Origin of the sequence: Okibacterium sp. HSC-33S16, assembly GCF_024171565.1 — a bacterium.
GTDB lineage: Bacteria > Actinomycetota > Actinomycetes > Actinomycetales > Microbacteriaceae > Mycetocola_A.
On the sequence record NZ_JALJZZ010000002.1, the window covers coordinates 227,648 to 285,144 of the forward strand.

The window sequence follows — 57,497 nt, forward strand, 5'->3', positions numbered from 1 at the left end:
GCCTGGCCGCTCGCTGAGCGAGGACACCTCGGCCGGGAACTGCCGGATCGAAATCCACTGCGGGGAAAGAGTCTGCTCGTCGAAGTCGGTTTCGAAGACCGACTCACCCTCGCGGGGGTTGAGCAGCACGGGTTCGGCAACGAGCCAGTCGTTCTCCCACCGCGCCTCGGTGATAAACGTCTCGCGCCCAAGGGCAGAGAACGCTTGCGTCATGCCACCCGGGCGCATGCCGAGCATGATGAGTGCCCAACCGCCGTCCGGCGTCTCAACGAGGTCGCCGTGCCCGGTGTTTTGGATTTCGCGACCGGTGCTCCGGGCCGAGAGGATCGGGTTGGTTGGTCCGCCTTGCCCAGCACCATCGGCGAACGGGCCGGCCGGTGAGTTGCCACGAGCAACGCTGATGCCGTGGCCTCGTTCGGTCCCGCCTTCCGCGATGAGCAGATACCAGTAGTCGCCGTGCTGATAAAGGTGCGGTGCCTCCGGAAACTTGAGTCCGGTGCCCGACCACAACTGTTTCGGTTCGCTCGTCGGGGTTCCCGACTCGAGGTCGACGGTGATCTGCAGGATCCCGCCGTGCGGTCCCGGTTCCGCACCCGAAGTGGTGTCGAGCCCGGAGTACGTTATGTACGCCGTTCCGTCCTCGCCCCAGGCGAGGTCGGGGTCGATGCCATGGATGCCCTTCACGAGGATGCCGTCATCCCACGGCCCCTCGACGGATGCGGAGGTGAAGATCAGCATTCCGCGCGCCATGGCATCCGTTACCACAACATAAAACAGGCCATCTCGGTGCCGGATCGTCGGCGCCCACGCACCACCGAGTGTCGGCACGTTCTCCGAGTGGAGTTGCCCTGGGCGATCGACAACGTTGCCGATCTGCGTCCAGCTGACCAGGTCGCGGCTGTGGAAGATCGGGATGCCGGGCAGGTACTCGAAGGTCGAGGTGGCGAGGTAGTAGTCCTCGCCCACCTTCACGACACTGGGGTCCGGATAGAAACCGGAGATCAGCGGGTTGGGGTAGATCATGCGGTCACCTCGACTGTCGTTCCGAGCGGCAGGTCGGCGACGCTGGTACCGGCGAACAGCTGGAAGACGCCGGGCTCGTAGTGCCAGCCGTCCTGCCAGTCCGCGAATGACCGTGCCGGGATCGTCACGGTGGCCGTCACGCTCTGGCCGGCTTCCGCAGAAACCGCCGCGTAGCCCACCAGCCAGCGCACCGGCCGGTCGATCGAGCTGTCGGGCCGCGACGCGTAAACCTGCACCACCTGTTTTCCGACGCGCTCGCCGGTGTTTGTCAGGCGAACGGATGCTGTGAGCTCGATTTCTGAGGTCACCGTCGGTGAATCGATGGTCAGGTCAGTCAGCTCCCAGGTGGTGTAGCCGAGACCGTGACCGAACGGGTACGCCGGTTCGGTGCCGGCCTTGAGCCAGGCCCGGTAGCCAATGTGGATGCCCTCTTCATAACGCACGATGCCGTCCTTCGGAGTGACATCCAGAACGGGCACGTCCTCCTGCGCAACCGGCCAGGTGGTGGGCAAGCGACCGCCGGGCTCAGCCAGACCGAGCAGAATGTCGGCAAGGGCGTCGCCGTACTCCTGTCCGCCGAACCAGGTGAGCAGCACAGCGGCGACGTCGTTACGCCAGGGCAGCAGCACGGGGGAGCCGGAATTGACCACGACGACCGTGCGCGGGTTGACCGCAGCAACGGCGGCGACGAGCTCATCCTGTCGACCGGGGAGCACGAGCGAGTCACGGTCGTAGCCCTCGGACTCCACCTTCGCGTTCGTGCCGACCACGACGACTGCGACGTCAGCTTCCCGGGCAGCAGCGACAGCCTCCGCGATGAGTGCGTCGGGGTTCGAGCGGTCGGGTTCGATGCCGATGGTGATGCCGAGAACGCCGTCGAGGGCGGTCGGGCCGGATGTGTCGAACTCGACCTTGATTTCGATCGGTTCGCCCGCGCGCACGGCGACCGGTGCTGACGCCGACGGCGGAGCGAGGAATGCGGCTCCGAGGTCGGTGCCAACCGATTCGACGGTGGCTTCGCGAACGAGTTCCCCGTCGATGTAGATGCGCCCGACTCCGACGGCTGCGAAGCCGACCAGGATGTCACCCGACTCCTCGGGAAGGTATCGGGTGCTGAACTCGAGCACGCTCGACCGGGTGATCGGGGCATCGCCGCCGAACCAGATGAGGGCGCTGGCGAGGCGATCTTCACGGAACAGCTCGGCGCCGTCTGCGTCGAGGAAACGCACGAGCGCACCGGGCTGTCCGTTCGACGGGTTCGTCATGCTGTCGAGCGGGAATTCGGAAATGCCCTCCTGCACGACGGCACCGGTCGAATAGCTGATTTCCGCATTCGGGAGGGCAGAGCGGATGCCATCGAGCGGCGTCACAATCTTCTCGGGCAGCACTGTCGCACTACCCCCGCCCTGCGTGCGGGCGTGGCGGGCGTTGTCACCGATCACGGCAACGCGGCTAAGCATGTCAGCCGACCACGGCAGTTCACCGGTGTTGCGGACGAGCACCGATCCAGCAATCTCGGCTTCACGCACAAACGCGATTCCGTCTTCGACACGAACCGGAGCGGCAACAGCGGGTTCGAACCCTTCGAGGGCTCCGACCCGAGCCGCCAGCGTCAGGATCCGGAGGACTTTGCGGTCCACGGCGGACTCGTCCACTTCACCGGCACGGACCGCCCCCACGAGGGCATCGCCCCACGGGCCAGCCGGGCCGGGCATGACCAGGTCCTGCGAGTGCTTTGCGCTCTCGACGCTGCGCACGGCGGTCCAGTCGCTCACGACCACGCCGTCGAATCCCCACTCGGAGTTGAGCGGGGTTTCGAGCAACTCGTTCTCGGTCGCCGTTGCACCGTTGATCGAGTTGTATGAGCTCATGATGAGCCAAGCGTGCGACTCGCTGACAGCTTTCTCGAAGGCGAGCAGGTAGAGCTCACGAAGTGTGCGGTCGTCGACCTTCACGTCGACGGTGAAACGGTCGGTCTCAAAATCGTTGGCGATGTAGTGCTTGGGCGTCGCGCCGACGCCATTTTCCTGAACACCAGATACGTAGGCGGCCGCGAGTGTGGACGTGAGGATGGGGTCTTCACTGAAGCACTCGAAGTGACGTCCACCGAGGGGCGAGCGATGCAGGTTGATGGTCGGGCCGAGGACGACGTCGACGCCCTTCCTCCGCGCCTCGACCGCTGCGACGTTGCCGTAGCGTCGGGCGATCGACGGGTCCCAAGACGAACCGAGTGCCGTGGCCGACGGCAGGTTGAGGGAGGGGCTGCGCTCGTCCCACACCTCACCACGCACACCGGATGGACCGTCGGAGACGAGGATGCGGCGGAGCCCGATCTTCTCGATCGGCCAGGTGGCCCAGAAGTCGTGGCCGGTCAGAAGGAGAACCTTCTCTTCGAGGCTCAGCTGCTCGAGCAGGTCAACGAGGCGGGCATCGGTGCCGGCCGTGACGGGTGGGGTGGGAGTGGTCTGAGTCATGACACAAAGTCGCTTTCTCTAGCGGAGTGGGAAGGAAAAGAAGATCAGTTAGAAGCGGAGGTGACGACCCGCACGTCCCAAGCGCCGAGGGCAAGAGTGTCGCCTCCGGTGAGGGCATCGCCGTTGATCAGATCGCGGACGGAAGAAGGGACGACAACGGATGCCGGCTCCCATGACCAGTTGTGAACGAACCAGGTGCGGACGCCGTCGGGAGCGGTTGAACTGCTTACGGTCACCGACTCGGGAAGGCCTGTCCAGCCCGCGACCGGCTCGGGGACGAGCCATGCGGCGATCGAGTGGGCGAGCGCCTGGTTGGGAACCGTGCCGACGAGGGTGACCCGACCGTTCCCGCTCTCGCGAGAGGTGACGGCCGGCCAGCGACCAAGGTGCGGATGCTGATAGGAGACGAGCGGCTGTGCGGGGCCCGATTTCGCGAGGGTCAGCCCATCGGCCCAGTTGCTGGCCGCGGCCCCGTCCCTGAGTGCGAAACTCTCGGACGTGGCGGTGACCGGAACCGGCTCAGTCAGGTTGGCGAACTCGTTGTACCAGGTGCCCGCTGCATCGGCGAGTCGGGCGGGCTGAACGTCGAGTCGGGCGCGACCCTCACGGTCGGCGTAGGCCGATCGCGGTCCGAGCACGAGGTGACCTCCGGCTCCCGCGTATGCGTCGAGCCAGTCCAGCTCCTCGTCGGCCGCCGTGAAGAAGGCGGGGATCAGAAGAACCGGGTACCGGGCAGCGAATGCAGCCGGGTCCCCACCCTCAATCGCATCCACCCCGGGGGTCGCCCTGGTTGGGAACACCTGCTGCGGCCGCACGAGCCGGGTCTGTAGTCCGGCATCGAAAGCGCCCCGCACAAACGACGCCAGAATCTTGCGGTAGGCATCCGGGTCCATGTACTGCCCGGGAGCTCCGAACGGTGACTGCGAGGCGAGGGCGAACTTGCTATCCGAGTCGTAGAGCACGGCGATATCGGCGTCAGGGGCTCCGCGGCGAACCGCGGCACCGGCCACGGCGAACTCGGAGCCGAGCTGCGCAAGTTCCCGGTAGGTTCGGCCGGGTTTCTGGCTGTGCGGAAGGATCCCGCCCCAGTAGGTTTCCGTACCGAAATGCAGGGTGTGCCAGTGCCAGTACTCGATCATGTCGGCACCGCGTGAGACGAGAGCCCAGGCAGCTTGTCGCCATTGGCCGTCGTACGGCGAGAAGTTCAGCGATGAGTGGCCGATCGATGACGCGTTCGTCTCGGTGACCAGGAACGACGATTGTTTCGACGAGTACATTAGATCGGCGAGGTGGTACAGCGCCCAGGTGCCGCGGACGATCCAATTGTCCGACCGTTCAGCGGTCGAAGGGTGCGCGAGGGAGGCTTCCATCTCGTAGTACGCGTTTCCCGAGGAGATGTCGAGCTGCGCAGACAGGTCCACGTCCTCGACCCCATCCTGCTCGTACGAGATGCAGGTCGTGACGAAGTGTTCGGGGTGAGCGATCTCCCGCACGATGTCCGCCTGCCAGCCGATGTACTCGGTGACGAGCTTCGTCTGAAAGCGGCGCCACGCCAGCGCGTACTGCGGCTGGAAGTTGCGGTCGGGCACCCAGAGGTCTGCCCAGGTCGAAAGACGGTGTGACCAGTAGACGAGACCCCACTCGCGGTTGAGGGTCTCGACGTCGCCATAGATGCCCCGAAGGTAGTCGATGAACTGCTGGAAGACGCCGTGGTTGTACAGCAGGTGGATGCCGGGTTCGTTGTCGACTTGGTAGCCGATGAGAGCCGGGTGGTCCTTGTAGCGCTCGATGATGTGACGGATGATCCGCTCGGCGTGGAAGCGGAACGCCGGGTGAGTGAAGTCCATCTCCTGACGGCTGCCCCACGTAAACGGAACACCTGTGGCCTGGTCGCCAGCGATCTCAGGGTAAAGACGAGCCAGCCACATCGGGAGCGCGTAGGTGGGGGTGCCGAGGATGACGCCAATGCCGCGTTCATGGGCGCCGTCGAGGACCGGCTGAAGCCAGTCGAGATCGAAGACGCCGTTCTCCGGTTCCCAGGTGGACCAGACGGACTCGCCCACCCGGATGACGGTGAATCCGGCGTCGAGCATCAGGTCGAGGTCTTCGTCCAACCGCGGACTTGGTTGGTACTCGTGATAGTAGGCGGCGCCGAATCGGATGCCGTCGAACGAGTCGGATCCTTCGCCCTGACTCGTCACGCTGTTGCTCCGGCCTGCAGTCCCTGAGCCTTCTGCTCGGCCAGCAGACGGTCACGGTCCGCCCGGCGAACCTCTTGCCGGTCGGGGTCCGGCACCGGAGCGGCCAGGAACAGCCGCTGGGTGTAGGGGTGCGTCGGCGCGCTGGTGACCTGGTCGCCGTCGCCCCATTCGACGATCTCGCCGTGGAACATCACAGCGACTCGGTGGCTGAGGTGACGCACAACGGCGAGGTCGTGCGAGACGAAGAGGTAGGCGACGCCGGTGCGCTCCTGAATCTCTTTGAACAGGTCGAGCACCCGTGCCTGGGTTGAAAGGTCGAGTGCGGAAACTGGTTCGTCGCAAACGATCAGTGCGGGGTCCAGTGCGAGTGCCCTCGCGATGGCGATCCGCTGGCGCTGCCCGCCGGAGAACTCCCGGGGAAGTCGATCGCCCGCATCGCTCGGCAGGCCCACCTGATCGAGCAAATCGGCAACGCGACGAGCGGCTGCCTTGCCCTCGATCTTGCGCATGGTGAGCGGCTCGACGAGGATCTGCTCGATCGTCAGTGACGGGTTGAGCGAGGTGTACGGGTCCTGGAACACGACCTGAATGTCGCTCGAGAGGCTGCGTCGCTCACGGCGGCCCAGGTGGGCGATGTCTTTGCCCTTGTAGAGGATCTCGCCACCAGTCACCGGTGCGAGACCGAGGACAGCGCGGCCAAGGGTGGTCTTGCCTGAGCCCGACTCCCCAACCAGGCCCACCGTTTCTCCGGGCCGGATGTCGAGGGACACGCCCTTGAGGGCACGGAAGGGATCCTTCCGGAACCCTTTGACGGGGTATTCAACAATGACGTTCTTGACGTCGAGGAGAGGTTCGGTCATGACTGGGCTCCCTGCGTGGTGGCGCGCGTCGTCGGGGCAATGAGTTCTCCTCGTGGTTCGCCCTCTTCGAGGATGGCGTTGAGGAGTGACTGGGTGTACGGGTGGCGTGCAGCTTTGAAGATCGCTCGCACGGGTCCGGATTCGATGACTCGTCCCTCTCGCATGACCGAAACGCGGTCGCACAGATCGGCGACGACACCGAAGTTGTGGGTGACCAGGACGACACCCATGTTGAGCTCGGCTTGCAGTCGTCGGAGCAGCTGAAGGATTTCGGCTTGCACCGTCACATCCAGTGCCGTTGTCGGCTCGTCGGCGATCAGGAGGTCTGGTTCACAGGAGATCGCGCCAGCGATGAGAACACGCTGAGCCATTCCGCCGGATACCTCGTGGGGATAGGCGTTGAACGTGCGCTGCGGGTTCGGGATGCCGACGTGCGACAGCAGTTCGAGCGCCCGCTTCGTTGCCTCCTTTTTCGAGATGCCGAGGCAGATCCGCATCGGCTCGACAAGCTGGCTGCCGATGGTGAACGACGAGTCGAGGTTCGACATCGGCTCCTGCGGAATGTAGGCAATCTTTTTGCCCCGGATGCGATCCATCTCACGTTCGCTTGCTTCGGCAAGATCCTTGCCCTCGAAGACGATGGCGCCACCGGTGATGTGACCGCCCTCGGGCAGCAACCGCAAAATGGACCACGCGGTTTGCGTCTTGCCCGATCCCGATTCACCGATGAGGCCGTGTACTTCACCACGGCGGACAGTGAGCGAGACGTCGTGCACGACCGTCTTCACGGAGCCGTCCGGCTGTCCGTATCCAACGGACAGGTCGCTGATGTTGAGAAGGACCTCTCCGGTGAGCGCAGCCGTTCGGGCATCGTCAGCGTGAGTGACGGCTGCGACCTTGCTGAAGTCCATCAGGGCCGTGGCGATGAGGGGTTTGCGCTTCTTGGGCTTCGCGCTGCGCTCGAGCTCGTCGCGCATCGCGTTGGCCAACAGCGTCAGTGCCATACAGGTCAGCGCGAGGATGAGACTGGGCCACAGGATGAGCAGCGGCTCTTTGTAGATGTTGGTGAAGCCGTCGTTGAGCATTGTTCCCCAGGTGGGGATCGTCATGTCGCCGAGTCCGAGGAAGTCGAGTCCAGCTTGAATGGCGATCGCGATTCCGAGCACCATGGCGGACTGGATGATCGCGGGAGCACGGACGACCGTGAGGATGTGACGGCCGATGATGCTGCCGTCGCTCAGGCCGGACACCCGGGCCGCGTCGATATAGAGTTCGTCGCGCACCGCGGTCACCGACGCATACACAAGCCGGAAGAACGCGGGCGACAACATCACGCCGAAGATGGCCATCGAAAGCCACATCGATGGACCGAGGACCGCGCGTGCGGCGAGCAGTACGACGATTGCGGGCATGGCCATGAGCAGTCCGGCAAGCCAGGACGACACGCTGTCGAACCAGCCGCGGTAGTAGCCGGCAAGCAATCCACCGATTACACCGATCACTGCGGCGATGACGAGAGCAAGCAAGCCGCCAGCGAGGCTGAATCGCCCGGCATAGACGAGTCGCGCGAAGACGTCACGGCCTGCGCTGTCGAATCCGAGGGGGTGTCCCTCGCGGGCTGGACCGAGGAAGTCCTGAAGCGAGGCCTGGTTCGGGTCGACCGAGGTGAGCAGGGGAGCGAAGATCGCACTGAGAACCAGGAGAGTCAAGAAGATCATCGACGCCAGGCCGACGGGGTTCTTCAGTAGTCGAACGAACAACGAAGTTCGTTGCGCCTTCGGTGGGATGGTGGCAGGAGTCAGGTCGATCATGCGAGCCTCACCTTCGGGTTGAGCCAGCCCTGGAGCAGGTCGATGAGCAGATTAATAATGACCACCATGGCCGCAATGGCGACGACCAGGCCCATCACCATGGGAATGTCGCCCTGGCTGGTCGCCGTGACGGCGACCTGTCCGAGACCGGGTATGGCGAAGATTCGCTCAACAATGACAGCACCTCCGAGGAGGCCGACAAACTGAACGGCGAGTACGGCGAGGGCGGGTCCACCCGCGTTTCGCAACACGTGCTTGAAGACCACACGGTTGAAGGAGAGGCCGCGGCTGCGGAGCGTACGAACGTAGTCGCGCTGAAGCGCGTCTACAACGGAACCGCGCACTTGTTGCGCGACACCAGCGATGCCGCCGATCGCCAGCGCAATGATAGGGAGCGTGACGGTTGCGAGCCAACCGGTTGCCGACTCGGTCAGCGGAACGTATCCCGTTGGCTTGAACCACTTGAGGTTGAGCGCGAAGAGAGTGACGAGGCCCAAAGCGATGAGGAAGCCGGGGATCGCAAAGCCGAGGATGGAAACGCCTTGGACGACCTTGTCGACCCAGCCGCCGCGAACCGCGGCCCACACGCCGATGATGACGGCGACGATCGCGGTAATGACGGTCGCCCCGATGACGATCGACAGGGTGACGCCCAGTCGCGAGGTGATCCCCGAGGAGACCATCTCACCCGTGAACCAACTGGTTCCGAAGTCGCCAGTGACGGCGTGGGACAGCCAGTCGATGTACTGCACGAGCAGAGGTCGATCGAGACCGAGTTCTGTGGTCTTCTGGGCGACCGTCTCTGCGGTGGCCTGCTGACCGAGGATGCGTCGCGCAATGTTGCCACCGCCGACATACAGCAGCATGTAGGCGAGCGTGGATATGACGAACAGGAGAACGACTCCGGAGAGTAGCCGTCGCAGAATAAAACCAAACACCGTTGTTCCTAGCTTTGTGAAGCGAGAGGGAGTGCCTGGTCGCGCGTCGCCGCGCGACCAGGCCGAGGTCCTAGGACTTCGGAGTGAAGTTCCAGAGGTAGGGGTAAGCGTTGCCGACCTGCGTCTTTACGTCGGTCTTGGCATCGGTGACGAAGCTGGACTGCATGCGGTACCAGGGAGCGAACCACGCCTGCTCAACGATGTATGTGTTGAGTTCCTTCACGGCTGCGTCCGACTCGTCCTTTGAACCGTTGTGGACGGTCTCGATGAGCGCGTCGACCTTCGGGTCCTGGTACTTCGTCGGGTTGAAGGTAGCGGTTGGTGCGATCGAGAAGTTGATCAGCGCCCAGTCCGGGTCCTGCTGCAGGATCATGTAGGTCGATCCGTACTTGGGAGCCAGGATGTCCTGAATGAAGTTGTTACCAGCATCCGTGAAGTTGACGGTGATTCCGACGTCCTTCAACTGCTGCCCGATCAGGGTGAAGACCGTGTTGCCGAGCAGAGCGCTTGACGGCATGTTGAGGGTGAGGCCGTCTGCGTAACCCGCTTCTGCGAGCAGGTCCTTGGCCTTTTCGGGATCGTACGAGTAGTAGGAGTCCAGCTCCTTGTCGTAGCCGACGGAGTTGGTCGGGAAGATCTGGGTCGTCGGTGTGCCGAGGCCCTGGCCGACGGCTTCAAGGAGTGCCTTGGTGTCGAATGCGTAGTTGATCGCCTGGCGGACACGGACATCGCCGAGCGCCGGCTCGATGGTTCCACCGCGGTCGAAGAGGATAAGACCCGTCCAGTTGAGTTCGAACGCGTTGACTGTGTAGCCGGCCGCTTCCATCTCTCCGAGGTCGTTGTTGCTTGGGGTGTTCGCTGCGTTAACCTGTCCACCCTTGATCGCGTTCAAGAGCGATGTCGGGTCTGCGTAGACCTTGAGTGACAGTGCGTCGTAGTGCACGGTGTCGGGGTTCCAGTAGTCCGGGTTCTTTTCGAACTCGTACGACGTTCCTACGACCGTCTTGCCTGTGTCGAGGATGTACGGCCCTGAACCGACCGGGTTCGTCTTGATGTCTTTGTTTTCGAACGAGGCGGGGCTCTGCACCATGCCGGCGTTCTGCGTGAGCGCGATCAGGAGCGCCGGGTCGGACTGGCTGAGTGTGATCTCGACCGTGGTGGCATCGACGGCCTTGGCGTCCGCGACGGCCGCCAGGAGCGACTTGTTGGGCGACGTGCCATCGCGGAAGCGAAGCAGGTTCTGCGCTGCGGCCTCTGCGTCGAACTTGGTGTCATCGGTGAATGTGACGTCGTCGCGGAGCGTGAGGGTCAGGACGGTGTTGTCCTCGTTGTACTCCCACTTGGTGGCGAGGTTTTCTTCGATCTCGCCCTCGGGGTTCGCCTTGAGAAGCGTGTCGTAGACCGCCTGACCGTATGGCGATTCATTGGCGAAGTTGATCGCCTGCGCCTCGAATGTCGTCGCCGGAGCGAGGACTCCAAGGGTGAGCTTGTCGGAGCTTGCGGAATCGTCGGTACTGCCGCCTGCGGAGCATCCCGTCAGGCCAAGTGCGAGCACGGCCACAACTGCGGCGGCTCTCTTCCATCGGAACATCTTCGGTCCCTTTCAGCTGTGGTGTAGACCCCCGTTGGGCTACGTCTGGAGAGAAATTAGCACGAAAAGCGAATGATCACTAGGTTTTCACCAAACTGTAATAGAGTTCGGTCATGACCATTACCGGGAAACCGCGAGGCAATTACGCCAAAACCGCAGGTCGGCGCAGAGAAATTCTCGAGGCAGGAATCGAAGTTTTTTCTGCGGGAGGATTCCGAAGCGGCTCAATTCGGGAGATCGCCGAGCGCGTCGGCATGAGCCAAGCGGGTCTTCTGCACCACTTTGCGAACAAGAATGAGCTGCTCGCGGCCGTACTCGAATTGCGCGACGATCTATCCCGCGAGTACACGACCGGTGAAGAAGAAGACGGTCTCGAGACGATTCGCGGGCTCATCAAGCTGGTCGAGTACAACTCGAGCGTGCCCGGGCTCGTCGAGCTTCACACAACACTCTCCGCAGAGGCAACGGCGCCCGATCATCCGGCTCACGAGTACTTCGTGCGCCGGTATGTGTGGGTGAGCTCGTTTATCACTGCGGCTTTCGAGCGCATGAAAGCCAAAGGTCAACTGGTGCCAGGCGTGGACCCTGAAGCAGCAGCTCGCGGAATGATCGCCATCATGGACGGCGCTCAGGTGCAGTGGCTCCTCGATAAGGAGTCACTGGACATGGCCGAGGAGACCCGGATGTTTGTGCGTCTGCTGATCACCGTCGACCTCTAGGTTGGCCTAGAGCGTCGTCATGCCTCCATCAACCTGGAACGTGGCGCCCGTTGCGAAGCTGGATTCGTCGCTGGCCAGGAACACGGCGATTCCCTCAACATCTGACGCCTGACCGGGGCGGCCAAGCGGGATGCGCGAAACGATAGCCGCCCGGTCCACCGGATCGGTGGAGATCGCTGACACCAGTGGCGTCTCCGTGTACCCAGGGACGATGGTGTTTACCCGAATACCCTGGCTCGCGTATGCGCCGGCCACCGCGCGGCCGAGTCCGTGCATGCCCGCCTTCGATGAACTGTAGGCGGTGAAGGCCTGACCTTCTCCGTTGAGCGCCGTTGGGCTGCCGATGAGGACGATGGACCCACCACGCTGGAGCATCGAACGGACCCCGTGCTTGACGCTGAGGAAGGCGCCGGTGAGATTGATATCGATCGTCCGTCTCCAAACATCGAGGTCGAGGTCGGCGATCGGTGCGTCCTTGCCGAAGAGCTGAACCCCGGCACTCACTACGAGGATGTCGGGTGCGTACCCATCGGCCGTGAGGCCTTCGAACGCCGCCGAGACGCTGAGTTCATCGGACACGTCCATATGAACCGCGAGTGAATTCTCGACCTGGCCCGCAGCATCCGTTGCCGCCTCGATATTGACGTCGGTGAAGACGACTCGGGCGCCTTCGTGAGAGAACCGCTGCGCAATGGCGCGTCCAATGCCCGATCCGGCGCCAGTTACGACGGCGGTTTTTCCCTGCAAGCGATCGCTCATGATGGTCTCTTTCGTTCGACGATGTCGTTGGTGTCCGGCGATGATGTTGTGGTGTTGGCCGCAGACGAAAGTCTGAGTACTGCGTACGGCGCTATTTCGATGGATGACGTGTGGCCGCCGACGGTGACAACAACTGCGGCGGCGGGTCCGCTGCCGAGGTTGGTCAGAAGTGCCGACCACGATCCATCCGGCTTTCTCGAACCGATGCACCAGACGCCGCGTGGAACTGACGAAGGCAGAAGGAGTTCGCCGCCTCCCAGTCTTGCCAGGGCGGTGATTGCGTGAGCCACCGGATAGGCTCCAGCGTGATTGCGAAGCCCACGGGGACCAAACGCTTCAAAGTAGCTCACGCTCGCGACGTTTGCCTTGTCTGTCGCCGAGGCGATGGCCGCAAAACTGGCGATGGTCCATGCTTCGAGGGCGTCCGAAGACTGGCGGGCATCGGTCGCATCGGTGGTGAGTTCGGCGCCGTAACCGCTCGAGAGGTCGGAGGGCGCGTCCTGGTTAGAGGTGCTCGTAGCGACGGCATTGAACCGGGAACGCAAGGTGATCGGGCCGATGTGAAGCGGTCGCCCGAGCGCGATGTCGCCTGCGCTGCGCGCGACGACGGCTTGCATCGGAATGGATTCGATGAGTTGTGCGCGCTCTGTGGCATGCATTTGCGGGGTGAGTGAAAAGGTGAACTCTGGAATAGCGTCAGGCAGTCGACCGTGCTCGCGGTTGAGCTCGGTGAAATGGGATCGCGCTCCACCGAGGAGTGTCACCCCCGGGAGTAGTTGCTTCGCCGCCTCGGCGAGGGCCGCCCACAGCGGCGGTTCGGTGACGTGGCTACTGCCCGAGAAAACTCCCAACCTCGCTACTTCCGCGCCACTTCTCTCGACGACAGCAACGGCCTCGCGAACGTCATCGGGGGTGTCGGCAACAATTCGAACGTCAAGTGTGAGGTCGCCGGCTTCGGAGATAGCGCGGGACAGGGCCGCAGGCCAGCTCGGTGTTCGCGTATCAAGTTCGACGAGAAGAGCTCGAACCCCGGTTGGAATCGGAGGCGCCTGCTCGCTCGGCATTGCAGCATCCGGGGCGGTCGACGCCCCCAACGTCAGGTCAGGAACCTGCCGGCCAGTTCGGATTAGTTCGATGGTTGCCGCGGGTTCCAGAGCCACCGGGGGCCATACGCGCTCTGAGGAGAAGGACACCGACTGCGTCACGCTCTCGCCGCTCTCGAGCGGGTATGGGAACGGGAGCGCGAGCGGCCGGCTGTACGTCTTATAGCTCGCGTCAGTCCAGTTGCGCTGGTCCTCCATCTCGAAAATGTCGCCCGCGAAAGTCGCTTGAGTGTGCACCCCGTCGTTGTCCCAAGTGAGTGAGCGGATGTCGAATGCCGGCTGATGTGGTGACACGTTCGACGGGAATCGAGTTGTCTTCTCGTCGTCGGCTGTTGCGACGATGAGCGGCGTTCCGGAGAGTTCGGGAGGATGCAGGACGACGAGGCCGAGTCGATTGGTGAGGAACTCCCGGGACGTTGTTGCCGTGAGGCTGATGGTCAGAATGTCTTCGTGATGAACGATGTCGACCGCGGCGGTGATGTCGACGCCGAACCCGCGCATGCTCAAGCGGAGCCGGTGGCCATCCTTCGTGGGCTCGAATGCCTCTACCGTGGCCGGCACGGTGTTCCAGTCCTGGTCACGTGCGACGGCACGCACGCTGCGAACCACAGGGCTGTCGTCGAACGTCAGATCGGCGATCTCATCGCCGCGAAGTTCGAAGGCCCACCGGCCGAGTTCAACAGGGATAGGCGTCGGCTCGGGTGACCACAGCCGGTCCAGCCGGTCAGCCTCGGTTTCGCTCATGACTCTCCTTCTTGAGCAGCGTTCAGGCCATTCATTCGTTCGCTGCTTGCCAGCGGCCGAACTCGGAGAGCTTGAGATAGAAGTCCTCGAACATCAAACGGTTATCAAGCCGTGTGTACACCCGCATCGGCCTGGCACCGGCAACGGCTTCATAGTTGCCACCCTCCGTGATTGCTGGTGTGGGCATCGAGACGTAGTCACTCGACGACGGGTCTGCTTCGAAGGTCGACTGCAACGCGGTCAGCAGCACGAGGGGCGAATCTCCCATCGCGTACGTTTCTGCGGGGCCGCTGGGGCCAGCCGCCAAGCGCAGGATCTGTGCAACTTCGGCGTACAGATACTCGCCGAGCGAGCCGGTCGTCGCGACGCGAAGCCGCAGCTCGGCGTCGGATATCAGGCACTGTCGATAAGCGTCTCGAGGCACCTGCCAAACACGCAGCGTGGAGTCGTTGAACACGACCTGTGCAGCGAGAAGATCGATGAGAAGGTTGTACTCAATTGGCATCGCGTTCGGGGGTGGAACGGCGATTCCGTCGTGCTCGGCGCCGCCAATCCAGATCACCGTCAAGCGCTCCGCGATCCGCGGTTCACGCAGGTAGGCGGATGCCAAGTCGGTTAGCCCGCCGCCAGCTGCGTAAAACAACGGCGAGGCGGTGTCATCCCTCATCGCTTCCGCGATGATCGCGTCGACCGCTGCCGACTCGCGTGGTGTTTTCCGATCGGAGAGCGCGGTGTTCGACCCGGCAAAGATCCGTTCGTGCGCTTCCAGGCCCATGCGGTCGAACACGTGCCGCACGACCGCGACGGCATTTTCTGCCGAGTGAGAGCTGGGATCGAAGGGATCCTCCTCCCGAAGATGCGAGCCCACGACGAGTCGAATGTCGACAGAGGGGGACAAGAGATGATGAACCAGCTGAAACAGGTCATCGGGGTCACCGGAGAAGTCATTGTCGATGATCACTCGTGCCCGAGAGGAACCGAGAGGAACTATCGCCTGCCAGGGACTCGTGTTCAACGACCATCGTTTCGACGTTGACAGAGGAGGGACAGGAGAGCGGGGGATCGACGTCATTGGTGACCTTAGGTTCGCGCACGGCGATCGAGAGATTGACTAACCGGTTGACCGGTTGTCGCTAACTTAGTACGCCGTTCCCGGGTAACCTAAAGCCGAAGGGTGAGCGTTACCCGTTCGTTATAAATTGAACACCCACGACTTGATTTGAAAACCGAATGTCCATAAGGTTTTGGGCACGCCTCAATTGTCGAGCGCCCTACCTCAATGGAGAGTTCATGCCTGAAGTCGTACCCGTGTCTGTCTTGTGGGCGGAGGGACGCGGCCGCCCCGAGTTTCTCGCCACCGCATCACCCAGCCTGTCGTGGCGGGTCACTACGGATCTCCCCAACTGGGTGCAAAAGGGCTTCACCCTCGACTGTCGCACCAATGCTGGTACGACGAGTGTCAAGGTTTCGACCGGCAATTCGCAGCACGTTCCGTGGCCATTCGAGCCGCTCACTGCCTACGACTCCGTCGACGTGCGAGTCCACGTAGACGGTCTCAGTGACGCGGGAGAAGGGCCCACCCCTTCAACAGCGTCTCCCAGCGCTTGGATTACTCTGCGTACGGGTCCGCTGAGCGTCGCCGACTGGACCGCCGACTTCATCGCTGCCGAACCAACCGGTGCTGAGCCTGACGAGTCGCGAGGAACCTCGCTCTTCCGTTCCGTCTTCTCCCCGCGATCTGACGTGGCCACGGCGATCCTGTCCATTTCATCCCATGGGATCTACGAGGCAACTCTCAATGGAGAGACCATCGGCGACGAGGTCCTCACGCCGGGCTGGACGAGCTACGACGCTCGCCTGACATTCCAGAGCTTCGACGTCACTGCTGGCGTCCGTTCCGGACGCAATGTTTTGGGCGCGACCGTTGCGGACGGCTGGTACGGCGAGCGATTCGGCTTCGACGGGAACTTCTCACGCAGTTACGTCGGGCCTCGCGCCCTGACAGCGCAGCTTCGCATCACATACGCCGATGGAACATCGGAAATGATTACAACGGATGCCACGTGGTCGGCCGCAACGAACGGTCCGGTTTGTCGCGCTGGAATCTATCCCGGCGAGCACTACGACGCTCGACTCGAGACCGCGGCGCTTTCGGACCCCGACACCGATTTTGTGAACTCCGTACGCGCGACTGTTATCGGGGCGGACGCGTCGCGCCTAACCCCGTCATTTGCCCCACCGGTTCGGCGAATCGAGCGGGTCGCGGCCCGAAAGATCTTCACCACGCCCGCAGGCAAAACCGTCATCGATTTCGGCCAGAATCTCGTCGGATGGCTCGAGATTCGGGTTGATGCTCCCGAGGGGCACACCGTCACTCTTCGTCACGCCGAGGTACTCGAGGACGGCGAACTCGGTGTCCGACCTCTGCGATTCGCCGAGGCGACCGACTCGTTCACCGGGTGTGGGGATGGTGTCCGGACCTGGAGTCCTCGATTCACCTTCCACGGCTTTCGTTATGCCGAGATCGAGAACTGGCCGGGTGAGCTGTCGATCGACGACGTCACGGCGGTCGTCATTCACAACGACATGGTGCGCACGGGTGCGTTGGAGACGAGCAACCCGAAGCTCAACCAGCTGCATCAGAATGTGCTGTGGGGCATGCGCGGAAACTTCCTGAGCCTGCCGACAGACTGTCCGCAGCGAGACGAGCGCCTCGGCTGGACGGGCGACATCCAGGTTTTTGCCCCGACCGCAAGCTACCTCTACGACGTGTCAGGTTTCCTAGGGTCCTGGCTCCGCGATGTCGACCTTGACCAACAGCGCGCCGACGGAGTCGTACCCTTCGTGGTGCCCAATCCACTGCCGATGCCGCCGCTCGCCGCGGCGGCATGGGGTGACGCGGCCACGTTGGTGCCGGACACGCTCTTCACCCGCTATGGTGACTCCGCGGCGCTCAATCATCAGTACTCGAGCATGCGCTCCTGGGTCGAGACCGTAGCGGCGCTCGCTGGCGACAATTACCTCTGGACCGGCGGGTTCCAGTTCGGCGACTGGCTCGACCCCAGCGCTCCGCCAGAGAACCCGGCGCAGGCAAAGACGGACTCCGATATTGTCGCCACGGCGTACTTCTTCCACTCGACAGCACGGTTGGCTGCGGCCGCAACGGAACTCGGCCACGAAGATGACGCGCGCCGCTTCGCGGACCTTGCCGAACGCATCCGCTCTGCATTCCTTCGTGAATACGTCACTCCGGCCGGACGCATAGTCTCGGACGCCCACACGGCGTACGCCCTTGCGCTCGCGTTTCGCATTGTCGTCGAGCCCGACATGGTCGCGTTGGCTGGTGCACGCCTCGGAGAGCTCGTCCGGGCACACGGCTTTCGGATCGGCACCGGCTTCGTCGGCACGCCGCTCATCGCGGACGCACTGTGTCTCGGTGGGCAAAGCGACGTGGCTTACCGTCTGCTGCTCGAGGAAGGCTGCCCGTCCTGGCTGTACCCGATCTCGATGGGGGCAACGACGATTTGGGAGCGGTGGGATTCGATGCTGCCCGACGGCAGTATTAACCCGGGCGAGATGACCTCGTTCAACCACTACGCGCTTGGTGCGGTCGCCGACTGGATGCACCGGGCGATCGGCGGCATCGCGCCTGCTGAGCCTGGATATCGCACCATTGAAATCGCGCCGATTCTGGGCGGGGGCCTTACCTCGTCGACGGCCAGTCTCGATACCGGTTATGGAACCGTGTCAGTCGAGTGGTCGCTCAAGGGCACGACCCTCTCGGTGCGCGCCGTCGTGCCGCCCAACACACAGGCGCGCGTCGTTCTTCCCGGTCGTGATGCGGAAGTTGTGGGGTCGGGAACGCATGAATGGACGACGAATGCCGCCTCTGTGCTCACCGATGCGGCTCGGCCGGTGTACTCACTGGAATCTTCACTGGCTGACATCGTGACGGATGCCGACGCGCGTGCCGCTGTTGAAGGTGCTTTCGCTGATCTCGGCTACTTCATCGGTTTGGGCTGGACCTCGGGCGGCAAGTGGAAGAGCGACTCGACTCTGGCCGATGCACTCATCATGTTCCCGCCGGAAGGGCTCACCCACCTTCACGAAGTCTTCGCGCGGTTGAACGCCCGCTAGACCTGAAGAAATAGGAGGGGCGATCGTTCTCGCGAACGACCGCCCCTCCTCGTCTTACTACCGCTCGATCTTGTCGAGGTGCAGCATGGCGGCGAGGTTCTTGTCGAGCTCCTCGTCGGTGAAGACCTTTTTCCAGTCGTCCTTGATAATCGAGGACTTGCCGTAGTCCATGGCGATGAGGCACGCGTCGCTGAACGGGTTGTCACCGCGGAGGCCGTTTGCGAGGGCAACCTGGGTGTGACCGAGAAGGATCGACCGTGCGGCAGGCTCCGGCACACCCATCGTGTTCACGGCTTCGTCGAGTGCTTCCTTGAGGAGCGCCCCAATCATGCAGGCGATGGTCTCGACGAGGGTCGGCTCAAGCTGGGCGAGCTGCTTGATGGTGACCCAGTGCACGTCGACGACCGGTGCATAGATGGCGCGGACGGTGGCCTCAACAATGGCCCGCTTCTCGGGGTCGTCCGATTCGATCGCCGCGATGGCGTCCTGCGGTGCCGCGATTCCGCCGAAGGTGTCTGCGTACTCTTCGGGAGTGGTGCGCTGCAGGAAGATTGAGGGGTGGCACGGGTGTGCAACGGCCTGGATGACGTCCTCGCGCGTGGTGAGCAGGCCCGCGTAGGCAGCAGCCGGGTCGAGCGTCAGCACGATGGCTCCTGGCTTGAGCTGCGGAACGATTTCAGCGGTGACCGGCCCGAGCGCGAGGTCCGGAACGGCGAGAACGATGATGTCTGCGTCGACGATCGCCTCCGCGGTCTCGGTGAGCTCGCGGCCTGCCGCGCGGACGCGGTCCTGGCCGACGGGCGAGTTTTCACTGTAGAAAACGGTGTGGTCAGTCTTCGAGAGGTTGTCGGAGACGCGGGTCCCCATCTTTCCTCCGGCGCCGATCACGGCGATGGTGGGGTTGAACGTTGTGGTGCTCATCTGTTTCTCCTTAGGTAATCCAGGGTGGTGGTTGTCCAGGCAATTTCTGCCTGGACGGTGGTTTCGGGGTCGCCTTGCCAGGGCAACCAGTGTTCGACGATTTCATTGATGTTGCGGGCCTGCGGCTGAACCACGTCGAGCAGGTGGCGGTAGTCGTGCAGCCCGTCGCCCATCGGTGCGCCGCTGTAGGAAAACCCGACCCAGCCGTCCTGCCGCGCGAAGGCGAAGTCCTTGACATGGACATTGCGGGTGAGTGGTGCGCATCGTTCGACGGCGTCTCTAGGTAGTTCCAGCCCGGCGACGACGTTCGCCGGGTCAAGGCAAATGCCGAGGGAACCACTGTCGACGCGTTCGATAAGCCCGACCAGATCTGCCGTGGGAATCTGCTCGTAGGTCTCGAGCGCGAGGGTCACTCCGGCCGCCTCGAACGACGGCATCGCGTCGGTGAGAATCTGTTCTGCTTCGCCGAGGCTCGGGCGATGATCCGGGGCGAACACCATGCTGCGGATAAGGGTGGCGTCGAAGATCTCGGCCAGTCGCAGGAATGACGTGAGGTGCCCGGGCTCGATGCCTTTGGTCCCCAGCTCGATCGTCAGTCCGAGGTCGCGTGCTTCGGCCGCAGCCGCGGCGAGCTCGGAATGCGACATGGAGAGCAGAGGGGCATAGTCGCAGATCTGGAACAGGTCGACGTCGAGCTCACGGGTGCGCTCGAAAGCCCCGACGAGACTGAGTGGTTCGGACACCCGTGACGAGTGCTGCCAGAAGAAGGCGTAAGTGCCGAGTCCGATCATGAGCGCACCGCCGATTCAGCCAGTGTTGCCGCTTCGTCGAGCACGGACCCCAGCGCCGTCGGGTCGTGCGCGAAACGGCCGAGGAACAGTCCGTCGACATCGGAGCCAAGTGTGGTCAGCAGGCCCGGTCCGGCGCTTCCGCCGTAGATCACCGAGCTGCCGTCGCGACCGTCCATCGAATCGAGGACGGTGCGCAGTTCGGCGCAGACAGCTCGGATGTGGTCGGCGCTGGCGGGTTCGGCCGCACCAATCGCCCACACGGGTTCGTAAGCGACGATGACCCGGCCGGCGGGTGCACCGTGCAAGGCGGATCGCAATTGGCGGATGACGTCGCGAGCAGCGGCATCCGCTTCACCTTGATGAATTTCGCCGATGCAGAGAACCGGAGCAATGCCGTTGCGGAGGGCCGCCGTGGTTTTCGCCGCCACGATCTCCTCGGTCTCTGCGAAGATGCGTCGTCGTTCTGCGTGCCCGACTTCGACCACACCGACACCGAGCTCGGCGAGTTCGACTCCGCTGACCTCGCCGGTATACGCGCCGTTGTCGTCCCAGAACAGGTCTTGGGCTCCAACCACGACATCGGTGCCGTCCAGGGTGTCGATCGCCGCGGGGATTGCGACAAAACTCGGGATGACGAAGAGTTCGACATCGCCGCTCTTCAGTGCTTCGCTGTCGCGAGCCAGGTCAGCAATGCTCGAAAACCACTCCCGCGCGCGGGCGTACCCGAAGTACATCTTCAGGCTTACCCCGACGACGACGGGAGCCATCAGCAGCTTCCGAACTCTTCGTACGCGTCGAGGACCGCAACCTTCTCGGCGCTCGCCGACGATTCGTCGAAACGGTAGGTGAGCCACTCGCGCACCAGGCGACGGGCAAGTTCAACACCGATCACGCGCTGACCCAACGCGAGCACCTGGGCGTTGTTGGACAGAACCAGCCGTTCGACGGAAAAGCTGTCGTGGGCGACGGATGCGCGGATGCCTTTCACCTTGCCCGCTGCCATGGCGACGCCCATGCCGGTTCCGCAGATCAAGAGCCCGCGGTCCGCTTTGCCTGCAGCGATGGCCTCACCGACGGTAACGCCGACCTTGGGGTATGGGGTGTGTCCGTTCGCGTCGACGCCCACGTCGGTGACGCTTTCGACCAGATCGTGAGCGAGGAGGTCCTTCTTGAGGATCTCTTTGTAATCGAAACCAGCGTCATCCGATCCGATGACGATGCGGAGCTTGTCCATTAGTTGTCTCGTTTCTGTTCCGAAAGAACGATCGCGATGCGCTGCACGATGAGCGCGAGGGAATGGGCGCCCGCGTCGGGCGTGCCGAGAGACTTCTCGGCATGCGGGCGCGCGCGGCCCATGAGGGGGAGGAGATCGGCCGTTGCGGCGGCGGCAGCGGTCGACGCGTTCGCGGCGGTGGCCCAGGCGTCCGCCAGCCGTGCTCCGGCAGCGACTTCGGTCGACAGGGTGTCGGCGAACGGCACCAGTGAATCCACCATGGTTTTGTCGCCGGGTACAGCGCCGAACTTCAGGACGCTGTCTTTAGCCGCGTGCACTCCGGCCACGACGGTTTCTCGAGTCGGCGCTGCGGTGTTGCCGAGTTCGGCGCCCACCGCGGTGAGGGCTGCGCCCCAGAGTGCACCCGAAGTGCCGCCGGCGCGGTCCGACCAGGCATCGGCGGCCAGGGTGAGGAGCGTCTGAGCGCCCGCGCCGCGGGTGAGGGCGTCGGCGGCTGCCGCTTGAGCGGCCTGCGCTCCACGGTTCATTCCGATGCCGTGGTCGCCGTCACCCGCGACGGCGTCGATGCGTCCGAGCTCGTCGGCGTTCTCGTTCACAACCGCGGCGATGGCCTCGATCACTTCAGCGGCGATTGCTGCCGCTGCCTTTGATTCCTCGCTGGCGTCGGGGATGTCGTCAATCGCGTCAGTGAGCTCGACGATCGGAGCCTGTTCCGCGGCAACGACAGAACCCTTGCGGTAAGCCGGAGTGTCGGCGGGAGCCCGCCAGAAGGTTTCAAGTTCGTCGTCCAGCCAGAAGAGGGTGAGCGAGGCGCCGGCCATGTCGAAGCTGGTCACGAGCTCGCCGACCTCGGGGTCGACGACGGTCACTCCGGCCTCAGTGAGAAGCTCGGCGACCTTGCGGTAGACGACGAAGAGTTCTTCGTATTTCACGGACCCAAGGCCGTTGAGGATCAGCCCAACACGCTGGCCCTCTGCTGATTCCACTCCGTCGGGCAGTTCACCCAGGAGTGTGGAGACGAAGAGCTCTGCCAGGCCGTCGGCCGTGGGAATGTCGGTTTCGTCGATGCCCGGTTCGCCGTGAATGCCAATTCCGACGCCCATCCGGCCCTCCGGGACGGTGAAGAGCGGTTCGTCGGCACCGGGAAGAGTGCAGCCTGTGAACGCCACTCCGAAGGAGCGGGTGCGTTCGTTGGCGAGTGTCGCGACTCGCACAACATCGTCCAGCGAGTATCCGGCCTCGGCTGCCGCGGCGGCCGATTTGAAGACGGTGAGGTCACCCGCGATGCCTCGTCGTTTGTGCTTTTCGTCGACGGATGCACTGGCGATGTCGTCGGTGACAACGACGGTTCGGCACTCGATGCCATCGGCAGTTAGACGCTCTTGCGCCTGATTGAAGTGCAGGACGTCACCGGCGTAGTTGCCGTAGGTCAACAGGATGCCGCCACCCAGGTGCGCGGCCGAACCAACCGAATACACCTGATGGGCCGACGGCGAAGCAAAGAGGTTGCCCATCGCCGCACCGTGAGCGAGGCCCTGGCCGACCAGTCCGCCGAAGGCGGGGTAGTGGCCCGAGCCGCCACCGGTCACGATGGCGACCGTGCCCGGTGTGGAAACGGTGCTTCGGATGACACCGCCTGTGACGCGACGGACCTGCGACGCGTTGGCGGCGACGAATCCGTCGATCATTTCGTCAGCGAAAGCGACGGGATCATTGAACAGGCGAGTCATGGGTGTTCTCCGAAAACGATGGAAGGGGTGGGAGGAAGCGGGGCGGTTTGAGGCCGCCCCGCTCGGGACTACTGGGACAGCGCCTGAGCTTCGGTCTCATCGACCGCGCCGCGCTGGGTGCGGTTGGCCCGTGCCAGCAGCAGCATGATCACACCGGACACGGCCATGAAACCTCCGACAATGAACATCGGAATCTCAAAGTTTCCGGTCCAGTCGGCGACTGCTCCCGTGATGTACGGAGCGGAGAATCCGGCCAGGTTTCCGACGGTGTTGATCAGCGCGATACCTGCAGCCGCTGCGGCTCCGGTGAGGAACTGGGTCGGGAGAGTCCAGAAGTTGGGCAGCGCCGAGAAGATTGCCATGGCGGTGACCGCGATGATGGCGATCGTCGCGACGGGAGACCCGGAGAACAGCGCGAACGGGATGCTGAGCGCACCGACGAAGGCAGGGATCGCAATGTGCCACGTCTTCAAGCCGCGCTTTGTGGCATCCCGTGCCCAGAAGTGGAGTGCGATCGCAGCCGGGACGTACGGGATTGCGGTGATGAGTCCCTTCTGGAAGGTGTCGAACTCGGTACCGAACTGGGCCTGGAAACCCTCGATGATGGTCGGGAGGAAGAAACCAAGTGCGTAGAGGCCATAGATGAAGCCGAAGTAGATGAAGGACAGAGCCCAGACGCGCCCGCTCCCGAACGCGTCACGGATGCGACCGTGACCACCGGTCTTCACCGTCTGTGCACGCTCGGTCTCGAGTGCGTTGGTCAGCCAGACCTTCTCATCGGCCGTGAGCCACTTGGCATCTGCGGGGCGGTCCTTGAGGTAGAACCAAGCGACGATTCCGATGATGATGGCGGGGATCGCGACACCCGCGAACATGAACCGCCAGCCCTCGAGGCCGAAGATTCCGTGCTGCTCGATGAGGATCGCAGCGAGGGGGGCACCGATGACCGTTGTGAGCGGCTGTGCCAGGTAGAAGAGCGCGAGGATCTTTGAACGGTGTGCAGCGGGTACCCAGAGGCTCAGGAAGAGAATCGCACCCGGGAAGAACCCAGCTTCGGCGACACCGAGCAGGAACCGCAGGATCGCGAGGTGCTCGAAGCTACCCACCCAGGTGAAGAGCAGAGCGACGATTCCCCAGCTGACCATGATGCGCGCGAGCCACTTGCGTGCGCCGAATCGGTGCAGCGCGAGGTTCGAGGGCACCTCAAGCAGGATGTAGCCGATGAAGAACACACCGGAGGCGAAGCCGAACTGTGCGGCCGAGAGACCGAGGTCTTCATTCATGCCGTTCGGGGCGGCGAATCCGATCGCTGTGCGGTCGAGGTAGTTGATGAAGAACATCAATGCCACAAAAGGTACAAGTCGGAACGCGACTTTCCGGATGGCAGATTTTTCCACAGCTGACTGCGGTGTCGGTGTGGTTGAAGCCACAGTAACTCCTTCGTTATTACGAGATGGCAACCCAAACCGACGTGAACGGCGATGGTCGCATAAATGAGTATTCGCTAAAGGAGCCATCCTGTCAACCGGTTGACCAAAATCAGTCAACCGGTCGACTCGTTTTTCCGCCTTTCTCTTGTAGCTTTGACCCATGCCTGCATATCCGAACGACGCCTCTTCGGGGATCGCCGCCTCCATCGGCTCCCTCGCTGAGGGCACGCCTGTCTCTGCAGTGGCCAAGCGACTTCTGGAAATTTTCACGACGGGCAGCATCGAAGCTGGAACCCGTCTTCCGCCTGAACGGCAGCTGGCGTCGACGCTCGGCGTTGGCCGGTCGGCCGTCCGTGAAGCTTTAGCCGCGCTCGAAATCCTCGGTGTTGTCGATGTGCGGCCGGGGTCCGGAACGTACCTTCGGGGCGCCACCAGCGAGCTCCTTCCCCAGACCCTCAGTTGGGGTCTCATGCTTGGCGAACCACGCACCCTCGAGCTCATCGAGGTTCGCGGGGCGCTGGAAATTTACGCCGCCCGGCTTGCCGCCTCCCGCATCACTGACGATGCCCTCGAACGCCTCGGTGCACACGTCGAGGACATGCGAGCAAACGCTGGGAACCTGGCGGCGTTTGTCGAGGCGGACCTTCGTTTCCATTCGGAGCTTGCCCGCAGCATCAACAACACCGTGCTCCTCGACCTGCTGCAAAGCATTCGATCCCTCCTGCGCGTGTGGGTGGACCGTGCTGTGCAGCAGCCCGAAGAAGCGGCTGCTGCCATCGAGGAACACGCGGCGGTGTACGCAGCCATTGCGACTCGGGATCCCGATGCGGCAGCCTCGGCCATGGCCGTTCACATGAATACGGCGGGAGCTCGGCTCTCGCGGTCGGTCACCCCTTAGGTCCCTTCCTTCCGCCGACGCTCGCATCGAGCGCCAACAGCAATCGGCGGCCCTGCCGAAGCAGGACCGCCGATTATTGTTTGTGCGTGAGTTTTAGTCTTCGAGTGCGAAGCTCGTGTACTTCTCCGCGTTCGCTGCGTCGATCACGACACAGTCGATCGACTGCTTTTCTTCCTCACCGGTCTCACCAGTGCGGATGAACTTGTCCGCCTGCTGAACGGCAAGCTGAGAGATCAACACGGCCGGCTGGAGGCCCGTTGCGACGAGCTTTCCGTCCTTGATCGCCTGGACGGCATCGGGGCTTCCGTCGAATCCGACGATCTTGATCTTGTCGAGCAGACCGGCTGACTCAACAGCGGCGACCGCACCGAGTGCCATTGTGTCGTTTCCGGCGATGATGCCTTGGACGTTGGGGTCACGCTGCAGAAGTGTCTCAACCTTCTGGAACGCCTCGTCCTGGCTCCAGTTGGCCGTTTCCTTGGCTGCTGACACCAGGTTCGGGTACTGCGAGATGACGCTTGCGTACGCTTCGGATCGCACGCCGGCGTTGGTGTCCGACTCCTTGCCGGTCAGCTCGATGTACTTTCCACCTTCGGGCAGCGCGGCGACAAAGGACTCGGCAACGGCCGCAGCACCCTGTGCGTTGTTTGCCACGATCTGCGCCTTGGCGATGCCGTTCTCGTTGATCTCACGGTCAATGAGGAAGACCGGGACACCGGCTTCCTCTGCTTTCTTGATCGGACCAATGGATGCGTCAGCACCCGCGTTGTCAAGGATGATCGCCTTCGCGCCCTTGCTGATCGCGGAGTCGATGAGCTCGCTCTGCTTGTTTGGGTCGTCATCGTGGGACGCCACGGAGGTCTCGTAGCCGAGCTTCTCTGCCTCGGCCTTAGCCGCGTCGGCCTCGGCCTTGAAGAACGGGTTCTCCTGTGCGGGCGTGATGATGGAAATCAGGCCACCGGCTTCGCCGGAGCTCTCGCCGGAGCCACCGGATCCGCCCGAGCCGCCGGAGCTTCCGGAGCAGCCGGCCAGGCCGACGATGGTGATAACTGCGACGGTCGCAGCCAGAATCTGTCGCTTCATTGCTTACAGCCTTTCGTTTCTTGGTGTGCCGCGGTGCGAGCACCGCGGAGGGGGGAGGGGGGAAATCTAGGACGTGCTTGGGGTCGTCGTCGGTTCGGAGTGACTGCTCGCTGCGAGCGCGGCGTTTTTCGACCGCTTGATTCGCTGCTGAGCCTGGTCGAGCATGACGGCCAGAATGATGACGGCGCCCTTGATAGCGATCTGCCAGAACGTGGAAACGCCAACGATGACGAGGCCGTCGCTGAGGAACCCGATCACGAAGGCACCGATGAGCACCCCTCGCACATTTCCTCGACCACCGGTCAGCGCCGCACCACCGATGACCACGGCCGCGATGGCATTGAGCTCGAAGGATTCGCCCAATTGAGGTGCCGCGCTCGTCAATTCGGACGAGATGATGAGGCCTGTGGTCGCGGCGCAGAAACCGCTGATCATGTAGACCCGAAGCTTCACGCGGCGGACCGGGACGCCCGACAGCTCGGCGGCTCGTTCATTACCGCCGGTGGAGTACACCCAGCGACCGAACGGCGTGTTCTTGAGGACAAAGGCCGCGACGAGCGCGAAGACAACCATGATCCAAATCGCGGTGGGGATACCAAAGAGGCGCCCGCCGCCGATGATTCCGAACCCGGTATTGCCCAGCTCCGGGTCGCCGCCCAGGCGCGGATAGGTTGAGCCGTTCGATATCAATAGAGCAGCACCGCGTGCGACGTACAACATGCCCAAGGTGGCGATGAATGGCGCAACGCTGAATTTTGTTACGAGCAGCCCGTTGACGTAACCCACCAGGGTGCCGACGGCCAAAGAGCAAAGCACAACCACCCACACCGGCGGGTAGATGACGACACCAAATGCATCGATCTGCCAGCCCTGAAGCAGGACACCGGCGATCACTCCCGACAGACCGACGGTCGACCCGACGGACAGGTCGATGCCGCCCTTGAGGATGACGAACAACATGCCGATAGCCAGGATGGCGTTGTAGGCGACGTGCTTCGTCATCGTCAGGAGGTTGTTGAAGGTGAGGAAGGAGTCCGACAGCAACGCGAAGATAATGATCAGCACGATCAACGCGATGAAGGCCCGGCCCTCAAGCAGGATGCCGAGGTAGTCGATCTCCCGCTTGGCGGTTCCGCCTTTGTCCCCTGGGCCTCGGCCGTTCGTTGACGGGCGGGCGCCCGTAGTCGTTGCAGTCACTTTCCGAGTCCATTCTCTGGTTCCGCAGCTTCAGTTGATTCACCGGAGGCGACCATGAGGCCCTCGCGGTCGGTGTGTTTAGGGTTGAACTCTCCGACGATGCGGCCTTTCGACAGCACGATCACCCGGTTCGAGACGCCGAGGGCCTCGCCGACCTCCGAGGTAGCGAAGAGCACCCCGAGCCCTCGTTTGGCTTCACGGGCCATGAGTCCGAAGATCTCTGCCTTCGCTCCGACGTCGATGCCGCGCGAGGGCTCGTCGAGGAGGATGACGTCCGGTTCGGTCATGAGGATTTTCGAGATCACGACCTTTTGCTGGTTTCCGCCGGAGAGCGAAGAAATCGCGGCTGTGGGCCCGGAGGTCTTCACTCGCACGTCCTTCACGGCCTTGTCGATGCTCGTTCGTTCCTGCCGTCGGTTGAGGACGATTCCCTTCACGAAGGCGAGGAGGTTGGCGAGCGACGCATTCTCTCCGACCGACATCGTCTGCACGAGCCCGTCGCGCTGTCGATCTTCGGGAACCAGCGCGAGGCCCAGTGCGATGCGCTCAGCGACCGATTCCTTCGAGAGCTTGCGTCCCTTGAGCCGGACTGTTCCGGACTGGATTGATGTGCGGCCGGCGAGCGCCTCGAGCAGTTCGGTTCGTCCCGCTCCCATCAAGCCATAGAGACAAACGATCTCACCGGCACGAACCTCCAGCGAGACCTCGTCGATCGCGAGGCGAGCGGGATTTGACGGGTCCGCGATGACGACGTTCTCAAGTGACAGTACGGGTTCACCGAACTCCTCAAGGAGGTCGGGTGAGAGGTCACCGACGTCGCGGCCCACCATGTTTGAAATCACCCAGCCGAGGTCGATTTCGTTGCGATCGCCGATGGCGACGAGGTCACCGTCTCGGAAAACGACGGCATGGTCGGCAATCTCCAGCGCTTCTTCAAGGTGGTGCGAGATGTAAACGATCGCGACGTTCTCAGCGGTGAGTTCGCGGATGAGCTTGAAGAGAACCTCGACCTCGCTGCCACTCAGGGCGGAGGTCGGCTCATCCATGATGAGCACCCGCGCATTGCCAGCGAGCGCTCGGGCGATCTCAACGATTTGTTGTTGTCCGAGGCGGAGATCGCCGACAAGGGTTTTGGGGTCGAGTCGCTCTTCCAGCCGTTCCATCAAACGCACGGTGGTCGCGTTCTCGGAGCTGTAGTCGATAAGTACCCCGCCGCGCGCCCTCTCGCGACCCATGTAGATGTTGTCGCGGACGTTGAGGTTAGGAGCGAGGCTCAGCTCTTGGTGGATGATGGCGATTCCGCGATCGGCTGCATCCACCGTATTGCGGAGTTGGAGCGGCTCACCGTCGAGTTCCAGCGTGCCCGATGTCGGTGTCTCGACACCGCTGAGAATCTTCATGAGCGTGGACTTGCCCGCGCCGTTCTCACCGAAGAGGACTGTGACGGTGCCCTTGCGGATGGAGAAGTCGACGCCTTTGAGGGCTCGCGTCGCACCGTACGTCTTCGTGATCCCAATGGCGCGCATCACCACATCGTCGGTTGTGGCCTCGGTCACTGTGTGACCTCAAACTCCACCGGTACAACGGAGACGAGCGCGGGATTCACCCGGGTAAACGCTCCGGTGACCGTGATGGTCTTTCCTTCGAGAGTCGCCGGGTCCACGTCTGACAGCACCTGGTCCTTGACCAGGGTGTTGAACTCGGTGGCGACTTCCTGGAATTCGAGCTGGTTGGTGAAGTCATTGAACTTTACGGTGCCGGTCGCGTCACGAATGGCTGTCCCATTGATCGCTGGGCCGATCTGCACTTGAACAACGGTGCCCTCGGGTAGTCCCTCGATCGTGACGGGCAGAATCGAACCATTTGGGGCTCCAGCGATTCCAGTCAGAGTGACCGGGAAGGAGTACGCGCTCGACGATCCCGCCGAGTTGCCGAAGTCGGCCTCCTCCGCCCCGCCCGCGAGGTCGGTCAGAAGTGTGACCAGATCGACGGCGTTGTCCGTGATCGCCGGAACGATGTCGTCCTCGAAGTGCTCAGCCGCGTAGTCCTTGGGTTCGAACGCGCCGGCCTGGGATGCTTCGGCCGCCTGCTCCACCGAGAGCACCTTGGTGCTGGCGATCGCCGTTCCGACCACGACGAGTGCGATGACAGCTCCCGCGAGTCGAACGTAAAGACGGCGTCGAGGGGGTGGTGACAGGGACATCTACCGCTCCTTTGCGGGTTGGGCCCGTCCAACCGCGAAGCGAGACGGGTCTCGCATCGGTCGGGCGGTGCGTTCGGTCGATTACTCGACGGGCGTGCCCATCCTGTACCACGGGCACGCTTTGGTCAACCGGTTTGTCACTTTTGCTCGTAACGATTCGTTACCGACCGAACCAAACGACCCACAGGAAGGCCTGTTGCCCATCCCGGGACGAAGTCGGCGGGCTTGCTAGATTGAACCCATGCCGGACCTCATCGACGATGCCAACAGCGACTCTGGCGCCCTCCTCACGGGCGGACTCGAGAAGCTCTGGACCGGCGGTGAATGGCTCGAAGGGCCACTCTGGCTGCCCCACTCGCAGTCGGTGCGGTTCAGCGACATCCCGAACAACCGCATCCTCGAGTTTGATCGCGAGAGCGGCGAGACCCAAGTTCACCGCACCGACGTCGAGTACACCAACGGCCGCATTCTCGATCTCGACGGCCGTGTCGTGCAGTGCAGCCACGGCCGCCGGGCGATGGAACGCGAAGTTGACGGCGTCGTTGAGGTGCTTGTCGATCGGTGGACAGGCGGACGTTTCAACTCCCCGAATGACGTGGTTGTGGCATCCGATTCGACAATTTGGTTCACCGATCCGCCCTACGGAATCCAGCCGAGTGGGCGCGAAGGGCACCCGGGTGAGCAGGAATACGGCGGATGTTTCGTCTTTCGCCTCGATGAGGCCAGTGGCGTCGCCACTCCGGTGATCACCGACATGGTGCACCCCAACGGGCTCGCGTTCTCGCCCGACGAGTCCCTTCTCTATGTCGCCGACACCGGCGGTGATGAGGTTCGGCACATCCGCGTGTACGACGTGGCGACCGGCGAGGGCCGTGAGTTCGTGCGCACCGCTGGCACCCCCGACGGTTTCCGCGTCGACACGGCCGGTCGCGTCTGGACCTCGTCGTCAAAAGCCGTCGAGGTCTTCGCGCCTACTGGCGAGCTACTGCTGACCCTCCCCGTTCCCGAGGTCGTGTCGAACGTCTGCTTCGGCGGCCCCAATGGCACCGAGCTTTACCTCACTGCATCGACGAGCCTCTATCGCATTTCGACAACGGTGACGGATGCCACGTGGCGGCGAGCCCCACGTGGCGAGCGTGCAGTCTGAGATACGGAATTCGGCGCCGGATACGGTTGAAGGACTCGCTGGCACCCGTGTCTCGGCATTGTTTCCTTATCTCAGACAAGTGAGGCGGAGCGCGGCGAACCTTTAGGCCGGGCACCGCTTCACGGAGGTGCACGCGAGCCTGGCTGACCTGGTCGCTGCCGAGCCGGTGCGTTAGTCGAGCGAACCCGCGACCCGAGAAGCACCAGCATGGGTCGCGGGTTCGGTCACTGCCACGGCGATCGGTGACCGTGCCAGCGGTATGGAGCAGGCCCACGCCAGCACGGCGAGAAGCGAGACGATCAGAATGCCGACCCAGACCACGCGCGCGGTGAAGGGGATGCCGATGAGCACCGAGGCGATCGCCCCGGCGGCGAAAAACGCCACCGCGAGCACTCCACACACGATCCGAGCCCACCGGCGGCGGCCAGCCAGCGCATAACCCCCAGCCATGCCGACGAGCGGTACGGCGAGGGCACCCCCTCCGATTCCGGTGGTGAGCAGCGCCCACAGTTGGCCCGGCAGCGAGAGCGTCGCCAGCGGAAAGGCCAGTGGCGCCAGAATCAGAGCGGTGCTCGAGCGATTGCTGCGCCGGCGCACCTCGGCCCAACCCAGGAGCCCCCCGGCCACGAGCCCTGGCAGCAAAATGCCGACGAAGGTTTCGAGCCACGAGACGCTCGTTGCGAAGCCCGCGATCTCGACCATGAACCCCCGAAGGCTCGCAGCCCACGCCAACCCGCCCACCGCGCCGATGAGGATCGGACTTCGTGCAATCCCGCCGCCAACAACGGGCACTGTCGTCGCAACCATGAGCGTTCCCTTCTCCGAAGACCCGCACTGTCTTCTCGCGGTACGTCACGCGCCCGTGGGAATACGCATATCGAAGCACTCAGCGGTGCGTGCCACAAGTGGGTTGGTCGCTTTTCCGCCGAAACGGGAGAGGCCGAGTGCGGGCTAAATCCAGCCCTGCTGCCAGGCGATCTCGGCGGCCTCGTGCCGGGACCGCGCATCGAGCTTGGTCATCGCCGACGAGAGGTAGTTGCGCACGGTTCCTGCCGCGAGGTGCAACCGGTCGGCGATCTCCTGCACGCTCATCGTCGACCGGCTGAACCTCAACGCGTCAAGCTCGCGGTCGGTGAGCGGGCAACGCTCGGCCGTCAACGCGGTCGCCGCGATCTCCGGATCGATGTACCGCTTCCCGGCCACCACGTCCCGAATGACATCGGCGAGCTCCTCGGCCGGCGTCGACTTCGGGACAAACCCCGACACGCGAGCTGCGAGCGCCCGCCGCAACACACCCGGCCGGGCATGCCGGGTCACGATCACCACCTTGGTCGCCACCGTGGAAAGGATCCGCGCCGCCGCCTCGATTCCATCGGCACCCGGCATCTCGAGGTCGAGCAGGCACACATCCGGCTTCGTCGCGAGCGCCTGCTCGGCGGCGGCTACACCGTTGTCGACGCTCGCCACCACCTCGATATCGGGCTCAAGGTTCAGCAGCGCACTGAGCGCACCGCGAATGAGATGTTCATCGTCAGCGATTAACAAACGGATGTGACGGGGCTCGGTCGTGGTCATCCCTCGCTCCGTCCAGGTACTCGCGCTCGCAGAACGAAGTGGCCGTCGCGGGAGCCGGTCTCGAGGGTGCCGTTCACGGCAGCCACCCGGTCACGGAGACCGGCGAGACCGCTCGAGGTGGCGCGCGCCGACGCATCCGCTATCGAATTCGGTTCATTGTTTTCGATCTCGAGGGTGCTGACACCGGCGGCGGTTTCCAGTCGGATGGCGGCCGTGCTGGCCGAACTGTGCCGGAGGATGTTGGTGGTCGCCTCGCGAACGACGAGGGCGAGCACGCGTCGCACCTCGGGATTCGTGGGCATGGCGCCGACTTGCAGCTCGCAGTCGGCGCCGGCGGCAGTGAGTACCTCGCGAGCGTTCTCCAGCTCGGCGCCGAGGTCGACCTCACGCAGGCCGGCGACGAGTGAGCGGGTCTCCTCGAGCGCCTGCTTGGCGATCAGCCGGGTCTCGTGCACGTGTTCGCGGGCGGCATCGGGGTCGATCGCGAGCATGCGCTCGGCGAGCTCACTCTTGAGCGCGATCACCTGGAGGTGGTGGCCCTGAATGTCGTGCAGGTCACTGGCGAAGCGCAGCCGCTCCTGGGCAACGGCGAGTTCGGCGGCGACCGAGCGGTGCTTGTCGAGGGTCACGACGATTTCCCACCACCACAGGCTCGAGAGCACCATAAACGGCAGGCACAGGCCGTAGGTGAGCAGGAGCCATGCGCGGCCAGCGGCCTCGACGTCGAACGCGTTGTCGAATCCGACTGAAGCCCAGATCGGGTGCACAATCGTGACAGCGGCGCCAATGAGAATGAGCGTCCAGCGCTGGGCCTTCGGCAACAGCGGAGCCATTGCGTTGACGGCCATCCAGAGTGGGATCGCGGCGAACAAACCGGCACCACCGGCGAACAGACCAAGCACCCAGGCGACCAGCGCAGGAACGACGAGCGCCACCGTCCATGCGGTGCGTGGCATCCCGCCGCCTCGACCAACGCGCAGGAAGAAGCAATAGCGCACGTGAACCGCGGCCGACACGAGGATCAGGGCGACGAGCGCGGCATCGAGTAGCGACCGTGAGGACGAGTAGTTCGCCAGCGCGGTGAGCAGCAGAATCGCGTCGAGCACAACAAAGAAGAAAACGATCGCGCCCAGCGTGTACAACCAGGTGGTCTGCACACTGCGCGCCTGATCTGGCCGGTGGACCGCGGTCACGACGGTCGTTTCGAGCAAGTTCGGTGGTGCATGCCTCCCAGCGTAGAGCAGTGACATTTGTCACGATTTGACGTGCAGAAGCACAGCGGATGCCATGACTCGGCGACACTACAACGTCACGTTCATCCTCGGAAGGATGGAGTTCTCCCGCTCTCCAGCACCACTCGAAAGGCACTCCCATGATTGACACACTGCGCGACTTCACCTCTTCCCTTCCCGACGTTCTGCAGTGGGTTGGCGTGATCCTGGCCGCGGCTATCCCGTTTGTGGAGTCCTACTTCGGTTCGGTCATCGGCATCCTGGCCGGCATCCACCCGGCGGTGGCCATCGTCGCCGCGATCGTCGGCAACGTCGTGTCGATGCTCATTTTCGTGCTGAGCGCCCACGGCGTGCGCTCGAAGGTGCGTGAGGGTAAGGCGGTCAAGCCCGAGACGCCCCGCCGCGCGAAACTGCGCGAACGGTTCGACCGGTACGGCGTCGCCGGCGTGAGTCTGCTCGGCCAGACCCTGCTGCCCAGCCAGATCACCTCGGCCGCCATGGTGTCGTTCGGTGCGTCGAAGAACGCGGTCATCCTTTGGCAGACCATCTCGATCATCATCTGGGGCACGGCGTTCGGCGTGTTTGCGGCGCTCGGGGTGTCGGTCCTTCGCTGACCCGGCGTCGTGGCCGACGGATAAGGTGAAGCATGAGCGTTGCGGTCAGGGCCATCCTCTTCGACATCGACGGGACCCTGGTCGACTCAACGCCCGCCGTCGAGCGAACCTGGCGAATCTGGTCCGACCGGTACGGGATTGACCCCGACGCCGTGCTCGCCGTCTGCCACGGCCGCCGGTCCGAAGACACGGTCGGGGACCTCATCCCGACTGAGCCCCGCGCTCAGGCGGTGCGTGATCTCGACGAGATCGAGTTAGGCGACCTTGACGACGTGATCGCCCTGCCCGGTGCACCTGATTTGCTGGCGTCGCTGCCGCAGGAGCGCTGGGCGGCCGTCACGTCGGGCGGGCGGCAACTCATGACGGCACGGCTGAGAGCGGCCGGTCTCCCGATTCCCACGGTCTTCGTGACGGCCGGCGACGTGACGGTCGGCAAGCCCGATCCCGAGGGTTACCTGCTGGCCGCACGGGCCTTGGGCTTCACCCCGTCTGACTGCCTCGTGGTCGAGGACGCTCCGGCCGGGGCAGCTGCGGGCCGCAGGGCGGGCGCGCGCGTGCTCGGTCTCGAGACGAGCCATCGCCTGAGTGAACTTGGACACCTTGACCTGGCGGCAGCGGACCTCTCAGCTGTGTCCGTATCTCGCAACGGTGACCTGCTTCAGGTCGATGTCCGGCACCGAGGTCCCGCGCGTTTTAGCACATTGCGCTAAGCCACGCCGCCCCTTTCGGCAGCCATGGGCGCGTCTTAGGCTGGCCGCATGTCCAGTTCCACCGCTCCAACCAGCACGCCGAGCAAAACGCCCGAAGTCGCCCGGTGGGTGTTCTGGCCCGCCGCGATCGTTGTGCTCCTCTTCGTCGCGTTTGCCATCATCTTCCCGGACGCTGCCGAGTCGCTTTTCGCAGGAATCCAAGCGGGCATCGTCAGCAACTTCAACTGGTACTACGTTCTGATCGCCGCGTTCTTCGTCATCTTCAGCCTGTGGGTCGGGTTCAGCCGGTTCGGAGACATCAAGCTTGGCAAGGACGACGACGAACCCGAGTTCTCGCTTGGCTCCTGGTTTTCTCTTCTGTTCGCGGCCGGGATGGGCATCGGCCTGGTCTTCTATGGTGTGGGGGAGCCGCTCAGCCACTTCGCCAACCCGCGACCCGGTGTTGAAGGGACCCCGAGTCAACTAGCTCAACAGGCGCTGTCACAGACCTACTTGCACTGGGGCGTTCATGCCTGGGCGATCTATGTCGTTGTCGGTTTGGCGCTCGCCTACGCGATCCACCGGCGCGGCCGGCCGGTCTCCATTCGTTGGACGCTCGAGCCGCTACTCGGCAAGCGAGTGCGGGGCGGCTGGGGCAACCTCATCGACGTGGTCGCGCTCGTCGGCACGCTGTTCGGCGTTGCCACCTCGCTTGGCCTCGGGGTCGTGCAGATCAGCGCTGGTTTGGAGAGCGCCGGGATCATCGAGGCATCCGAGTTCCTGAATATCGTTCTGATCCTGATCATCACGGGAGCTGTGCTCTTCTCGGTGCTGTCGGGGGTAGCCAAGGGTATGAAGTGGCTCTCGAACATTAATCTCGTGCTGGCCGGGATGATTGTGCTGTTCATTCTCATCGTGGGACCCAGCCAGTTCCTGTTGCGCGACTTCGTGCAATCGATCGGTGCCTACCTCCAAAGCTTCATCGGCCTCTCGTTCAATACCGGTGCATTCAGCGGTGAGGCTGGCGAGACGTGGCAGGCAACATGGACCACGTTCTACTGGGGCTGGTGGATCTCGTGGGCACCCTTCGTTGGCATCTTCATCGCACGCATCTCCCGCGGTCGCACGGTGCGGCAATTCGTCACAGGTGTCCTGCTCGTGCCGACGCTCATTACCTTCCTCTGGTTCAGCGTGCTGGGTGGAACGGCGCTCTACTCGCAGGTCAACGGACCGGGTGGACTCGTCGCCGACGATGGATCAGTGAACGTCGAGGGTGCGCTGTTTGCCATGCTCGAGCAGTTGCCAGCGGGTTCCGTCCTCACGGTCGGCGCGATTCTCCTCATCGCCGTGTTCTTTGTCACGTCGGCGGACTCCGGGTCCCTCGTTATGAGCATGATCGCTAGTGGCGGACAAGTTGAGCCCAAACGCTGGATCCGCGCGTTCTTTGCCTGCGTCACCTCCGCCCTTGCAATCGCTCTGCTTCTCGCTGGCGGTCTTCAGGCTCTACAAACGGCGGCGATCATTATTGCTCTGCCATTCAGCGTCATCATGCTTCTCATGTGCTGGGCGACAACTATCGCCTTCGGCCGAGAACATCGGGCCTATGAGAAGGCTCGGCGAGCCGCTTTTGTGGACCGCATCGGCTCGCACTACGGACTGGAAACCGATGAGACGGATGAGTCGGTCATGCCAGCGGGGCGAATGGCGATCTTCCGGCGGCGTCGCCCTAAATCCAACTCGGGTGAGCAGCCCACCGAGGTCTTTTAGGCCCGCTCAGGACAGTGAGCGGGCCCGGGCAGCGAGCCGGCCAACGAGGTTGCCGAGCGTCGCGGCTGCGTCGCTTGACTGGCCAACGAAGCGTCGTGCGATCAGGTTGTGCCCGGCCTGGTCCGGGTGCACGTTGTCGGTGAGGTGCGAAGCATCTCCCGGACCAAAGAGGGAGAGTCCGTCGACCACGTCGAGCATGTCGTCCTGTCGGGCGGCCGCCACTTCGGCGACCAGTTCCCGAGTGTCGGATAGAGTCAGCGATCCACGTTCGGTTGACGCCGCCCACAGTTCGGGCATGATCTCGTGCATGGGACCCGTTGCGTGCTCAACGATCGGGCAGGCAAACGCGGTAATGAGGGCGATCGGCGTATCGGGCTGACCGTCTCGAATCAGGTCGAGGAAGTTGTGCAGCGCCGGGATAAAGGTCCGTCGAGTCATTGCATCATCGGTAACGATATCCAGCCCGACCTTGATCGTGATGAGGTCGGCTGGGCGCTCGGCGATGACGCGGGCAACAAACGGATCCAGCATGGCGTTGCCCGCGAAGGAGAGGTTCGTCAGGTCCCAGCCCAATTGGCGAGAGGCCTCGACCGGCCAGGGGCCAATAGCGTTGTCGGCGACCCATCCGTGACTGATGGCGCTGCCGTAGTGAGCCCAGCGCACGGCGTCGGTCGGAGCAGTCGCCCGCACCGGAGCATCCGCTGCTCCACCGTGGATCGTCACCGATGCGGCCTGGGGGAGCCAGACGGTGATCTCTCGTTCGCGGGTGCCGTCCCCACCGAGATTCAGCAGGACCAAAGAAGGCCCCCCGGGCAGGGTCGTGGACATTTTGTCATCCGTCGTGACAATGACGGTTCCCTCGTCCGCCTCAACGTGCCCGACGATTTGCCCGTCGACCTCGCACATGACGGATGCCGCTTGTGCGGGGCGCTGTCCTCGAATGGCCGTCCGGGCGAAGGTGATGTCGAGGCCGAGCACGGTCGCGGCGGTCACCAACCGAAGCGACACGCCTGAGGTGTGGCTCGCCATGCGCTCAATGTCAGAATCCGCGTGCTGTGAACGCGTCCACGAGGGAAGGCGGTGCAGGCTGAAGCCGCCAACGACCGGTTCGATCTCGAGGGCCCCGCGAACCGAATTCGCGAGCACGTCGAGATCAATGAGTATGGTTTCGGCCGACATCCGATCCTCCGGGCAGGTGTGGGGTGGGGGAGCCTGCGCCGTCAAAATAGGGGGTAAAAGCGCGAGCCCGAAGAGAAGGATACCGGCGAAAACGATGGGTGGACTGTCGGACCTGAAACTCTCTCAGCACTCGACCAGACAGTTCACGCCTCGCGGCGCACTCCCCGGCTCATGATGGACGACATGAGAGCCTGCACGGGCTCTTTCGCGGCAGACGGATTCGCCATCAACACATAGTCGACATCCCCGAGTTCGGGCAGCGAGAAGCGATTACTCACCTTGACCAGGTCCGAGGGAATGAGGGAGTGCGGAAAGGCAGCGACCCCAATTCCCGCCCGCACCGCGGCCAGCATGCCGTTGACGTCACGGGTGTTGCAGGTGATCCGCCAGGTTCGCCCGGCTGCCTCCAGCGCGTCGATCGCGACCTGTCGGCTGAGGCTTGGCGCCTGGTAGGCGATGAGCGGAACCGGGCTATCCTCACCGAGAGTCAGCGTGTCTTGCGCCATCCACACCAGGGTGTCTTTAGCCACACGGGTGCTCGCGGTCGCCTCGCCGGCGGTCTGCTTGATGAAGATCAGGTCGAGGTGCCCGGCCTCAAGTCGCCGCCGCAATGGGCCGCTTTGGTTGACGGTCAACTCAAGGTTGATTTCGGGGTAGAGCTGCCGAAACTGTCGCAGCATCTTCGGTAACTGGGTGATGGCGAGGTCGTCGGCCGCGCCGAAACGCAGCCGCCCCTTCATGGCCGAGCCGTTGAAATAGCTCTCGGCTGCCGCGTGCGCGGCGAGGATGGTGCGGGCGAATCCGGCCATCGCATCGCCGTTGTCGGTGAGTCGCACCTCGCGGGTATCCCGCACCAGCAACATCCGGCCCGCAGCTTTCTCGAGCTTGTTCATCTGCTGGCTCACCGTCGGCTGGCTGATGCCGAGCCGCAGTGCCGCGTTCGTGAAACTGTGCGTTTCCGCGACGACAAGAAATGTCTTCAGCAGTACAGGGTCGTACACTTGCGACCTTCCTGAACGGTCCGACGCCGGCGTCGGTATTCGGATTACCAATGGCACTAATTCTAGGCATTGAGGGACCGAATGGAGGTGCTTTCTCTAACGTGATAAATGGCATCCGCTTTCCAACGTTCCAGGAGATTTTGTGGCTTCGGCGCACTCACCCGCATTCCCACCCACCGAACCCCTCTCCATGCACACCGGTCGCCTGCCCTGGCGCAAGACCTTCATTGCGCTCAGCGTGCCGAACTTCCGGTTGTGGACGGCCGGCAACCTGCTCGCGATGACCGCCGGCTGGACCCAGCGCATCGCCCAGGACTGGCTTGTCCTGCAGCTCACCGGCAGCCCGACGGCTGTCGGCATCACGGTGGCCATGCAGTTCGCACCGATGCTCTTTTTCGGTCTGTTTGGCGGCGTGATCGTCGATCGATACAGCAAGCGGATGCTCATGGTCATCACGCAATCGTTGTTTGCTGTCCTCAGCATCGGGCTCGCCGTGCTCACCTTGCTTGAGGTCGTCGAAGCGTGGCATGTGTTCGCTATTGCCTTCGCCACCGGTCTCGTCACGGTCATTGACAATCCGGCACGGCAAGTGATCGTCACGGAGCTCGTCGGGCAGCGCAATCTCCGCAACGCGATCAGCATCAACTCATCGGTCTTCCAACTGGCCGGCATGATCGGGCCGGCCATCGCCGGAGCACTGCTCTTGAGCGTGGGTGCCGGGCCGGCGTTCGTCATCAACGGTGTGGCCTGCGTTGTCGTGATCGGCATGCTCGGCCTCCTGCGCGCCGACCAGATGAGCCGGGTGGCACCGTCCCCGCGCGCCAAGGGGCAGCTGAAAGAGGGGCTCGCCTACGCCGTGGCGAAGCCCACCATCATCTACCCGGTCATCCTCATCGCCGTGTTCGCGGTCTTCGGGCTGACCATGCCCGTGCTCCTCGCGAGCTACGCCGACGACGTGTTCGACGTGGGGCCAGGCGGATATGGGCTCTTCAACTCGATGGTCGCGGTCGGCGCATTGACCGGGGCGCTGTTGTCCACCCGTCGGGCGTCGATTCGGTTGCGCACAATCGTGATCTGCGTGGGCGCCACCGGACTGCTGCAGGCCGCTGCCGGCCTCATGCCGTCGATCGCGCTGTTCGCCGCGTGCCTCGTCACCGTCGGCGTGGCTTCCCTGCTCTTCCTCACCGCGTCAAACTCGCTCGTGCAAATGTCGAGCAACATTGGCATTCGCGGTCGGGTGATGTCGCTCTACGTCCTCGTGCTGCTCGGCGGGCAGGCCATTGGTGGTCCACTCATGGGCGTGATCATCGAACAGTTCGGTGCACACGCCGGCATGGTGGTCTCCGGCGGTGTGCCGGCGCTCGCCGCGGCAATCGTTGCGGTCGTCCTTGCCCGGCGAGGTCAGTTGCGGTTGCAGGTGCAGCGCGGCCGGTTCGGCCCAGCCGTGCGTATTGCTCCGCGGCGCTAGCGAGACTCAGTTGCCCGGGCCCACCGGGAGCAGGTCGAGCCGGGTCACCTGTCGTGTCTCCAGGTCCACCATCGCAGCGGAATCGGGCGGAACGTGGGTCCACCCAGGTTCGTCGAGTCCACTCGAAATCACGTGGACCGCGTCGGGAGTGATGCGGTAGTCCATGGCGTAGTACTCGGTTGCATGCCGGGTTGGCATCTCCTCAGGAAACGCATACAACGCGCTGAGCGCGGTGGGCGGCGACGCGGCAAGGCTGTTGATGTGTATTGCGAACGTCGTGCTCGGGGTCAGCAATAAGGCGTTGAGGCTCGCCTCCGGGAACTCCTTCATGAGGATACGCAGCGCCCGAGTGACACCGCTGGCCTCCGACTCAGCTTCCTCGATGCACTGCAGGACGAACCGAAAATATCGCTCGCTGTCGGTCGCTCCTCTCAGCTTTGCCGTCGACTCCGGCGTCAACAGGGCTTCGAGCTGTGGGATGGGCGCGATATTGCCGTTGTGGGCGAACGCGTAATTGCCGTCGGTGAACGGATGCGTGTTCTCCGGTGCCACCGCAAGTCCTCCTGTGGCCCAGCGCAAGTGCACCAGGCCGGCCGTTCCCAGTGGTTGCCGCGTTACCTCGGCGTACTGAGAGTCCCGGGCGGCTGATTCCGGGCTGGACACGGCATGCGTCGTGCCGTCTGCGTCGTGCCACGCCGCACCCCAGCCGTCGCCGTGCAGAGTGGCCAAAGAGGTGAAGGTGTCGAAGGCGGGTTCACCAAGGACATCGACCGGTGCGAGTGGGCGGGCGGCGACGTATCCGAGCAATCGGCACATGGGCAGTGTCCCCTTTCTTCGATGCTCCAGCATTCCCCACTCTGGCTCTGGTGGCAACGGGTGGCGACTGCGACACTGGAGCCATGCGCACGGTGGGGGTCGAAGAAGAGCTCTTGCTGGTCGATCCACAGAGCGGCACGACCCGCTCGGTCGCGACCAGGATTCTCAGGATCGCTGCGGGGGCGCCTGCGACCGCGCTGCCCGGGCATCTTGGGGGGTCCATCGCGCACGAGGTGCAGCAGCAAATGTTGGAAACGAATACAGCTCCGCACGCCGACCTTCGAGAGTTGGCCGATGACATCCGTCAGTGTCGTGATCGGGCGGTCGTGGCCGCCCGGGGAGTGGGTGCACGCGTTATCGCGTCAGGATCGTCGCCGCTCAAAGCGGAGCCGCGCCTGTTTCGCGACCCGCGGTATGAACGGATCGCTGACGTCTTCGGAACAACGGCGAGTGAGCAGCTCACCTGCGCCTGTCACGTGCACGTCGCCGTGGAGTCCGACGACGAGGGTGTCGCGGTCATCGACCGCATCCGCTGCTGGCTCCCGGTGCTCATTGCCCTGAGCGCGAACTCTCCGTTCTGGCACGGTCGTGACTCCCACTACGCGAGCTTCCGGTCACAGGCGATTCTTCGCTGGCCGACCGCGGGACCGACCGATGTGTTCGGATCCGCAGAGCGCTACCACGCGATCGTCGCAGCAATGCTCGAGTCCGGCGTCATGCTCGATAAGGGCATGGTCTACTTCGATGCGCGGTTGTCGCACCATGTCCCGACGGTCGAGATTCGGGTGGCCGATGTTTGTGTGGACGCCTCGCACACCGTGCTTCTCGCCGCTTTGGCTCGGGGACTCGTCGAGATGACGGCTCGCTCCTGGCGCGCTGGCGAGACTCCGCCACCGGTGACCGCGTCGATGCTGCGCCTGGCCAGTTGGCAAGCGGGGCGTTACGGCGTGACGGGGAACCTTCTCGATCCGTTCAGCCTCGTGCCGCGCCCGGTGGCGGACGTCGTCGGTGAACTCCATGAGTTCGTGCGCCCGGCGCTCGTCGATACGGGTGACGACGAGCTCGTTGAGCGGGGGATCGCGGCTGTGCTCGCCCGTGGGAATGGTGCCGTGCGGCAGCGGGCGGTTTTCGCGCGTACCGGTTCGCTGCCCGACGTGGTGGCCGACCTTGCCCGCGTCACCTCGGGCCAGGATGCGTTGTAGTGATGCCGTTGCTCGGTCGGTATGGGTCGTTCGTGCTTCGGGTTGTGGTTGCTCGGCCGGTAAGGGTCAAGAAAACCGGAAAAACGTCGCCAAACATGACGGAGCAGAGCCGAGTCGCCGTTTCTGGCCGAGCAGGCCATAGGCATCCGTTCTCTTGCCAAACCCGACATCGCCGTGGAACACTAAGGCGTTCTTGTTTCCCAGTGTGAGGATCACTCCGGTGAAGTTCTTCGACGGTTTCGCGCCGCAATCCGCGCGCTGACACTCGTCGATTGCCGTTTCCCGGCTCCGGTGTTCAGTGCGACCACTGAAACCTCGGGAGATGCATGTCTACGCTCAAGAACTCAACTATCACCCTGTCTGACGTTGGCCTGACGTGGCCTGACGGATCGGACGTTCTCACCGGCATCACCGGAACCTTCGGCGCCGGGCGCACCGGCCTTGTTGGTGTTAATGGCTCCGGCAAGTCCACGCTGCTGCGCCTCATTGCCGGCCAGCTCTCGCCAACGGCCGGGCGAATCTCCACGGCCGGGGATGTCGACTACCTGCCTCAAACGCTCACGCTCGATGTCGGCATGACGGTCGCTGGCTTGCTCGGCATCGCCTCCAAAGTCGACGCGCTCCGCGCTATCGAGGCTGGTGACGTGTCGGAGGAGCGATTCGACGCGCTCGGTGACGATTGGGACATCGAAACCGACGCCGCCGAGGCGCTGCGGTCCATCGGAATGGGTGCAATTGGCCTCGACCGCAGTGTCGCCGAGCTGTCGGGGGGTGAAGCGATGCTTGTCGCGATAGCGGGAATCCGGCTCCGCCGAGCACCGATTACGCTCCTCGACGAGCCAACCAACAACCTCTCCCGGCAGGCGAGGGCGCAACTCGCCACCCTTGTGCGCGGCTGGCCGGGCACCCTTGTCGTGGTCAGCCATGACACCGCTCTGCTCGAGCTCATGGACGATACGGCCGAGCTGCACGGCGGTGAGCTCAGCATCTTCGGTGGTCCGTACTCGGAGTGGAAGAACGCACTTGATGTCGAGCAGCACGCCGCCGTTCAGGCCGCGCGCACCGCCGCACAGGTTGTGAAAACCGAGAAGCGGCAGCGCATCGAAGCCGAGGTCACACTCGCCGGTCGCGCGAGGACGGCGAGGAAAAACCGGGAGAACAAACGCGCGGCGCCCATCGTCATGAACGGGTGGGCGTCGAGCGCGCAGGTGTCGGCGGGCAAGTTGCGTTCTGAGGGCGAGGCGAAGGTACTCAGCGCCCAGGCCGCGCTCGACAGCGCCGACGCTCGGGTTCGTGACGATGCCCACATCGTCGTCGACCTGCCTGACCCCGATGTGTCGAATGCCCGTCGCATTGCAGAACTCGTCGGCACCAACCGCTCGTTCACGGTGCAGGGGCCCGAACGGATCGCGCTCGTCGGTCCGAACGGCGTCGGGAAGACGACGCTGCTCGAGAACCTGCTCGCTAACACGCCCGATCACCACGGTCGTGCTTCCGGCACCCTGCTGACCGACCGTGTCGGGTACCTGCCACAGCGCCTCGATGGCCTCGACGACGACGCATCCGTGCTCGAGAACGTGCAGGCGGTCGCCTCCACCGTGCCGGTTGGTACCATCCGCAACCGGCTTGCCCGCTTCCTCATCCGCGGCGCGACCGTTGAGCGGCCGGTGGGCACACTCTCTGGTGGTGAGCGGTTCCGTGTCGCTCTGGCGCGGCTGCTTCTCAGCGACCCGCCGCCGCAATTGCTCATTCTCGATGAACCCACGAACAATCTCGACCTTTCGAGTGTTGAGCAGCTGGTCGACGCCCTTCGGGCCTACCGTGGGGCCCTGCTTGTGGTGAGCCACGATGCCGCGTTCCTCGAGCGGCTCGGCCTCACTCGCACCCTTTACCTCGACGCCGAAGGAGGCCTGACCGAGCAGTAGCCGCCGCATCGAGCGCGATGTCGGAGGGGCGACCTATACCTGAACTGTGCCGGATGACCTATCCATTTTCCTGGAGGACATCATGAAGGTACTTGTGGCACCACCCGTCATCGAACAGCCCGACGGCTCCATTAATTCATTAGCCATCGAAGGCGAACTGGTGCTCGACCCCGGCCCCTGTTCATGCGATGTCGACGACTGCATCGGCAGTTTCTCCTTCGTCGGTGCGGCCTCCGGGCGGCTGACTACGCAAGCGGTCGTGGCAGATCTGCCCTCCCTCGACCTCAATGAGTTTCGAACGATCGTGATGAGCGGATGCTGTCGCGAATGCGCGCGTGACGGTTACGCCGAACAGATGGTGCGTGATTCCCGTTACACGGCCAACCGGTGGCCGGTAGGTTCGATGATTGGCCGTCGCGACGGCTACGCGTTCCTGCAGGAGCGCGGCACCGGTTACTGAGCCGATGCCCGCCGTCCGGCGATGGCGGCTGAGATCCGTTCGATGAGGTCGAGGGGAACGGGGTCGTTCCACGAGAACGTCACCGAGTCTTTCTCGGTGCGGTGTGGGGCGACCTCGCTCTCCAGTGGTTCGTCGAAACGGGGCACCGGGTAGAGGCCGATGTGCTTTTTCCAGCCGGCAAAGTGGATGGCGTAGCGTCCGCCAAGCATGATCGCCGGCATGCCGTAGCGGATCTTCTCCTCGGCGTTGGGCACACCACGGTGAACGGCTTCGCGAATGCCCTGAAGCATTGCTCGGCGGTCGGACGGGAAGTCCGCGAGGTACTCGTCAACAGTTCCCGGGCTAGCCATGGTGTGCTCGGAGGAACGCGTCGATGCGGGCGAACGCGCCGACCCACACGTCCGATGAGAAGAAGTCGCGCATCTCGGCGGTGGGGAAGCCGCTCTGCACGACAGTGACGAGGCAATTGTCGCCCTGCGCCTCGAAGGTGAGCTCGATACGGGTGGTCATGCTCTGGCCGTCCGGGCTGCTTCCCGTCGACTCGGTGACCAGTCGGTGGGGCCGGTCAATCTCGAGGAAGGTTTGGGTCTCGCGGAAGAGAGTGTCGGCATCAGGCCCCCACGTCGCCGTCTGCGTTCCGCCAACCCGGAGGTCGACGGTGATTTCGACGATTCCCGGGCTCTCCTCGAGAATGCTGAACCAAGTCTTCTGCTTCTCGGCGTCGGTGTACGCGTCAAAGACCTCATCGGGTGTTGCGGGCAGCAGACGCGTGATTCGAAGCGCCGTTGCGTCGGTGGTGTCACTCATTTTCTCTTCCTTTCTGCAGTGTGAAGAAGGCGTCCAGGCCGTCAAGGCGACGCTCCCAGAGCCGTTGATAGAAACTGATCCAGGTCATGGCGTCGTCCAGCCGCTCGGTTCCGAGGCGCACCTGTCGGCTCCGCCCCACTTTCTCGGTCACAACCAGTCCGGCGTTCTCGAGAACGAGAACGTGCTTTTTCATCCCGGTGAGTGTCATGCCCGCAGGCTCTGCCAGTTCTCCAATCGTCGCCGGTCCGTCGCCGAGTCGTGTCAGCACGGAGCGCCGCGTGGCATCGGACAGGGCCGAGAATGTTTGATCGAGAATCGCTTCATGAACCATATGGTTCACTTTACGACAGTGAACCATAAAGTTCAATGTTTTTTCGGTGAAGCACGACCGAGCTTTTCGGGCAAAGGGTTGACGCGTCTGGCTCGCCACGGTTGCGTGAGAAGACACGGCACGGCCGTTCAACGCAGCAGGAGGATATCGATGAGCACCAGCTATGAACTTCACCGTGGATTCACCTTGCTGCGAACCTTCCCGGTTCCGCACGAAGTGGCTTTTCGGGCGTGGACCGACCCCGATCACCTCGGCTGGTTCTTCAACCCCGACCAGCCGACGCCGTCCGAGCCGATCGACGTCGATCTTCGAGTCGGCGGGGCCTGGCGCCAGCGAATGGTTCTCGACGAGTCGTCCAGCTATGTCACTGGAGGCATCTACCGTGAGATCTCACCCGGCGAAAAGCTCGTCTTCTCCTGGGGCGCTGTCGGCGGCTGGCCGGAACTCGACATGCACCATCTCGACGACGTGCCCCTCATCACTGTGCTCTTCGATGCGACGGACGCCGCCGAGGCGCGGGGCGACGCACGTCCAGCGACCGACCTCATCTTCACTCTCGCCTTTCCCGACCACCTCACGCCCGCGCAGGTGCGCGCATGGGAAGAGGTGGGTATTGAAGAGAACTGGGGAATCACGCTCGACCGACTCGGGGCCGCGCTCACCCGAACCCCTGGATAGGACGTGACGGGGACGCTGCACTATAACTTTGCCCGGAGCATCCGTCGAGCCTCTGGTTCCTTCTAAATTGCTCAGCGAACCTTGAATTGCCGGCGGTGAAAGCCGCCGATTCGAAGGGGCAACGAATGAGTACCGAAGCGCAGCAAGGCCGTGAAGACAGCGTCGCGAAGGGGCGTCACGCTCCTCATCCGGACGACTCCCGCAAACCGGACGACCCGACCGACGTCAAGAAACCGTCGTGGGGCTATGTTCTTAAACGCACGATTCGCGAGTTCGGCCGCGACAAGTGCACGACGCTCGCCGCAGCGCTCACCTACTACGCCGTGCTCGCGATCTTCCCGGCACTGTTGGCCTTGATCTCGCTCGTCGGTCTCTTCGGTGAGGCCAAGGAGACGACGAATCTGCTGCTGCAGATCATCGAGAGTGCAGGTTCGAAGTCGACCGCGGAAACACTGCGAGGTCCGATTGAACAACTCGCGACCGCGCCGGGTGCTGGGTTCGCGTTTGTCATTGGTCTCGTCGGTGCGATCTGGACGGCTTCCGGCTACGTCAACGCGTTCAGCCAGGCGATGAACCGCATTTACGAGGTCGACGAGGGCCGTCCGTTCTGGAAGCTACGCCCGGTGGTGCTGCTGATTACGGTGGTGCTGCTCATCATCGCGGTGCTGATCGTGCTGCTGCTCATCGTGTCTGGTCCAATCGCGGAAGCGATCGGTGGCGCCATCGGCCTCGGCGAGGTCGCCGTTACCGTCTGGAACGTTGCGAAGTGGCCGGTGATCCTGGTCCTCGCGATCCTGATGGTGGCGATTCTCTACTACGGGACGCCGAACGTGAAGCAGCCGAAGTTCCGCTGGATGACCATGGGTGCGTTCATCGCGCTGCTGGTGATGGCCATCGCAACGGTGGCGTTCTTCTTCTACATCGCCAACTTCTCGAACTACCAGCGGACGTACGGCAGCATCGCGGGTGTCATCATCATGCTGCTGTGGATCTGGCTGATGAACCTCTCACTTCTCTTCGGCGCCGAGTTCGACGCCGAAATGGAGCGCGGTCGCCAGTTGCAGGGTGGGATTGAGGCGGAGGACGCGATTCAGCTTCCGCCGCGCGATACGAAGGCGAGTGAGAAGAAGCAACAGAAGGAGCAGGACGACATTGCGAGTGGTCGCAAACTCCGCGAGACGGAAGGTGAATCTCAGGACACATCGCGGCCGTCGTCGCGAGCCGAGTCGCGATCGCGGTCTGACCGGAGTTCCTAGGTTTTAGATGATCGATGGCCCCGTCCCACTGAGGACGGGGTCATCGTCTCGTCTGGCGGTGCTTCGCCGGTAAGTGACGATCAGCACGAAAGCGGGCTATACGTCGAAAACCACGACCGACTCGGAGTGCTGGCCTAGCTCCCTTGCCAGGGGCAGATGCGCTGGGTGAGGAAGGTAGTTGTCCCGAGCGTGGGAGTCCACGAAGTCAATGACAAGAGCGTAGTCGAACCCTTGCTCGAGGTTTTCCGGGCTGACGCTGGGCCCCTCGACGAGTCGGCTGATGCCGGGAATCTCTGTAGCCAGCGAGCGGGCAGTCGCCCGAATGGATTCGCGGACATTCGGAGGGGTCGTCGGTGCCCAGCGAACGAGGACAACGTGGGTGACTCCATGTGAAGCGCTCATGCGGTGAGTTTACTGGCGTCGATAATAGGAGCATGCCCTTGCTGCCGGAATCGCCCGACCCTCGATTCGTTCTGTCGTCGGACAACGTCCGCATCGCAACCTACGAGTTCGGCGACCCGAGCGGAACCCCCGTCGTACTGGTGCATGGTTTCGCGTCGGGCGGTCTGCTCAACTGGCACCACGCCGGGTGGACTCGGGTACTGGGTCGCGCAGGGTTTCGGGTCATCGCGATCGACCAGCGCGGCCACGGCGCGAGCAGCAAACCGCACACCCCAGACGCTTACACAATGCCGTTGCTCGTGAGCGATCTACTTGACGTGCTCGACACCTTTCTGCTCGACGAAGCCCTGTTCGTCGGGTACTCACTCGGTGCCCGCGTCGGCTGGCAGGCCTGCCTCGACCTCCCCGACCGGATCACCCGCGCTGTGCTCGGTGGAATTCCGGACGGTGATCCGCTTACGCGGTTCCGCACCGACCAGGCGCGCGAGTGTCTCGAAACCGGAACCGCACCCACCGACAAACTGACGGCCGCCTACGTGAAGATGGCCAGCGGCATCCGCGGGAATGATTTGGAAGCGCTGATATCACTTGTCGAGGGGATGCGCGGAGGCGCGCAGCCCGACCCGGCGGATCCACCGCAGCAACCGGTGCTCTTCGCGACTGGGAGTGAGGACGCGATTCTGGAGAAATCTCGCACCCTCGCTACAGCAGCTCCGCACAGCAAGTTTTTCGAGATTCCGGGGCGTAATCACTTCAACGCCCCGACCTCGAAGGACTTCCGCGACGCAGCGCTCGCGTTTCTCCGCGGGGCGTAAACGGGACTTCTTTCAGACTGCGTCCTCCGAACGCAAGGGTTTCGCCGTTTCGGGCGCCGACTTCCTGCCGCGTCTAGGGTGACAGTCATGTCTTCGCGCTCTGCAACTCCGTCTGCCCGCTCCGCCGCATCCCGTCTCGAGAACAACCGGGCTCTGCAACTGGCAGCCCGCACGGGGTTCGCCGTCAATGGACTGCTGCACCTGCTCATTGGGGGAATCGCGCTCAGCGTGGCGTTTGGTTCCGGTGGGGAAGCGGACCAGAGTGGAGCACTCAGCGGTCTCGCCTCGACCCCGGGCGGAACGTTCCTGCTGTGGGTGGTGACCGTCGGACTGTGGGCACTCGGCTTGTTTCAGGTTCTGGAGACCGTTCTGGTTCACGGCACCGACAAAGACGCCTGGGCCGACCGCGCGAAAGAGGGCGGCAAGGCCGTCGCCTACCTGGCGATCGGCTTCTCGGCATTCAGCGTCGCCCGCGGTGGTGGCAGTGGCGGCTCCGGTCAGACCCAGAGCCTGACGGCAAAACTGCTCGCAACGCCGGGTGGCGTTCTTCTCGTCGTGCTGCTCGGCCTCGGTGTGCTTGCGGTCGGCGTCTACTTTGTTGTGAAGGGTGCTCGCAAAAAGTTCCTCAACGATATCTCGGTGCCCGCCGGCAAAACCGGCCGCTCGATCACCGTTCTGGGTCGAGTCGGCTACATCGCGAAGGGCATCGCGGTCGCCGTGGTCGGCGTGTTGTTCTGTATCGCCGGATTCACCTCGGATCCGAGTGAGGCGACCGGGCTGGATGGCGCTCTGAAGTCGTTGACCGACCTGCCATTTGGTGTTGTGCTGCTGGTTCTCGTTGCGCTCGGGCTCATCGCGTACGGTGTGTATTGCTTCGCCCGTGCACGATACGCGCGACTGTAGTCGCGCTCGCTGAGCGAACAGTTTCGCCCGTCGTGTCTGCGGAGTAGGCTCTCGCCCATCGGGGAGGGATGACATGGCCAATAGTGAGGGCATCGACCCGAGCGCCGCACCACCTGCAACCATCTGTCTCGACTGCGAGGCGATCGACGGGTGGTGGCTGCACCTTCGGCGCTGCGCCCAGTGCGCCCACATCGGCTGTTGCGACAACTCGCCAGCCCAACACGCGCGGCTGTATTTTGCTGAAACCGGGCACCCGATCATGCAGACTTTCGAGCCGGGCGAGTACTGGTTTTGGAACTACTCCACCGAGAAATTCCTGCACGGCCCTGCGCTCGCCGAACCGACCAGTCGTCCCGAGGATCAGCCCGCACCCGGTCCGAGAGCGCGGGTGCCCGACAACTGGCGAAGCCTGCTGAGGTCATCGTCGTGACCGCCGAGCCGCTCGTGGCGTACTCCGCCGCTGAGATCCGCGCGGCCGAGGCGCCCCTGCTCGCCGCCGGCGAACCGCTCATGCAGCGGGCGGCTGCCGCGCTCGCCCGCGAACTCTGGCTGCTGCTTCCGCCCGATCGACCGGGCTCCGTCCTCCTCCTCGTTGGCTCCGGCAACAATGGCGGCGACGCCCTCTTCGCGGGCGCGGAGCTCGCGGCAGCCGGCGTCGACGTCACCGTCCTGCCTACGGCCGACCGGATGCACGAGGACGGTCGAGCGGCGATTGAAAGATCAGGGGCACGGATGCTGTCGGCTGGCACGGATCCGCAGGCCGCGGCATCCATCGCTTCAGACTGCGACGTGATCGTCGACGGCATTCTCGGCACAGGAACGAGTGCAAGCCCGGCGCTCCGCGGCCGAGCTCGGGACATCGTGGCCGCCATCCTGCCGGTGCTATCGCGCAAAAAGTCTCCGCTCGTGGTTGCGGTGGACCTGCCGAGCGGCGTGCACCCGGATGATGGCTCGGTGCCCGATCCGACCGCGCTCGCCGCCGATCTCACGGTCACCTTCGGCGCCTGCAAAACCGGGCTTCTCCTCGCTCCCGCTTCGCACTACGTTGGCCGCATCGCCGTGGTCGATATCGGTATCGGCCCCGAGCTGGCACGCCTGACCTCGAGCGGCTGAGCTGCACGCGGCTGCGGTGATAATGGAACGTGCCCCGTCGCGCATCCGGTGCGGTGGAGCATCCGTTCGGAGTTTCATACATGACCGCACAGTTCTCGCGATACGTCGCGCTCGGCGACAGCTTCACCGAAGGCGTCGGTGACGAACTTCCCGACGGGCGAGTGCGCGGCTGGGCCGACTTCGTGGCGCTCGGCCTGCAGGCGGTCGCGGACGAGCCGATCGGCTACGCAAACCTCGCCATCCGGGGCCGCAAGCTCGGCCCGATCATCGCGGAACAGCTGGAGCCGGCACTCGCTCTGAAACCCGACCTGATGACCTTCAACGGTGGCGGGAACGACATCATGCGTCCCCGCGTCACAATCAGCTGGGTCGTCGACGAGACGCTCAAGGTGGTCGACCGAGCGCTGCAACAGGACGGACTCCATGTCGTCGTGCTCGCCGGGGCGAACCCGTCCAGGCACCTGCCGCTCGGTGGCCTCATGCAGCGGCGGGGCGACCAGTTGGCCGACGCGGTGCTCGGTGCCCTGCACGCCAAGCCGGTCACCCTCGTTAACAACTGGGCGGACGAGACGCTCACCGACAGCCGCTACTGGTCGGTCGACAAGCTTCACCTCAACGCCCTGGGCCACGCGCGCGTCGCCGCGAACGTGCTCACCGCGCTCGACGTTCCGGTGCCCGCCGAATGGGGCGTCGAGGAGGTCGCCGACGCGGGCTCAGGCGCCCGTTCGCGCAACACGGCCCGGTACTACCGCGAGTACGTGTTGCCGTGGATCGGCCGCCGGGTCACCGGTCGCTCCTCCGGCGACGGACGCGAGCCGAAGCGCGCCACCCTGCTGCCCGTCGACTGACTCTGGCTGCGGGTGCACGCCCATTTCTAAACTTGAGCGGGCACGGCTCAGGTTTTTCCCAGCCCGGGAATAGAACAATATCTCCAGCGTTAAGTTGAGTCGTAGGCACTCAAGTACCTGGAGGTCCCATTGCCAACATTTTTCGGCCCCGCCGGCTCCGGCAGCGAATCGTTCGACGAGTTCCTTGCCCGCTACCTGCAGGGACAGCGTGCCGCCCAGTCGGGACGCACCATCGACATGACCAAGCTGCTCAGTCGCCGCACCCACGCGGTGCTTGCTGACGCAGCCCGCTTCGCTATTGAGCACGGCCACACCGAAGTTGACGCGCTGCACATCCTGCGCGTTCTCGTCGGCACCGACATGGTCGCCAACGCACTCCGTGCCAGTGGCACAGACCCGGAGGAGATCGCAGACGCCGCCGAGCAGCGACTTCCCGGAAAATCCGACGACGAGGCGGTCACATCGCCCGGACTCACCTCGGCTGCCCAACGCGCCCTGCTCGACGCACACCAAGTGGCCCGCGCGTTCGGCTCCACCTACATCGACCCTGAGCACCTCTTCTTCGCCTTCGTGGTGAACCAGGAGGCGACCGTCGGTCAGCTGCTGGCGTCGTTTGGCGTCACTCCGCAATCCCTGCAGGCCGGACACGAGGCTGCGCGCAAGGAGCAAGCATCCGCTGGGCAAAACGGTGGGCAGGCAAGCGAGACTCCGATGCTCGACCAGTTCGGCACCGACCTCACTGAGCTCGCTCGCGAGGGCAAGCTCGACCCGGTCATCGGTCGCGCCGACGAGATTGCGCAGACGCTCGAGATTCTCTCGCGTCGTACCAAGAACAACCCCGTCCTGATCGGTGAAGCCGGCGTCGGAAAGACCGCGGTCGTTGAGGGCATTGCCCGGGCGATCGTCGAGCGCGAGGTGCCGAGCCTGCTCGAGGACAAGCGCGTCATCTCGCTCGACCTGGCCTCGATGGTCGGTGGGACGCGATACCGCGGTGACTTCGAGGAACGGCTGACCAAGCTTGTCGACGAAATCACCACGCACAAGGGCGAACTGCTCATCTTCATCGACGAGCTGCACACCGTTGTGGGTGCTGGCGGCGGTGGAGAAAGCGGCGGAATGGATGCCGGGAACATCCTCAAGCCGCGCCTCGCCCGTGGCGACCTGCACATCATCGGCGCAACAACGCTCAAGGAGTACCGCCGGATCGAGAAGGACGCCGCGCTCGAACGCCGGTTCCAGCCGGTGCAGGTGGACGAGCCGAGCGTCGACGACGCCGAACTGATCCTGCAGGGGCTGCGCGGAAGCTACGAAGAGTTCCACGGAGTCACCTACACCGACGAGGCCATCCGTGCCGCGGTTGACCTCTCGGCTCGATACGTGACCGATCGGTTCCTGCCCGACAAGGCGATCGACCTCATCGACCAGGCCGGTGCGCGCATGCGCCTGCACCGTGGTCCTGTCGTCGACACGAGTGAACTGCACGCGCAGCTTGCGGTGCTCGAGGCCGAGAAGAACACGGCTGTAGCCGCCGAAAAGTACGAGGATGCGTCGCGCATTCGGGATGAGATTGAAGAGTTGAGCGCACGGATTGCGACTGCAGAGTCGCAAGCGACAGCATCCGTTTCGCAGACCGTGATTGATGAGAGTCACATCGCGGAGATCATCTCGCGGGCAACCGGAATTCCGGCGAACCGGATCACCCAGAGTGACCGGCAGCGACTCGCGCACCTTGAGGCCGACCTGCACACCCGGGTCATCGGCCAGGAGGACGCGGTGACGTCGATCGCGAAGGCGGTTCGCCGCAACCGCACAGGGATGGGCGACCCCAGCCGTCCGGTGGGCAGCTTCCTGTTCCTCGGACCGACCGGTGTTGGTAAGACCGAGCTGGCTAAGGCCCTCGCGTTCTCGCTGTTCGGCGACGAGTCGGCGATGCTGCGCTTCGACATGAGCGAGTTCGGTGAACGGCACACGGTCTCGCGACTCGTCGGTGCTCCTCCCGGGTACGTCGGTTACGACGAGGCCGGGCAGCTCACCGAGCGTGTGCGCCGCAACCCGTACTCGGTGATTCTGCTCGACGAGATCGAGAAGGCACACCCCGACGTGTTCAACCTGCTGCTGCAGGTGCTCGACGACGGACGCCTCACCGATGGACAGGGTCGCACGGTCGACTTCCGCAACACGGTGATCATCATGACGTCCAACATCGGCTCGGAATTCCTGGCCAGCCGCAGCGGAGCCCTCGGCTTCATTGCAGACGCCGCGAACGACAGCACCGGCTTCGGCTCGGAGAAGGCGCTGCGCGACCGCGTCATGGGCAAGCTGCGTGAGGCCATGCCACCCGAGTTCCTCAACCGGATCGACGAGGTTGTGCTCTTCCGCAAGCTTGCCGCGGAGCAGCTGCACGAGATCGTGCGCCTGATGCTGCGGCAGACCACCGGTCGGCTCGCGGCCCAGTCGCTGTCGTTGTCGGTGAGTGACGAGGCCGTCGACTGGATCGCCACACACGGCTACGAGCCCGAGTTTGGTGCTCGCCCGTTGCGTCGCCTCATTCAGCGTGAGGTCGACGACCGCATCGCCGGTCTGATGGTCGACAGTGAACTCGCTGCCGGATCGACCATCGAGGTCGGTGTGGTGGGCGACGAGCTCCTGGTCAGCTCGCTCGCAGTGGAGCCGTCGCTGGTCGCGTAGTTTCCCGAGTCGAAAGGCCGTCACCCGATTGAGGTGGCGGCCTTTTTCGTGCCTGGAGCATTGTGGGCTGGGATCTCGCGTGCCGGGTGTTGTGGTGGAGGCGACGAGCTGCCTCAATCGATCACCCGGTGATGCACAAGCGAGCGGATGCCTCGGGTCAGGCGGTCTGCGCGCTCAGCACTCCCAAAACGGCGAGGGCGTACGCGTCGGGCACCGTCGGTGCGTCGAAGCGCAGCTTCTCTCCCGCACGGTCGATCTCCACGACGTACATATCGTCGACACGAAGCAGGAAACTGAAGGTCGTGCCGAGCAGCTCGCGCAGCTGATCTTCGCGCGGAAGCCAGAGCGTGTTCTCGAGCGCCACGGAGTCGAGCGCCCACTCGGTAGTGCCGTTGAAGCCGAGGATGGTGCCCGTGTCGTAGTCGTGCGGCTCGATGGTCATGTCGCTGACCGTGAACACTTCACCCTCGAACTCCGATGTGTCGAGGCAGAACTGGTCGCCGGACTCGGGAATCCAGCCCAGACCGGCCTCGCGAAGCTGCTGCGCGAGTGGTTTGGATGTCGTCGTCACCGTCATGAGTGCATCGTGGCACCCGAGGGTGAGTATTCGGTGAAAATCGTCACATCCGGAACGCCGATTTCAGCCACGCCGTGCGCTTCGGATGCCGCAAACACGCGGTATGACGCCGGTTTACCGCGGTCTTGTGACATTCGAACGACGGATGCCGCGGGGCGAGCTGGGCGAAGCGGCCCGCGTGGCTCACATCCGGAAGTCGTACTGCGGCGGCAGCGGCTCACCCGGTGACCCCGCCGCGGCCGCGTACTCGTTCCACAGGGTCTCGAGCAGCGAGTCACCCTCGCGCAGGTCGACCAGGGTGAGGTCATCCTCGAGGATGCCCCGGCACCGCTCGACGTCGCCGGTAGCGAGGGACGCCCGCGCCTCGGCGACCCGCACTCGGCCGTCGGCGCGAGCCTCGCTCTCGAGCGCGTCGATCAGTTCGAGGACCTCGGAGTGCAGCCCGGACCGGGCGAGGACGGCGAGGAATTCCCGCGTGAGCGGTAGCAGGTCTGGCGCCAGGTCGTGGGCCGCACGGTAGAACTCGACGGCGGAGGTGTGAGTTCCGCGGTCGTCGGCGAGCGCACCGAGGTTGCGGAGTGCCCACGCGTTCGGCACCTGAGCGGTTGAGGTATGCCAGAGTCGCTCGGCCTCGGTGAACGAGCCACCCGCTGCCGCGATGACCCCGAGGTGCAGCTGAGCCAGCCAGTCGGTGCGCTGCTCGAGCAGCGGCACCCAACGCGGGTCGATCTGGTAGGAGAGCGGTGGCTTGCTCGGGTCGAGCCCGTCGGGCGTTGCGGGCTCGCCACGCAACAGACGCAGCCAGAATTGTGTGTCGTCGCCAGAGGCATCCGTGGGGAAAGGGTAGCTGTGGGCGGGAAGCGGATCGCGCCCGGAGTGCTCGCGGAGCGCGTTCTCGACCGCGCCCCAGCCGCTGCCGTTCGGGAGAACCTCGACGATGAGCTCATCGGACGCGTCGCGGCCGGCCAGTTCGGCGAGCCGCTGCTCGAGCTGACGGGCGGCCAGGCTCTCGGCGACAGCGTCCGTGGCGGCGGCCCAGTCGTCGGACTGCGCGCTGGCAGGGTCGAGTTGCAGGGCGCCGTACGCCTCGACCCAGGACCACTCGGTGGCAGCGGGCATCTTCAGGTATTCGAGTTGGGTTCGGGCGAGCCCCGCCTGGATCTCGCAGTACGAGTCATCGCCCGAGACCCACTCCTGCCAGTGCCTGCCGCCGGAATCCTGACCCCAGACGAAGAGTTTGCGGCCGCGCATCGTTGCGGTGGACGTCTGGACGGGGCCGAAACCGGAGCCGTCCAGCGCGGTGACCCATGGCATCCGCTCGCCGGTGGTGTCGAAAAAATAGTCGACGGTTTCATTCGTGCGCCCGGGCCAGGTCACGTCGACGCCGTCGACCTCGGGGATCGGCACGACGCTGAGCACCCGTTCGGAACCGTACTTCCAGGCGGCGGTCGCCGGGGCGAGCACGCGAGTGTCCGGGTGCTGGCGGACGGCCATGTTCGACCACCAGTACATCGGCGTCGCGACGGGCTGGTCGTTGAGGATCGTGCCGCGGACGAAGAGTTCACGGGAGTCGTCTGGCAGCCACGCGTCGACGCGAAAACTCACGTTGCGGATGCGCTCGTACTCGAAGAAGCGCAGGCCAACCTCGCCGTTCGGGCCGCTCAGCGCCGCGGTGTGCATCGGCGAGCAGGTGAAGGGCGAGTGGCCGATCATGCCGATGTTCCACTCGACGCCGCCGGCGAACCAGGCGTTGCGGAGAGCGAGGTTGCGCAACCGGATGGCGTCGTTTTGGTGCAGAAGCTCCCGGCCGGTGCCGCGGTCGACGAGCGACCAGAGCCGCCCGCCGAGGTTGGGAAGGAAGGTGGCGGTGATGTGCGCGTTCTCGAGCACGAGTGTGGCGTGCTCGCGCGGTTCTTCGGTGGCCGAATAGCCGTCCTGGTCGAGGTACGGCATCGCGGTCTGGCCGCGGCTCGGCCGGGCGTCTTCGGCGAGTTCGCCGGTCGGTCCCTCGGCCGCCGCATCCTCAAAGCCCGACGCCGCGTGGATGTCGCCCGTGCCGAAGAGATTGGGCAGCGGGTTCGACGGGCCGTTGACGGACGTCGGCAGGGTGAGGGTTCCTCGGCGCAGTTCGGTCACGGTGTCCTCTCGGGGCGGGGC

At 64.0% G+C, this 57,497-nt stretch carries 51 protein-coding genes (1 of these 51 cut by a window edge); 19 read left to right on the forward strand and 32 right to left on the reverse strand.

Annotated features, from left to right (window positions below):
* The 7 genes from L1277_RS06200 to L1277_RS06230 all read right to left on the reverse strand — a co-directional run.
* Window positions 1–1,023, reverse strand: partial view of a glycoside hydrolase family 43 protein gene (locus L1277_RS06200; protein WP_253375494.1) — the 5' portion only. Its footprint begins 486 nt before the window's first position; only the first 1,023 of its 1,509 coding nucleotides appear in the window; its start codon is at window positions 1,021–1,023; the stop codon falls past the left edge of the window.
* Complete coding sequence (locus L1277_RS06205; RefSeq protein ID WP_253375495.1) at window positions 1,020–3,497, reverse strand: beta-glucosidase; 2,478 nt, start codon at window positions 3,495–3,497, stop codon at window positions 1,020–1,022. The genes L1277_RS06200 and L1277_RS06205 overlap by 4 nt, the downstream gene beginning before the upstream one ends.
* A 44-nt stretch (window positions 3,498–3,541) precedes the next feature.
* The gene (locus tag L1277_RS15770; RefSeq protein WP_253375496.1) at window positions 3,542–5,698 is read right to left on the reverse strand and encodes a beta-galactosidase; all 2,157 of its coding nucleotides are present in this window, start codon (window positions 5,696–5,698) and stop codon (window positions 3,542–3,544) included.
* Window positions 5,695–6,558 (reverse strand): ATP-binding cassette domain-containing protein, encoded by an 864-nt coding sequence (locus L1277_RS06215; RefSeq protein WP_253375497.1) that lies wholly within the window; start codon window positions 6,556–6,558, stop codon window positions 5,695–5,697. Before L1277_RS06215 ends, L1277_RS15770 begins: the two co-directional genes overlap by 4 nt.
* A complete protein-coding gene (locus L1277_RS06220) occupies window positions 6,555–8,369 on the reverse strand; it encodes a dipeptide/oligopeptide/nickel ABC transporter permease/ATP-binding protein (protein ID WP_253375498.1) in 1,815 nt (604 codons plus the stop codon). Before L1277_RS06220 ends, L1277_RS06215 begins: the two co-directional genes overlap by 4 nt.
* Window positions 8,366–9,307 (reverse strand): ABC transporter permease, encoded by a 942-nt coding sequence (locus tag L1277_RS06225; protein ID WP_253375499.1) that lies wholly within the window; start codon window positions 9,305–9,307, stop codon window positions 8,366–8,368. The genes L1277_RS06220 and L1277_RS06225 overlap by 4 nt, the downstream gene beginning before the upstream one ends.
* Window positions 9,308–9,377: 70 nt before the next feature.
* The gene (locus L1277_RS06230) at window positions 9,378–10,898 is read right to left on the reverse strand and encodes an ABC transporter substrate-binding protein (protein WP_253375500.1); all 1,521 of its coding nucleotides are present in this window, start codon (window positions 10,896–10,898) and stop codon (window positions 9,378–9,380) included.
* Window positions 10,899–11,011: 113 nt separating this feature from the next.
* Here L1277_RS06230 and L1277_RS06235 point away from each other — a divergent pair, with 113 nt between their 5' ends.
* On the forward strand, window positions 11,012–11,617 hold the full coding sequence (locus tag L1277_RS06235; protein ID WP_253375501.1) for a TetR/AcrR family transcriptional regulator: 606 nt from the start codon (window positions 11,012–11,014) through the stop codon (window positions 11,615–11,617).
* A gap of 6 nt (window positions 11,618–11,623) precedes the next feature.
* Here the strand turns inward: L1277_RS06235 and L1277_RS06240 are convergent, their stop codons facing one another.
* The 3 genes from L1277_RS06240 to L1277_RS06250 are packed head-to-tail and all read right to left on the reverse strand — an operon-like array spanning window position 11,624 to window position 15,184.
* A complete protein-coding gene (locus L1277_RS06240; protein ID WP_253375502.1) occupies window positions 11,624–12,376 on the reverse strand; it encodes an SDR family NAD(P)-dependent oxidoreductase in 753 nt (250 codons plus the stop codon).
* On the reverse strand, window positions 12,373–14,223 hold the full coding sequence (locus tag L1277_RS06245; RefSeq protein ID WP_253375503.1) for a hypothetical protein: 1,851 nt from the start codon (window positions 14,221–14,223) through the stop codon (window positions 12,373–12,375). Before L1277_RS06245 ends, L1277_RS06240 begins: the two co-directional genes overlap by 4 nt.
* A gap of 31 nt (window positions 14,224–14,254) precedes the next feature.
* Window positions 14,255–15,184, reverse strand: coding sequence for a nucleoside hydrolase (locus tag L1277_RS06250; protein ID WP_253375504.1), 930 nt, complete (start codon window positions 15,182–15,184; stop codon window positions 14,255–14,257).
* A 329-nt stretch (window positions 15,185–15,513) separates the two neighbouring features.
* Here L1277_RS06250 and L1277_RS06255 point away from each other — a divergent pair, with 329 nt between their 5' ends.
* Window positions 15,514–18,360, forward strand: coding sequence for an alpha-L-rhamnosidase (locus L1277_RS06255; RefSeq protein ID WP_253375505.1), 2,847 nt, complete (start codon window positions 15,514–15,516; stop codon window positions 18,358–18,360).
* 57 nt (window positions 18,361–18,417) lie between these two features.
* On the opposite strand, the gene L1277_RS06260 is transcribed toward L1277_RS06255, so the two are convergent.
* From L1277_RS06260 to L1277_RS06285, 6 genes are all read right to left on the reverse strand, one after another.
* On the reverse strand, window positions 18,418–19,281 hold the full coding sequence (locus L1277_RS06260; RefSeq protein WP_253375506.1) for a phosphogluconate dehydrogenase C-terminal domain-containing protein: 864 nt from the start codon (window positions 19,279–19,281) through the stop codon (window positions 18,418–18,420).
* Entirely contained in the window at window positions 19,278–20,072 is a 795-nt protein-coding gene (locus L1277_RS06265) for a sugar phosphate isomerase/epimerase (RefSeq protein WP_253375507.1), read from the reverse strand. The genes L1277_RS06260 and L1277_RS06265 overlap by 4 nt, the downstream gene beginning before the upstream one ends.
* Window positions 20,069–20,839 (reverse strand): triose-phosphate isomerase family protein, encoded by a 771-nt coding sequence (locus tag L1277_RS06270; protein ID WP_253375508.1) that lies wholly within the window; start codon window positions 20,837–20,839, stop codon window positions 20,069–20,071. The genes L1277_RS06265 and L1277_RS06270 overlap by 4 nt, the downstream gene beginning before the upstream one ends.
* A complete protein-coding gene (locus L1277_RS06275) occupies window positions 20,839–21,306 on the reverse strand; it encodes a ribose-5-phosphate isomerase (RefSeq protein WP_253375509.1) in 468 nt (155 codons plus the stop codon). The genes L1277_RS06270 and L1277_RS06275 overlap by 1 nt, the downstream gene beginning before the upstream one ends.
* Window positions 21,306–23,036, reverse strand: coding sequence for a dihydroxyacetone kinase family protein (locus tag L1277_RS06280; RefSeq protein ID WP_253375510.1), 1,731 nt, complete (start codon window positions 23,034–23,036; stop codon window positions 21,306–21,308). The genes L1277_RS06275 and L1277_RS06280 overlap by 1 nt, the downstream gene beginning before the upstream one ends.
* A 68-nt stretch (window positions 23,037–23,104) precedes the next feature.
* On the reverse strand, window positions 23,105–24,466 hold the full coding sequence (locus L1277_RS06285) for an MFS transporter (protein WP_253375511.1): 1,362 nt from the start codon (window positions 24,464–24,466) through the stop codon (window positions 23,105–23,107).
* A 160-nt stretch (window positions 24,467–24,626) separates the two neighbouring features.
* Here L1277_RS06285 and L1277_RS06290 point away from each other — a divergent pair, with 160 nt between their 5' ends.
* Window positions 24,627–25,364: a FadR/GntR family transcriptional regulator gene (locus L1277_RS06290; protein ID WP_253375512.1), complete on the forward strand. Its 738-nt coding sequence runs from the start codon at window positions 24,627–24,629 to the stop codon at window positions 25,362–25,364.
* A gap of 93 nt (window positions 25,365–25,457) precedes the next feature.
* On the opposite strand, the gene L1277_RS06295 is transcribed toward L1277_RS06290, so the two are convergent.
* The 4 genes from L1277_RS06295 to L1277_RS06310 form a co-directional block, all read right to left on the reverse strand.
* Entirely contained in the window at window positions 25,458–26,447 is a 990-nt protein-coding gene (locus L1277_RS06295; protein ID WP_253375513.1) for a D-ribose ABC transporter substrate-binding protein, read from the reverse strand.
* Window positions 26,448–26,513: 66 nt separating this feature from the next.
* Window positions 26,514–27,644, reverse strand: a complete 1,131-nt coding sequence (locus L1277_RS06300; protein WP_253375514.1) for an ABC transporter permease — start codon at window positions 27,642–27,644, stop codon at window positions 26,514–26,516.
* Window positions 27,641–29,200, reverse strand: a complete 1,560-nt coding sequence (locus L1277_RS06305) for a sugar ABC transporter ATP-binding protein (protein WP_253375515.1) — start codon at window positions 29,198–29,200, stop codon at window positions 27,641–27,643. The genes L1277_RS06300 and L1277_RS06305 overlap by 4 nt, the downstream gene beginning before the upstream one ends.
* Window positions 29,197–29,847, reverse strand: coding sequence for a DUF2291 family protein (locus L1277_RS06310; RefSeq protein WP_253375516.1), 651 nt, complete (start codon window positions 29,845–29,847; stop codon window positions 29,197–29,199). The genes L1277_RS06305 and L1277_RS06310 overlap by 4 nt, the downstream gene beginning before the upstream one ends.
* Window positions 29,848–30,088: 241 nt before the next feature.
* Between L1277_RS06310 and L1277_RS06315 the strand changes: the two genes are divergently transcribed.
* Complete coding sequence (locus tag L1277_RS06315) at window positions 30,089–30,994, forward strand: SMP-30/gluconolactonase/LRE family protein (protein WP_253375517.1); 906 nt, start codon at window positions 30,089–30,091, stop codon at window positions 30,992–30,994.
* A gap of 171 nt (window positions 30,995–31,165) precedes the next feature.
* Here the strand turns inward: L1277_RS06315 and L1277_RS06320 are convergent, their stop codons facing one another.
* The 3 genes from L1277_RS06320 to L1277_RS06330 form a co-directional block, all read right to left on the reverse strand.
* The gene (locus L1277_RS06320; RefSeq protein ID WP_253375518.1) at window positions 31,166–31,801 is read right to left on the reverse strand and encodes a hypothetical protein; all 636 of its coding nucleotides are present in this window, start codon (window positions 31,799–31,801) and stop codon (window positions 31,166–31,168) included.
* A gap of 144 nt (window positions 31,802–31,945) precedes the next feature.
* Window positions 31,946–32,569 (reverse strand): DNA-binding response regulator, encoded by a 624-nt coding sequence (locus L1277_RS06325; RefSeq protein ID WP_253375519.1) that lies wholly within the window; start codon window positions 32,567–32,569, stop codon window positions 31,946–31,948.
* Complete coding sequence (locus tag L1277_RS06330; RefSeq protein ID WP_253375520.1) at window positions 32,566–33,762, reverse strand: sensor histidine kinase; 1,197 nt, start codon at window positions 33,760–33,762, stop codon at window positions 32,566–32,568. The genes L1277_RS06325 and L1277_RS06330 overlap by 4 nt, the downstream gene beginning before the upstream one ends.
* 179 nt (window positions 33,763–33,941) lie before the next feature.
* Between L1277_RS06330 and L1277_RS06335 the strand changes: the two genes are divergently transcribed.
* From L1277_RS06335 to L1277_RS06345, 3 genes are read left to right on the forward strand one after another with little or no spacing between them, the layout of a single operon-like run.
* Window positions 33,942–34,415: a hypothetical protein gene (locus L1277_RS06335; RefSeq protein WP_253375521.1), complete on the forward strand. Its 474-nt coding sequence runs from the start codon at window positions 33,942–33,944 to the stop codon at window positions 34,413–34,415.
* A 32-nt stretch (window positions 34,416–34,447) separates the two neighbouring features.
* Window positions 34,448–35,125, forward strand: a complete 678-nt coding sequence (locus L1277_RS06340) for an HAD-IA family hydrolase (RefSeq protein ID WP_253375522.1) — start codon at window positions 34,448–34,450, stop codon at window positions 35,123–35,125.
* Between the two features lie 48 nt (window positions 35,126–35,173).
* Entirely contained in the window at window positions 35,174–36,871 is a 1,698-nt protein-coding gene (locus L1277_RS06345; protein WP_253375523.1) for a BCCT family transporter, read from the forward strand.
* 6 nt (window positions 36,872–36,877) lie between these two features.
* On the opposite strand, the gene L1277_RS06350 is transcribed toward L1277_RS06345, so the two are convergent.
* The gene (locus L1277_RS06350) at window positions 36,878–38,050 is read right to left on the reverse strand and encodes a GDSL-type esterase/lipase family protein (RefSeq protein WP_253375524.1); all 1,173 of its coding nucleotides are present in this window, start codon (window positions 38,048–38,050) and stop codon (window positions 36,878–36,880) included.
* Between the two features lie 143 nt (window positions 38,051–38,193).
* Entirely contained in the window at window positions 38,194–39,051 is an 858-nt protein-coding gene (locus tag L1277_RS06355) for a LysR substrate-binding domain-containing protein (RefSeq protein ID WP_253375525.1), read from the reverse strand.
* A 190-nt stretch (window positions 39,052–39,241) separates the two neighbouring features.
* Between L1277_RS06355 and L1277_RS06360 the strand changes: the two genes are divergently transcribed.
* Window positions 39,242–40,519, forward strand: coding sequence for an MFS transporter (locus L1277_RS06360; RefSeq protein ID WP_256481530.1), 1,278 nt, complete (start codon window positions 39,242–39,244; stop codon window positions 40,517–40,519).
* A gap of 6 nt (window positions 40,520–40,525) precedes the next feature.
* Here the strand turns inward: L1277_RS06360 and L1277_RS06365 are convergent, their stop codons facing one another.
* The gene (locus L1277_RS06365; protein WP_253375527.1) at window positions 40,526–41,335 is read right to left on the reverse strand and encodes a class II glutamine amidotransferase; all 810 of its coding nucleotides are present in this window, start codon (window positions 41,333–41,335) and stop codon (window positions 40,526–40,528) included.
* A gap of 83 nt (window positions 41,336–41,418) precedes the next feature.
* Here L1277_RS06365 and L1277_RS06370 point away from each other — a divergent pair, with 83 nt between their 5' ends.
* The 3 genes from L1277_RS06370 (at window position 41,419) to L1277_RS06380 (ending at window position 44,922) form a co-directional block, all read left to right on the forward strand.
* Window positions 41,419–42,537, forward strand: a complete 1,119-nt coding sequence (locus L1277_RS06370) for a glutamate--cysteine ligase (protein ID WP_253375528.1) — start codon at window positions 41,419–41,421, stop codon at window positions 42,535–42,537.
* A 326-nt stretch (window positions 42,538–42,863) separates the two neighbouring features.
* Window positions 42,864–44,462: an ABC-F family ATP-binding cassette domain-containing protein gene (locus tag L1277_RS06375; RefSeq protein ID WP_253375529.1), complete on the forward strand. Its 1,599-nt coding sequence runs from the start codon at window positions 42,864–42,866 to the stop codon at window positions 44,460–44,462.
* 94 nt (window positions 44,463–44,556) lie between these two features.
* Window positions 44,557–44,922 (forward strand): hypothetical protein, encoded by a 366-nt coding sequence (locus tag L1277_RS06380; protein ID WP_253375530.1) that lies wholly within the window; start codon window positions 44,557–44,559, stop codon window positions 44,920–44,922.
* Here the strand turns inward: L1277_RS06380 and L1277_RS06385 are convergent.
* From L1277_RS06385 to L1277_RS06395, 3 genes are read right to left on the reverse strand one after another with little or no spacing between them, the layout of a single operon-like run.
* The gene (locus L1277_RS06385; RefSeq protein WP_253375531.1) at window positions 44,916–45,272 is read right to left on the reverse strand and encodes an iron chaperone; all 357 of its coding nucleotides are present in this window, start codon (window positions 45,270–45,272) and stop codon (window positions 44,916–44,918) included. The two genes, L1277_RS06380 and L1277_RS06385, sit on opposite strands and share 7 nt — an antisense overlap.
* Window positions 45,265–45,729 (reverse strand): SRPBCC domain-containing protein, encoded by a 465-nt coding sequence (locus tag L1277_RS06390; RefSeq protein WP_253375532.1) that lies wholly within the window; start codon window positions 45,727–45,729, stop codon window positions 45,265–45,267. The genes L1277_RS06385 and L1277_RS06390 overlap by 8 nt, the downstream gene beginning before the upstream one ends.
* Complete coding sequence (locus tag L1277_RS06395; protein ID WP_253375533.1) at window positions 45,722–46,177, reverse strand: metalloregulator ArsR/SmtB family transcription factor; 456 nt, start codon at window positions 46,175–46,177, stop codon at window positions 45,722–45,724. The genes L1277_RS06390 and L1277_RS06395 overlap by 8 nt, the downstream gene beginning before the upstream one ends.
* A gap of 33 nt (window positions 46,178–46,210) precedes the next feature.
* On the opposite strand from L1277_RS06395, the gene L1277_RS06400 reads away from it, so the two are divergent.
* Complete coding sequence (locus L1277_RS06400) at window positions 46,211–46,738, forward strand: SRPBCC domain-containing protein (protein WP_253375534.1); 528 nt, start codon at window positions 46,211–46,213, stop codon at window positions 46,736–46,738.
* A gap of 125 nt (window positions 46,739–46,863) precedes the next feature.
* Window positions 46,864–47,994 (forward strand): YihY/virulence factor BrkB family protein, encoded by a 1,131-nt coding sequence (locus tag L1277_RS06405; protein ID WP_253375535.1) that lies wholly within the window; start codon window positions 46,864–46,866, stop codon window positions 47,992–47,994.
* 96 nt (window positions 47,995–48,090) lie between these two features.
* Here L1277_RS06405 and L1277_RS06410 read toward each other — a convergent pair whose 3' ends face one another.
* Complete coding sequence (locus L1277_RS06410) at window positions 48,091–48,396, reverse strand: Dabb family protein (RefSeq protein WP_253375536.1); 306 nt, start codon at window positions 48,394–48,396, stop codon at window positions 48,091–48,093.
* Between the two features lie 32 nt (window positions 48,397–48,428).
* Between L1277_RS06410 and L1277_RS06415 the strand changes: the two genes are divergently transcribed.
* From L1277_RS06415 to L1277_RS06440, 6 genes are all read left to right on the forward strand, one after another.
* Window positions 48,429–49,211, forward strand: a complete 783-nt coding sequence (locus tag L1277_RS06415) for an alpha/beta fold hydrolase (protein WP_253375537.1) — start codon at window positions 48,429–48,431, stop codon at window positions 49,209–49,211.
* Window positions 49,212–49,298: 87 nt separating this feature from the next.
* Complete coding sequence (locus tag L1277_RS06420; protein ID WP_253375538.1) at window positions 49,299–50,114, forward strand: DUF1206 domain-containing protein; 816 nt, start codon at window positions 49,299–49,301, stop codon at window positions 50,112–50,114.
* Window positions 50,115–50,187: 73 nt separating this feature from the next.
* Window positions 50,188–50,544, forward strand: a complete 357-nt coding sequence (locus L1277_RS06425) for a UBP-type zinc finger domain-containing protein (protein ID WP_253375539.1) — start codon at window positions 50,188–50,190, stop codon at window positions 50,542–50,544.
* Window positions 50,541–51,227, forward strand: a complete 687-nt coding sequence (locus L1277_RS06430; RefSeq protein WP_253375540.1) for an NAD(P)H-hydrate epimerase — start codon at window positions 50,541–50,543, stop codon at window positions 51,225–51,227. The genes L1277_RS06425 and L1277_RS06430 overlap by 4 nt, the downstream gene beginning before the upstream one ends.
* A gap of 80 nt (window positions 51,228–51,307) precedes the next feature.
* Window positions 51,308–52,075 carry an SGNH/GDSL hydrolase family protein gene (locus L1277_RS06435; protein ID WP_253375541.1) on the forward strand — a complete coding sequence of 256 codons (768 nt, stop codon included), beginning with the start codon at window positions 51,308–51,310 and terminating at the stop codon, window positions 52,073–52,075.
* Between the two features lie 129 nt (window positions 52,076–52,204).
* Entirely contained in the window at window positions 52,205–54,763 is a 2,559-nt protein-coding gene (locus L1277_RS06440) for an ATP-dependent Clp protease ATP-binding subunit (RefSeq protein WP_253375542.1), read from the forward strand.
* A gap of 157 nt (window positions 54,764–54,920) precedes the next feature.
* On the opposite strand, the gene L1277_RS06445 is transcribed toward L1277_RS06440, so the two are convergent.
* Together L1277_RS06445 and L1277_RS06450 are read right to left on the reverse strand one after the other, a co-directional pair.
* Window positions 54,921–55,334, reverse strand: a complete 414-nt coding sequence (locus tag L1277_RS06445) for a hypothetical protein (RefSeq protein WP_253375543.1) — start codon at window positions 55,332–55,334, stop codon at window positions 54,921–54,923.
* Window positions 55,335–55,523: 189 nt separating this feature from the next.
* Entirely contained in the window at window positions 55,524–57,476 is a 1,953-nt protein-coding gene (locus L1277_RS06450; protein WP_253375544.1) for a DUF5107 domain-containing protein, read from the reverse strand.
* Window positions 57,477–57,497: the final 21 nt, after the last annotated feature.

Bases quoted from the DNA above. Each gene is read 5' to 3' on its own strand.
- L1277_RS06205 (WP_253375495.1), bottom strand. From the start codon at position 3,497: ATGACTCAGACCACTCCCACCCCACCCGTCACGGCCGGCACCGATGCC.
- L1277_RS06215 (WP_253375497.1), bottom strand. From the start codon at position 6,558: ATGACCGAACCTCTCCTCGACGTCAAGAACGTCATTGTTGAATACCCC.
- L1277_RS06220 (WP_253375498.1), bottom strand. From the start codon at position 8,369: ATGATCGACCTGACTCCTGCCACCATCCCACCGAAGGCGCAACGAACT.
- L1277_RS06230 (WP_253375500.1), bottom strand. From the start codon at position 10,898: ATGTTCCGATGGAAGAGAGCCGCCGCAGTTGTGGCCGTGCTCGCACTT.
- L1277_RS06235 (WP_253375501.1), top strand. From the start codon at position 11,012: ATGACCATTACCGGGAAACCGCGAGGCAATTACGCCAAAACCGCAGGT.
- L1277_RS06240 (WP_253375502.1), bottom strand. From the start codon at position 12,376: ATGAGCGATCGCTTGCAGGGAAAAACCGCCGTCGTAACTGGCGCCGGA.
- L1277_RS06245 (WP_253375503.1), bottom strand. From the start codon at position 14,223: ATGAGCGAAACCGAGGCTGACCGGCTGGACCGGCTGTGGTCACCCGAG.
- L1277_RS06255 (WP_253375505.1), top strand. From the start codon at position 15,514: ATGCCTGAAGTCGTACCCGTGTCTGTCTTGTGGGCGGAGGGACGCGGC.
- L1277_RS06260 (WP_253375506.1), bottom strand. From the start codon at position 19,281: ATGAGCACCACAACGTTCAACCCCACCATCGCCGTGATCGGCGCCGGA.
- L1277_RS06265 (WP_253375507.1), bottom strand. From the start codon at position 20,072: ATGATCGGACTCGGCACTTACGCCTTCTTCTGGCAGCACTCGTCACGG.
- L1277_RS06270 (WP_253375508.1), bottom strand. From the start codon at position 20,839: ATGGCTCCCGTCGTCGTCGGGGTAAGCCTGAAGATGTACTTCGGGTAC.
- L1277_RS06275 (WP_253375509.1), bottom strand. From the start codon at position 21,306: ATGGACAAGCTCCGCATCGTCATCGGATCGGATGACGCTGGTTTCGAT.
- L1277_RS06280 (WP_253375510.1), bottom strand. From the start codon at position 23,036: ATGACTCGCCTGTTCAATGATCCCGTCGCTTTCGCTGACGAAATGATC.
- L1277_RS06290 (WP_253375512.1), top strand. From the start codon at position 24,627: ATGCCTGCATATCCGAACGACGCCTCTTCGGGGATCGCCGCCTCCATC.
- L1277_RS06295 (WP_253375513.1), bottom strand. From the start codon at position 26,447: ATGAAGCGACAGATTCTGGCTGCGACCGTCGCAGTTATCACCATCGTC.
- L1277_RS06310 (WP_253375516.1), bottom strand. From the start codon at position 29,847: ATGTCCCTGTCACCACCCCCTCGACGCCGTCTTTACGTTCGACTCGCG.
- L1277_RS06315 (WP_253375517.1), top strand. From the start codon at position 30,089: ATGCCGGACCTCATCGACGATGCCAACAGCGACTCTGGCGCCCTCCTC.
- L1277_RS06320 (WP_253375518.1), bottom strand. From the start codon at position 31,801: ATGGTTGCGACGACAGTGCCCGTTGTTGGCGGCGGGATTGCACGAAGT.
- L1277_RS06325 (WP_253375519.1), bottom strand. From the start codon at position 32,569: ATGACCACGACCGAGCCCCGTCACATCCGTTTGTTAATCGCTGACGAT.
- L1277_RS06335 (WP_253375521.1), top strand. From the start codon at position 33,942: ATGATTGACACACTGCGCGACTTCACCTCTTCCCTTCCCGACGTTCTG.
- L1277_RS06340 (WP_253375522.1), top strand. From the start codon at position 34,448: ATGAGCGTTGCGGTCAGGGCCATCCTCTTCGACATCGACGGGACCCTG.
- L1277_RS06345 (WP_253375523.1), top strand. From the start codon at position 35,174: ATGTCCAGTTCCACCGCTCCAACCAGCACGCCGAGCAAAACGCCCGAA.
- L1277_RS06350 (WP_253375524.1), bottom strand. From the start codon at position 38,050: ATGTCGGCCGAAACCATACTCATTGATCTCGACGTGCTCGCGAATTCG.
- L1277_RS06360 (WP_256481530.1), top strand. From the start codon at position 39,242: ATGCACACCGGTCGCCTGCCCTGGCGCAAGACCTTCATTGCGCTCAGC.
- L1277_RS06365 (WP_253375527.1), bottom strand. From the start codon at position 41,335: ATGTGCCGATTGCTCGGATACGTCGCCGCCCGCCCACTCGCACCGGTC.
- L1277_RS06370 (WP_253375528.1), top strand. From the start codon at position 41,419: ATGCGCACGGTGGGGGTCGAAGAAGAGCTCTTGCTGGTCGATCCACAG.
- L1277_RS06375 (WP_253375529.1), top strand. From the start codon at position 42,864: ATGTCTACGCTCAAGAACTCAACTATCACCCTGTCTGACGTTGGCCTG.
- L1277_RS06385 (WP_253375531.1), bottom strand. From the start codon at position 45,272: ATGGCTAGCCCGGGAACTGTTGACGAGTACCTCGCGGACTTCCCGTCC.
- L1277_RS06390 (WP_253375532.1), bottom strand. From the start codon at position 45,729: ATGAGTGACACCACCGACGCAACGGCGCTTCGAATCACGCGTCTGCTG.
- L1277_RS06400 (WP_253375534.1), top strand. From the start codon at position 46,211: ATGAGCACCAGCTATGAACTTCACCGTGGATTCACCTTGCTGCGAACC.
- L1277_RS06405 (WP_253375535.1), top strand. From the start codon at position 46,864: ATGAGTACCGAAGCGCAGCAAGGCCGTGAAGACAGCGTCGCGAAGGGG.
- L1277_RS06410 (WP_253375536.1), bottom strand. From the start codon at position 48,396: ATGAGCGCTTCACATGGAGTCACCCACGTTGTCCTCGTTCGCTGGGCA.
- L1277_RS06415 (WP_253375537.1), top strand. From the start codon at position 48,429: ATGCCCTTGCTGCCGGAATCGCCCGACCCTCGATTCGTTCTGTCGTCG.
- L1277_RS06420 (WP_253375538.1), top strand. From the start codon at position 49,299: ATGTCTTCGCGCTCTGCAACTCCGTCTGCCCGCTCCGCCGCATCCCGT.
- L1277_RS06425 (WP_253375539.1), top strand. From the start codon at position 50,188: ATGGCCAATAGTGAGGGCATCGACCCGAGCGCCGCACCACCTGCAACC.
- L1277_RS06435 (WP_253375541.1), top strand. From the start codon at position 51,308: ATGACCGCACAGTTCTCGCGATACGTCGCGCTCGGCGACAGCTTCACC.